Source organism: Agrobacterium tumefaciens, from assembly GCF_005221325.1.
Taxonomy (GTDB): Bacteria; Pseudomonadota; Alphaproteobacteria; order Rhizobiales; family Rhizobiaceae; genus Agrobacterium.
The window spans coordinates 2,252,139-2,301,325 of the sequence record NZ_CP039889.1 but is presented as its reverse complement, the minus strand read 5'-3'; the positions used below and the strand labels follow the sequence as shown (position 1 = coordinate 2,301,325).

Annotated in this window: 40 protein-coding genes and 4 pseudogenes (1 of these 44 only partly in view); 18 read left to right on the top strand and 26 right to left on the bottom strand. The window is 54.8% G+C overall.

Features of this window, described 5'->3' with window-relative positions; genetic code table 11:
* Positions 1-483: 483 nt before the first annotated feature.
* A pseudogene (locus tag CFBP5499_RS25480) lies at positions 484-849 on the top strand (transposase domain-containing protein); the annotation flags it as partial.
* Here CFBP5499_RS25480 and CFBP5499_RS25475 read toward each other — a convergent pair.
* Both CFBP5499_RS25475 and CFBP5499_RS25470 read right to left on the bottom strand, forming a co-directional pair.
* Positions 809-1,165 carry a hypothetical protein gene (locus CFBP5499_RS25475; protein WP_130932573.1) on the bottom strand — a complete coding sequence of 119 codons (357 nt, stop codon included), beginning with the start codon at positions 1,163-1,165 and terminating at the stop codon, positions 809-811. The pseudogene CFBP5499_RS25480 and the gene CFBP5499_RS25475 sit on opposite strands and share 41 nt — an antisense overlap.
* A 230-nt stretch (positions 1,166-1,395) precedes the next feature.
* Complete coding sequence (locus CFBP5499_RS25470) at positions 1,396-1,713, bottom strand: hypothetical protein (protein ID WP_233284247.1); 318 nt, start codon at positions 1,711-1,713, stop codon at positions 1,396-1,398.
* 645 nt (positions 1,714-2,358) lie between these two features.
* Between CFBP5499_RS25470 and CFBP5499_RS25460 the strand changes: the two genes are divergently transcribed.
* Positions 2,359-2,658 carry a HigA family addiction module antitoxin gene (locus CFBP5499_RS25460; RefSeq protein WP_080830072.1) on the top strand — a complete coding sequence of 100 codons (300 nt, stop codon included), beginning with the start codon at positions 2,359-2,361 and terminating at the stop codon, positions 2,656-2,658.
* 230 nt (positions 2,659-2,888) lie between these two features.
* Here CFBP5499_RS25460 and CFBP5499_RS25455 read toward each other — a convergent pair whose 3' ends face one another.
* The gene (locus CFBP5499_RS25455; RefSeq protein ID WP_080830071.1) at positions 2,889-3,266 is read right to left on the bottom strand and encodes a hypothetical protein; all 378 of its coding nucleotides are present in this window, start codon (positions 3,264-3,266) and stop codon (positions 2,889-2,891) included.
* Between the two features lie 265 nt (positions 3,267-3,531).
* Between CFBP5499_RS25455 and CFBP5499_RS25450 the strand changes: the two genes are divergently transcribed.
* Both CFBP5499_RS25450 and CFBP5499_RS25445 read left to right on the top strand, forming a co-directional pair.
* Positions 3,532-4,860, top strand: coding sequence for a type II toxin-antitoxin system HipA family toxin (locus CFBP5499_RS25450; RefSeq protein WP_080830070.1), 1,329 nt, complete (start codon positions 3,532-3,534; stop codon positions 4,858-4,860).
* 14 nt (positions 4,861-4,874) lie between these two features.
* Positions 4,875-5,150: a helix-turn-helix transcriptional regulator gene (locus CFBP5499_RS25445; protein WP_080830069.1), complete on the top strand. Its 276-nt coding sequence runs from the start codon at positions 4,875-4,877 to the stop codon at positions 5,148-5,150.
* Between the two features lie 102 nt (positions 5,151-5,252).
* Here CFBP5499_RS25445 and CFBP5499_RS25440 read toward each other — a convergent pair.
* Positions 5,253-5,542, bottom strand: a pseudogene (locus CFBP5499_RS25440) (ATP-binding protein); the annotation flags it as partial.
* Positions 5,543-5,625: 83 nt separating this feature from the next.
* Between CFBP5499_RS25440 and CFBP5499_RS25435 the strand changes: the two are divergent.
* Complete coding sequence (locus tag CFBP5499_RS25435; protein ID WP_158523300.1) at positions 5,626-5,859, top strand: transposase; 234 nt, start codon at positions 5,626-5,628, stop codon at positions 5,857-5,859.
* 298 nt (positions 5,860-6,157) lie between these two features.
* Here the strand turns inward: CFBP5499_RS25435 and CFBP5499_RS25430 are convergent, their stop codons facing one another.
* Both CFBP5499_RS25430 and CFBP5499_RS25425 read right to left on the bottom strand, forming a co-directional pair.
* A complete protein-coding gene (locus CFBP5499_RS25430; protein WP_233284246.1) occupies positions 6,158-6,721 on the bottom strand; it encodes a HipA N-terminal domain-containing protein in 564 nt (187 codons plus the stop codon).
* On the bottom strand, positions 6,718-6,990 hold the full coding sequence (locus CFBP5499_RS25425) for a helix-turn-helix transcriptional regulator (RefSeq protein WP_080830074.1): 273 nt from the start codon (positions 6,988-6,990) through the stop codon (positions 6,718-6,720). The genes CFBP5499_RS25430 and CFBP5499_RS25425 overlap by 4 nt, the downstream gene beginning before the upstream one ends.
* A gap of 428 nt (positions 6,991-7,418) precedes the next feature.
* Here CFBP5499_RS25425 and CFBP5499_RS25420 point away from each other — a divergent pair, with 428 nt between their 5' ends.
* The gene (locus tag CFBP5499_RS25420; RefSeq protein ID WP_080830075.1) at positions 7,419-7,739 is read left to right on the top strand and encodes a hypothetical protein; all 321 of its coding nucleotides are present in this window, start codon (positions 7,419-7,421) and stop codon (positions 7,737-7,739) included.
* A gap of 67 nt (positions 7,740-7,806) precedes the next feature.
* Here CFBP5499_RS25420 and CFBP5499_RS25415 read toward each other — a convergent pair whose 3' ends face one another.
* On the bottom strand, positions 7,807-8,292 hold the full coding sequence (locus tag CFBP5499_RS25415) for a MerR family transcriptional regulator (protein ID WP_080830076.1): 486 nt from the start codon (positions 8,290-8,292) through the stop codon (positions 7,807-7,809).
* 72 nt (positions 8,293-8,364) lie between these two features.
* Here CFBP5499_RS25415 and CFBP5499_RS25410 point away from each other — a divergent pair, with 72 nt between their 5' ends.
* Positions 8,365-9,408: an SDR family oxidoreductase gene (locus tag CFBP5499_RS25410; protein WP_137066329.1), complete on the top strand. Its 1,044-nt coding sequence runs from the start codon at positions 8,365-8,367 to the stop codon at positions 9,406-9,408.
* 281 nt (positions 9,409-9,689) lie between these two features.
* On the opposite strand, the gene CFBP5499_RS25405 is transcribed toward CFBP5499_RS25410, so the two are convergent.
* Positions 9,690-9,929, bottom strand: a complete 240-nt coding sequence (locus CFBP5499_RS25405; protein WP_080830068.1) for an AbrB/MazE/SpoVT family DNA-binding domain-containing protein — start codon at positions 9,927-9,929, stop codon at positions 9,690-9,692.
* A gap of 187 nt (positions 9,930-10,116) precedes the next feature.
* Between CFBP5499_RS25405 and CFBP5499_RS30810 the strand changes: the two genes are divergently transcribed.
* Complete coding sequence (locus CFBP5499_RS30810; protein ID WP_256387189.1) at positions 10,117-10,245, top strand: hypothetical protein; 129 nt, start codon at positions 10,117-10,119, stop codon at positions 10,243-10,245.
* Positions 10,246-10,350: 105 nt separating this feature from the next.
* Here CFBP5499_RS30810 and CFBP5499_RS25400 read toward each other — a convergent pair whose 3' ends face one another.
* Positions 10,351-11,118 carry a hypothetical protein gene (locus tag CFBP5499_RS25400; protein ID WP_137066473.1) on the bottom strand — a complete coding sequence of 256 codons (768 nt, stop codon included), beginning with the start codon at positions 11,116-11,118 and terminating at the stop codon, positions 10,351-10,353.
* A gap of 646 nt (positions 11,119-11,764) precedes the next feature.
* Between CFBP5499_RS25400 and CFBP5499_RS25390 the strand changes: the two genes are divergently transcribed.
* From CFBP5499_RS25390 to CFBP5499_RS25375, 3 genes are all read left to right on the top strand, one after another.
* The gene (locus tag CFBP5499_RS25390) at positions 11,765-12,331 is read left to right on the top strand and encodes an AAA family ATPase (protein ID WP_080827583.1); all 567 of its coding nucleotides are present in this window, start codon (positions 11,765-11,767) and stop codon (positions 12,329-12,331) included.
* A 276-nt stretch (positions 12,332-12,607) separates the two neighbouring features.
* The gene (locus CFBP5499_RS25380; RefSeq protein WP_080827584.1) at positions 12,608-13,678 is read left to right on the top strand and encodes a nucleotidyltransferase family protein; all 1,071 of its coding nucleotides are present in this window, start codon (positions 12,608-12,610) and stop codon (positions 13,676-13,678) included.
* Between the two features lie 226 nt (positions 13,679-13,904).
* Positions 13,905-14,291 (top strand): ester cyclase, encoded by a 387-nt coding sequence (locus tag CFBP5499_RS25375; RefSeq protein WP_080827585.1) that lies wholly within the window; start codon positions 13,905-13,907, stop codon positions 14,289-14,291.
* Between the two features lie 73 nt (positions 14,292-14,364).
* Here CFBP5499_RS25375 and CFBP5499_RS25370 read toward each other — a convergent pair whose 3' ends face one another.
* Positions 14,365-14,532, bottom strand: coding sequence for an NYN domain-containing protein (locus CFBP5499_RS25370; RefSeq protein ID WP_137066471.1), 168 nt, complete (start codon positions 14,530-14,532; stop codon positions 14,365-14,367).
* 353 nt (positions 14,533-14,885) lie between these two features.
* Between CFBP5499_RS25370 and traA the strand changes: the two genes are divergently transcribed.
* The 3 genes from traA to CFBP5499_RS25355 all read left to right on the top strand — a co-directional run bounded on the left by traA (position 14,886) and on the right by CFBP5499_RS25355 (position 20,120).
* Positions 14,886-18,140 (top strand): Ti-type conjugative transfer relaxase TraA, encoded by a 3,255-nt coding sequence (gene traA / locus CFBP5499_RS25365; RefSeq protein ID WP_080827587.1) that lies wholly within the window; start codon positions 14,886-14,888, stop codon positions 18,138-18,140.
* 605 nt (positions 18,141-18,745) lie between these two features.
* Positions 18,746-19,432 carry a hypothetical protein gene (locus CFBP5499_RS25360; protein ID WP_233284245.1) on the top strand — a complete coding sequence of 229 codons (687 nt, stop codon included), beginning with the start codon at positions 18,746-18,748 and terminating at the stop codon, positions 19,430-19,432.
* A 148-nt stretch (positions 19,433-19,580) separates the two neighbouring features.
* Positions 19,581-20,120 carry a hypothetical protein gene (locus tag CFBP5499_RS25355; protein ID WP_080827588.1) on the top strand — a complete coding sequence of 180 codons (540 nt, stop codon included), beginning with the start codon at positions 19,581-19,583 and terminating at the stop codon, positions 20,118-20,120.
* Between the two features lie 460 nt (positions 20,121-20,580).
* Here CFBP5499_RS25355 and CFBP5499_RS25350 read toward each other — a convergent pair whose 3' ends face one another.
* From CFBP5499_RS25350 to CFBP5499_RS25320, 6 genes are all read right to left on the bottom strand, one after another.
* Complete coding sequence (locus CFBP5499_RS25350) at positions 20,581-21,195, bottom strand: hypothetical protein (protein ID WP_080827589.1); 615 nt, start codon at positions 21,193-21,195, stop codon at positions 20,581-20,583.
* 182 nt (positions 21,196-21,377) lie between these two features.
* A protein-coding gene (locus CFBP5499_RS25345; protein ID WP_137066218.1) for an IS3 family transposase occupies positions 21,378-22,591 on the bottom strand; the annotation gives its coding sequence in 2 pieces (ribosomal slippage) (positions 21,378-22,255 and positions 22,255-22,591; 1,215 coding nt in all).
* A 320-nt stretch (positions 22,592-22,911) separates the two neighbouring features.
* Positions 22,912-23,355: a hypothetical protein gene (locus tag CFBP5499_RS30590; RefSeq protein ID WP_233284244.1), complete on the bottom strand. Its 444-nt coding sequence runs from the start codon at positions 23,353-23,355 to the stop codon at positions 22,912-22,914.
* Positions 23,356-23,611: 256 nt separating this feature from the next.
* A complete protein-coding gene (locus CFBP5499_RS25330) occupies positions 23,612-23,875 on the bottom strand; it encodes a hypothetical protein (RefSeq protein ID WP_080827591.1) in 264 nt (87 codons plus the stop codon).
* 189 nt (positions 23,876-24,064) lie between these two features.
* Positions 24,065-25,132: a D-alanine--D-alanine ligase family protein gene (locus tag CFBP5499_RS25325; protein ID WP_080827592.1), complete on the bottom strand. Its 1,068-nt coding sequence runs from the start codon at positions 25,130-25,132 to the stop codon at positions 24,065-24,067.
* A 36-nt stretch (positions 25,133-25,168) separates the two neighbouring features.
* Complete coding sequence (locus CFBP5499_RS25320) at positions 25,169-25,786, bottom strand: C39 family peptidase (RefSeq protein WP_080827593.1); 618 nt, start codon at positions 25,784-25,786, stop codon at positions 25,169-25,171.
* A gap of 84 nt (positions 25,787-25,870) precedes the next feature.
* Here CFBP5499_RS25320 and CFBP5499_RS25315 point away from each other — a divergent pair, with 84 nt between their 5' ends.
* Entirely contained in the window at positions 25,871-26,548 is a 678-nt protein-coding gene (locus CFBP5499_RS25315) for a GntR family transcriptional regulator (RefSeq protein WP_080827594.1), read from the top strand.
* 264 nt (positions 26,549-26,812) lie between these two features.
* Here the strand turns inward: CFBP5499_RS25315 and CFBP5499_RS25310 are convergent, their stop codons facing one another.
* The 7 genes from CFBP5499_RS25310 to istA all read right to left on the bottom strand — a co-directional run bounded on the left by CFBP5499_RS25310 (position 26,813) and on the right by istA (position 43,340).
* Complete coding sequence (locus CFBP5499_RS25310) at positions 26,813-28,129, bottom strand: HlyD family type I secretion periplasmic adaptor subunit (protein ID WP_080827595.1); 1,317 nt, start codon at positions 28,127-28,129, stop codon at positions 26,813-26,815.
* Positions 28,126-29,841, bottom strand: coding sequence for a type I secretion system permease/ATPase (locus tag CFBP5499_RS25305; RefSeq protein ID WP_080827596.1), 1,716 nt, complete (start codon positions 29,839-29,841; stop codon positions 28,126-28,128). The genes CFBP5499_RS25310 and CFBP5499_RS25305 overlap by 4 nt, the downstream gene beginning before the upstream one ends.
* 10 nt (positions 29,842-29,851) lie before the next feature.
* On the bottom strand, positions 29,852-39,760 hold the full coding sequence (locus CFBP5499_RS25300) for a calcium-binding protein (protein ID WP_137081367.1): 9,909 nt from the start codon (positions 39,758-39,760) through the stop codon (positions 29,852-29,854).
* A 9-nt stretch (positions 39,761-39,769) separates the two neighbouring features.
* A complete protein-coding gene (locus CFBP5499_RS25295) occupies positions 39,770-40,297 on the bottom strand; it encodes a hypothetical protein (RefSeq protein WP_080827598.1) in 528 nt (175 codons plus the stop codon).
* Positions 40,298-40,440: 143 nt separating this feature from the next.
* Entirely contained in the window at positions 40,441-40,902 is a 462-nt protein-coding gene (locus tag CFBP5499_RS25290) for a toxin-activating lysine-acyltransferase (protein ID WP_080827599.1), read from the bottom strand.
* 172 nt (positions 40,903-41,074) lie between these two features.
* Positions 41,075-41,869: an IS21-like element helper ATPase IstB gene (istB, locus tag CFBP5499_RS25285; protein ID WP_080827600.1), complete on the bottom strand. Its 795-nt coding sequence runs from the start codon at positions 41,867-41,869 to the stop codon at positions 41,075-41,077.
* Entirely contained in the window at positions 41,859-43,340 is a 1,482-nt protein-coding gene (gene istA, locus CFBP5499_RS25280; protein ID WP_130932520.1) for an IS21 family transposase, read from the bottom strand. Before istA ends, istB begins: the two co-directional genes overlap by 11 nt.
* 113 nt (positions 43,341-43,453) lie before the next feature.
* Here istA and CFBP5499_RS25275 point away from each other — a divergent pair.
* Positions 43,454-43,903: pseudogene (locus CFBP5499_RS25275) on the top strand (IS630 family transposase); the annotation flags it as partial.
* Positions 43,904-44,140 (top strand): annotated as a pseudogene (locus tag CFBP5499_RS25270) (phospholipase D-like domain-containing protein); the annotation flags it as partial.
* Positions 44,141-44,326: 186 nt separating this feature from the next.
* Here CFBP5499_RS25270 and CFBP5499_RS25265 read toward each other — a convergent pair.
* The 3 genes from CFBP5499_RS25265 to CFBP5499_RS25255 all read right to left on the bottom strand — a co-directional run bounded on the left by CFBP5499_RS25265 (position 44,327) and on the right by CFBP5499_RS25255 (position 48,288).
* Positions 44,327-45,964 carry a hypothetical protein gene (locus CFBP5499_RS25265; protein ID WP_080827602.1) on the bottom strand — a complete coding sequence of 546 codons (1,638 nt, stop codon included), beginning with the start codon at positions 45,962-45,964 and terminating at the stop codon, positions 44,327-44,329.
* A gap of 244 nt (positions 45,965-46,208) precedes the next feature.
* Positions 46,209-48,032 (bottom strand): RiPP maturation radical SAM C-methyltransferase, encoded by a 1,824-nt coding sequence (locus CFBP5499_RS25260; protein WP_080827603.1) that lies wholly within the window; start codon positions 48,030-48,032, stop codon positions 46,209-46,211.
* A gap of 46 nt (positions 48,033-48,078) precedes the next feature.
* A complete protein-coding gene (locus tag CFBP5499_RS25255; RefSeq protein ID WP_130932521.1) occupies positions 48,079-48,288 on the bottom strand; it encodes a hypothetical protein in 210 nt (69 codons plus the stop codon).
* A gap of 592 nt (positions 48,289-48,880) precedes the next feature.
* Between CFBP5499_RS25255 and CFBP5499_RS25250 the strand changes: the two genes are divergently transcribed.
* Positions 48,881-49,187: the start of an ABC transporter substrate-binding protein gene (locus CFBP5499_RS25250; RefSeq protein ID WP_080827604.1), read on the top strand. Its footprint extends 1,277 nt past the window's final position; 307 of the gene's 1,584 nt are visible here — the first part of the coding sequence; its start codon is at positions 48,881-48,883; its stop codon lies beyond the right edge, outside the window.

Genomic DNA, 49,187 nt, shown 5'->3' with positions numbered 1-49,187 from the left:
TCTGATTGGAAGGTGGTTGAAAAGGCGATGGAAATTGATGGCGATCAATCGTAATAACAATATCATGATATTGTTATTACGATTGATCGCCATCAATTTCCATCGCCTTTTCAACCACCTTCCAATCAGATTCCTCTCAGTTTCACCTATAAATAACTCGCTCGCCTTATAAAAAACATATATAAAATTGCCTGTTTATAATAGCCAAAATTGCCCGCCTGTTAATCAAGCAAACTCCGCCAATCAAGTTCCTTACCTTTCCCTCAATAATGGTGCACTTACAATAATTTATATTTTTTGCTAAATCCCAAGAAAATGATATGCTCATCACCAATCCTCCCCCACCATAACTCAATCGCGCCACACCACTCGATCATTTACTTCAGTCTACAACTAGTAATTAATTCCATGCTTAAAGTATAAATATAATAATATATGTATTAATTGAATTAAAATTAGCAAAAAATTCCAAAAACACACATCCTGAAGCGCGCTGACAATCAAATCCCAACGCTCCGTTGGCGATGGACATCGCGCTGCCGTTTCCTTGGTGACGGTAGTATCGAGATCGACAATAATGCTGCTGAACGAGCGATCCGGCCCATTGCGCTCGGACGCAAGAATTGGCTGTTCGCCGGATCGAACAAGGGGGGTGAACGGGCCGCTACCATTCTGTCGTTGATCGAAACTGCAAAGCTTAACGGTCTCGATCCGGAGGCTTACCTACGGTACGTCCTTACCCGAATTGCCGATCATCGGATCAATGAAATCGGCAAGCTATTGCCGTGGAACATTGCAGCCAACCCACCTAGCCAGGAAATCGCTGGTCGCAACGTCGGGCAAAATTAATCACAAGCGCGGCATCTTTCTCAGCAATAGCGGCCAAGGAATCTACATGCTTTTGCATGTAGGCTTCTGCATCGCTTTTAGATCGCTGAGATTGCTCGAAAATGCCTTCCGCCTGAGCACCTAGCTTGTCGAATTTTGTTTGGTAGCCTGCGGATTTCTTGGCGTCGCCAACTTCCTGATAAACCTTTGCCATGATCGCAAAGGCCGCTCCACACTGGAAAGGATGCTCGTCTGAATTGGGTCCAAGTTCCGCTGAACTTTGACCGTAGCTCGGCGTTGCAATAGCCCCGACCAGAAGCAAAACAATTGCACGCATCAAAAGCCCAACCCCTTCACGCCGAAGTTGTTACTCTAGCATCGCAGACTCAGAAAATGCCATCCCATGTCTGGAAAATCAGTTAACCGGACGCTTACTATTCAGGTAATCATGCCTGCTGCCATTTGATACCGTTTGCATCGCCGACCATCCGATCAACAGGATCGAAGAACTGCTCCCGTGGAGCATGCGGCATCAAGATCGATAGTATCTGTCGCGCCGGCAAAAGATCACTCGCTGCGCGACGGGCGGCCCTTCAATATCAGGACCAGGAAGGCGGCAACACCCAAGGCGGTAATGAAGGCAGCCCCTAAGCCAACAATGAGCGTCATGGTGTAGAATTCGAAAGGTTCTTCTTTCGCGGTTGCAATGACCGCCCCGCGATTGCGGACTTCGCCGGCAATGATCGCCTCGATAACCTTGTAGAGGACTCCGGGACCAGACACCGCTAGACCGATTGCAGCAATGATTTTACTGAGGCGGGGAAACGGCCCCACGGAGAGAAGAAACGCAAGAATACGGACATAGTCCCGCAGAAAGGCCACCATACCCCTTCCGAATCTTGACAGCATCCCCCGAGGTGGTGAGCGACCCTCATCTCGGAGCGCTTCGACCTCTCGGAGTTTATCTAGTAGCCGTTTCGTTGTTCTGGGCATTCGCTCATATTGGCTGCTTTGACGCGATCAAACGACAAGTTATCGCACGAGCCGTTTCGGTAAAGTAAAGACGAGCCGTCAGCGCGAACCTGCCTCACCGGACGCTTACACTGCCGCCCAGTAACTCAGCGAATTGCCGGCCATTCAAAAAACGATCAGCCAATCCGGCTGCGGAGATCCGATCCATCGGAACATGATTCTTTAAGCCAGCAGATTACCATTCAGGAACTTGTCGAGTTCAGCGGTCCGGGATTTGGATAACTGAACTTCCTCAGCAAACTGAGACCACCGGTCTACGGCCGCTCTAACCTGTTCTATAACTTCCTGGGCATCCTGATCTGAAATCGAGGCTCCTCTGGAGACTGCCAGAAGGTGAGACATACCGGGATTTCTGCCTTCCCCGGCTATTGCTGCGCTGTGCTCTCCACCTGGAAAGCAGCTACGAAGCCGGTGCCGAGAGCGTTGAAATTACCGAATACCACTAAGCGATAACCTCATAGACAATCACGACAGTTCAGCCAAGGAGGGCTGGAGATCATGACAATCAGCAAATCCCCCGCGATCCATCCGGGCGAAATCCTGCGGCAACTCTATCTTGAACCACTGGATATGTCGCCATATGCCCTCGCAAAGCACCTCAACATTCCCAGAACACGCATAGAGCGGATTGTAACGGAAAAGCTCGGCATTACCGCTGACACTGCGCTGCGACTGGCAAAATTGTTTAAGACCACCCCTGAATACTGGCTGAATTTGCAAAACGCCTTCGACATCAAAAGCGCCGTAGCCGTACTGGAGGCCGACCTTGCCAACATCAAAGAACTGGAAGCCGCATAATTTTCACGTCTCCACCACAGGAAGCACTCACTCGCTGAAGTATGTGCCCACTATAATGGGTCAATTAACTGGGAAACCATCGATACTGCCCCACTATAATGGGTCAATATATGGGAATTGCCGCCCGCGCTGCGAGACGGCGAACACCAGACCCGGCTTGCCACTGTATTCGATGGAAAGAGCGAAGATGGCGGCGCGGAAACGAGCTTAGCGCCGCCTGCCCGGTTCTATTAGGACTTCATCTTTATCAACTCAGGAAAATCGTAGTACCGCAGCCGCTTGTCCCGGCAGCGGTAGTCATTCTTTGAGGCGTCCACGCTCACGTTCTGTTTTAAGGCCACACCGATATAGGACCAATCTGGGTTGGCACGTTCCGCCGTCCGCGTGCAAAAAGCGTAAATCCGCTTTTTAGGATCGAGCAGCACTACGCTCGAAATCTCGGCTTTCGTGAAATCCTCGGGTTTGATGGCTCCGCGCAAGGCGTCCACATATTCGCGTTTAATCGATTTGGACGGAGGGCGCTGCGAATCCAAAACAGATTGTGGTGCCGGAGTCTGGCAGCCAGCCAGTGTCATCGCGGCGGCACATAGAAGTAAAGCTGTCTTCATTCAATTCGATCCCCCAAAAATCAAAGCACGACACGCACAATATATCCTGCAAATACTGAGATAATATCCGCAGCGTACAGGTATCCACAGCCGATAGAAGCAAGGTCACTCTTAGGCAATAATCATCAAACAGGTTGCGGCACGCTTTCCGGTGAAGCGCTCTAAAACATTCGATGACTATGACAGGCGTCAGAATAATAGACCCACTAAAATGGGTTGATTAAGACAATTATTGGATTTATTGTCCCATTGAAGGGATCAATAAATGCGTTTCACTATTCAAACCCATTTTGACGACGTGTGGCATCATGCCGCCACACTGGAACTACGGGACGACACCGCCGGTTATCAGGGCGCGTCGATCGTCGACTACGATCTCGACTACTTTATAACACACGCATCAACGGACTACGCAGCTGGAAACGCGGTCCGCGATTATCGCGCCCTTTCTGTGCACTATCCGGTCGATCTCGAAAACAGGTACAGCACGACTTGGCCACCATTCCTTCTTGATCTGATGCCGCAAGGGCATGCACGCAGGAAACTGACCGAACATCTCGGCCTGAACGAAGGCGCTCGCGGCTCGGACCTCCCACTGCTCCTGCGATCAGCCACGGGCGGCATCGGCAATATCCGGCTTCAGGAAGCCGCTGACGCGGAGGTGGCGCGGCTAAAAGGAGTGCAGCGCCAGGGCGTCACGGAAGCTGAAATACTTGAACGGTCGGACCGATTCATGGAAGTTGCCGACCGCTTCGCGATGCTCGCCTCGGGCTCAAGCGGATTGCAGGGCGAATGGCCAAAAGTCTCCATGACCCAGGCGGCCGACGGTCTCTATTATCCCGACAGCTTCGTGACCGACGAGGAAGCCGCGCGCCACATTATCGTCAAGCTCGTGCGCAGCAACGATCCTGCCGACCGGATGATTCTTGAAGGCGAGGCCCTTTATGCGCGGATCGCCCAAGAGATCGGGCTGAATGTCGCCGAACCATCGGTATACGCCGAGGGAGTACTGATTATCCCCCGCTTTGACAGGAAGCGGAGCAAAACCGGTAAAATCGTGAGACTGGGTCAGGAAAGCTTGGTGGCAACGATCGGCGTAGCGGAATTCGGTTATATCGGTACGCATGAGGCCTACATTAACAGCCTGCGCAAATATTCTGCCGATCCTGTTGCAGATACAGTTGAGTACCTGAAGCGCGACATAGCCAATCTGGCGCTTGGCAACCCCGATAACCACGGCCGAAATTCCGCCCTTAGCAAACATGAAGACGGCACTGTCCGGTTATCTCCTCTTTTTGACTTCGCGCCCATGAGACTGGCCAGAGAAGGAATTGTCCGCTCTACACGTTGGGCAATGATGCGGGATTCTGGCCGGGATCATCTGCCAGACTGGAAAGAAATCTGCATCCGTCTTTTTCCGGATACGAATGACCGGCAACTAGTTTTCAGTGAGCTTTGCGAATTCGCGGAACGTCTCCAACAAGTACCCCGTGTCGCGCAGGGCATGGGAGCGCCGCCCGAAATTGTGGAACGTGCCATGAGCCGATGCACAGAAATCGCGCAGAGCGTTCAGACTTCCCTGTCACAAAACTGAGCAAGGGCCATACCATGCCACGGTGGAAGAAGCCGACCAAAGAAGAAATACTCCAAAACCGTCGCGACCTTGCCGAGCGGGTACGTCTTGGCGAATTACGTCTGCCTGCCGCAGTGGCGGAAATCCGCAAGGGCCTCGGGCTGACGCAGGAGGAGTTTGCGACGATGTTGTCACTGACTAGGCGCCAAGTCGCCGAGATCGAAACTGGCGCAGCAAATCCGACACTTGACACGCTCGAAAAAGTCGGGCGGCTGTTTGGATTTAGCGTCGGCTTCGTGCCCCGGGCATGAACCGGATCCCTCAACAACTTTGGCTCAAAGCCTGTCCGTGCATAACCCGGCAAGTGCGATAAACCGCCCTTGCAATCCTTATCGACCTCATGTCTTACTTTTGAAAAAAGCCATCCGCTCCTGGAGCTGGCCCTCCCGTTGGGAACGGGCCAGCGAACCGATGAGGTCGGCAAGGTTCGTGAAGTAGACGCTCTTTCCGGCTTTGACGGCTTCGACGCCCAGCGCCGTGGCAAGATGACTCTTTCCTGTCCCAGGAGCGCCGAGGAAATGTACGGCCTCGTGTCGATCGACAAAGCCGAGCTGCGCCAGGGTGAAGATGCGATCGCGGTCGAGCTAAGACTGGAAGGTAAAGGCGAAGCCAGCGAGTGTTTGATCATCGCAAGCCTGCCCATTCACAGTAAGCCCACGGTGAAGGCCGCCTTGTGAGATGGCGCTGAACATCGGAAGTCCTAGTGGTAACACTAGGGATAGTCCTATGACTAAGCATTCGATTGAAGTCATCACGTCTGTGGAGCGGCGCCGTCGCTGGTCTCGCGAAGAGAAAGAGCGGATAGTTGCCGCCTGCCTTGAGCGTGATGCGGTGATCTCCGAGATTGCCCGCGCAGCCGGCATTCATGTCAGCCAGTTATTTCGTTGGCGAAAGGAGCTCTGCCAGATCGAGGTTTCGACGACTGAGATGGGAACCACGTTGGTGCCGGTGATCGTGTAATTGGCTGGACCCAGAAGCGTAAGCCCTGCCGGTTCAACGATATCCACGTAATTCACGTCCAGTTTGTCCAAATCACCGACGTCGAAAAATCGCGTTCCACGATATATTTCTTGTTTCACTTTCCATTGTCGCTCAGCCTTAAAACTGCCGGGTCTGGTAGAGCATATACGCCATACAATAGCAGTGATCAGATCTCTGTATGTTTCAGGACCGGGTACCCTTCCTGTAAACCGATCTCTGTTTTCTCGGCTGCGCATGACAAAATCTGGATAGAGGCCCTCCAAACTGAACCCAGATTTCAACTCATGGGGAAGCACATCGTCCAGTTCCCTGCAAGGCGTTTCGTATCCGGCTTCAGGATATGCGTGGATGGCGTCCCATCGAGCGGAACTGAAATACGGCCATCCCCGTCTACAAAAACCGGCAGTTTCTCCTGGACGCCCGCAAGCGACATGGAAACGCCGCGTTCCCCGACCAGAAAGGGTTTGGCGGGAAGTTCATTGAGAATACGCTCCAGCGTCTGCTCATCCGGAACCGGCTCCAGGTTGATGCCCGCTTTGCGCGGCGCCCCGATCGACAGTGCCCCCGCCGTGTCACGTCCGATATGACCAAGCAGACCGACTATGTCTTGCGGAGAAACCTTGAGCCGCTGGCCGATCTCGGCAAGATGTGTTTCGGGAAGCAGATTGGCAAGCCAGGGCAGCAGCTTCGCAGCACCCACGGGGCCGGAACGCAGCGGCATGGTGAGCGACACAGGAAAGGCAGAGCGGCGTGCTTCCCAGCCCGCATCGTAGTCCAGTCTCCATTCGCCTTCAAAAGTCAGACGGGCGACAGGCAAAGTCTCGTAGAAGACGGTTGTCATCGATCAGCACCGAACGTCGGCAGGAAGTTGAGGTCATCGTCCGGTGTAGAGGACACAGTCTGAACCCTCTTGAGATCGCCAATCTCCATTCCGACCGTACGCGCGACGATCAACGTCTTTTCGAGCTGACAGCTCGGCTTGCCAGCCTCAAGCTCGACGATGAAGCGTTCACCCGTTCCAGAACGGGCAGCAAGCTGGGTTTGCGTCCAGCCCAGAGCTTTGCGTCTTTCCCTGATAGCAGTGCCGAAATCGCGCGCTGACCGGAACATCGTTTACCTCCATCGGATTACTTACCGTACAGGAAGATTGTGGAGAGATCAATACAATGCTTCCCGATCGGTAAGATTATCGTTTTATCGTATTAAATCATCCTGATCGGGAAATCTCGCGTCCGAGGAAGCATCCTTTGAAATCCGGTATCGTGTATGGCCCGGTGACTCGTATACCGGACTGGATTCCAATCAGAAGACTCAACTCAATTGAGTAAGATGCGTGCCTCATGTTTTACTCTCAAAACTTTTTCCAATAGCATGATAAAAATACGAATAATGAAGATGATACTCTGTGAAACAGCTCGCCCCAGTCTCCAACACACCGTGATGCATCGGCGTCACAGCCTGGCGTCGACTTCGGGGCCTGAAGCTCACTTCGAAGGTCTTCCGTTGACGCCAGCCAGCCAACCCGGCAACCTCCCGGCATGACCCTGACGAACAGCTTCATTGCCGAACTTGTCCGTGACGCCAACAGGCTCGATCACCTTGATGGCTATCAGAAACGCCGCATGCTCGAACGAGCTGTTACCACAATCCGCGACATGCGCGAAACAATCGGTATTCCCTCCGGTCCCGGCCGCGACAGTCTCATCGACATCCAAACCGTTGCCCTGTCAATCGAACGGGGATGGCGCAGCGATGAAGAGGTGCGAAGCGCTCTGCTGCAGGCAGCAGCCATGATCCGGGATTTGCATATAGTGCTCGACAGCAGAACCGAAATCAACTTCGCCAAACCCACCGGTTGATAGCGCCCTCGTCTCGCCAAATATACGGAAAACGTCACCGGGAATGAAACAATATCCGGAAGGATGATCACCAGCTGCGAAATGCCTCAGGCAGCTTGATCTCCTCGGTCGCTGCAACGGTCGCACGGCTGACCGCTGGCGTCGCGATCTCCGTCAGGCAAAGGTCTTCTCCGGAGAACCGGGGTTCGTCGCCGGGCTTGCCGCGCGCCATCCAGTTGCGCTTGGCGTGCAGATAATCAAGCAGCCTCGCAAGCTCTGCGGCCTTCTGTTCCAGTCTTGCGACCTGCGTATCGATGATCGCGATCTCCCGCTCAGCGGACAGGCCGTCGCTGAGAAGTTCGCTGGCGATCGCGGCGATCTCCTTGAGCGGCATGCCCAGTGACTGTGCAAAGCGGATCATCAGCGCAGTGGAGACATCCCGCTCGCTGAAAATCTGGTAGGGGTTGCGACCACCCTTTGCGCCTGATTTTGGCGCCAACAGGCCCTTGCGGACATAAAAGCGCACAGTGTCCTGGCTGAGACCGGCCCGGGCAGCAAATTCTCCAATCAACATTGTTGACACCACTTGACCATGGACCATGGTCCAATCTTATAGAGCAGACTCCCTCAATTGTGGAGTTAAATGATGACAGACGATCAAACCACGCCGAAAGGCGCACCCCTCGCTTTTGTGACAGGGGCGACGGGACTTCTCGGCAACAATCTGGTGCGGGCACTCATCGCTGCGGGCTGGCGCGTACGCGCACTGGTGCGGTCCCCGGACAAGGCACGTCAGCAATTCGCCGACCTCGACCTGGAGATCGTGTCTGGCGACATACTCGACGCGCCGGGTTACGCGCCGGCGCTCGCGGGTGTCGATACCATCTACCATACAGCCGCTTATTTCCGCGATTCCTACAAGGGCGGTCGACACTGGGACGCACTCTACGCGGCCAATGTCGAAGGTACGCGCCATTTGCTTGAGCAGGCTTATCAAATGGGCGTGCGGCGTTTCGTCCACACCAGTTCGATCGCCGTGCTCCATGGCACCCGCGGCGAAACTATTGATGAGACCATGCTGCGCGACCCACGCGACGCCGACGATTATTATCGCAGCAAGATCCTGTCCGAGCGCGTCGTACTCGGTTTTCTCAATGCCCATCCGGACTTTTGGGCGGCGATGGTGCTGCCCGGCTGGATGCATGGGCCGGGCGACATCGGACCAACCTCGGCGGGACAGACCGTCATCGATGTCGCGCTGCAGCGGCTGCCCGGAATACCGCCCGGCTCATTCTCGGTCGTCGATGCCCGCGATGTTGCGCAGGCGATGATCCTTGCCAGCGACCGGGGGCGGCGCGGCGAACGCTATCTCGCGGCCGGACGTCACATGACGATGGCCAGTCTCCTGCCCCAGATCGCGCAGCTGGCCGGTGTACCGGCACCAGGTCGCCGCATCCCGCTTTGGGCGATGCACCTGCTCGCCGCCGGTTACGAGGTCTACGCCCGACTAACGCGACGCCCGGTGCTGTTGAGCTGGGCCATGGTGCGCACTGTTGCCGACGAAAACGAGCGGTCGCGCTACGACCCGGCCAAGAGCGAACGCGAACTCGGTCTGCTTTTCCGGCCGGTCGCAGAAACCCTGCGCGACGAGGTGGCGTGGTTCCGCGCCAATGGACTCATACCGGAATGATCGCTTGATCCGATCCTCTTTCCGCAAGGGCGTATCGCTCAACAACCCGGACGGGGAGAAGAACAAAGGGATGGCTGCCAGACAGCACTGGCAACCATCCCGAAATCGCGGGCAGCGGAGACCTCATCTCCGGACTGTCTCGCCACGGCCGCCAGGTGCCTTCTGCCTCGTCACGCCAGACGGTTGCGCCTGAACCCTGGAACACCCGGAACTGGCTGTCAATTGACCCGGCGATGTCCATGCCGAAACCGTCGCCAGATCATACAAGACCTGCGTATCGACTATTGTTCGTTTTCGCCGCGGCTCATCACCATGACAGTATCGGTATCAAGGCCTTCACCAGCATGGCCGCGCAGTCTGCCAAAACGTGTTGGTGGTTGTTTGTTGTCAGCTCTGACCAGCATGAACCGCCCGTCCGGTCCGGGGACAAAACCGGCCAACCGTCCTGACACAATCCTGCAAAGCTCTCGTACGGCTGCCGGAACGGTCGCCTGAACTTTTGCGGCGACCGTCATTGTCATTCTATAGACCTCCAACCCAGGCACAGCGGATCCTCCGGCCTTTCCCTGGCTTCAACTTGCCAGCGCCACGAAACCGGTGTGTCGGGCAACGCGCCAAATCACACTGGCTATATTCAGCCTGCAAAGATTAGGGTTTCATTAACCATACGGAGCCACCCTCCTTGCACAGCAACGATGGAGGTTGGCTATGGCTTACGACTGGAACCGCAATGAACGCGACAGCAGATTTGATGAACTGGCGGCAGCTCTCATATTCTTCACCGTCGTCAGCCTGCTTCTGGCGTCCGCCTATCTTGTGACGAGCTTTGCCGGATAGGCAGGTTGTGTCTCGATAACGGGCGTCGCAGCGTTCCAGAGGCAGGGCAACGGCGCTTTCCACCAAGGACCGCTGCCGGGCTCTTTGAGCCAGCTCCAGCGTCGCTCACACGGCAATCCTGTCCGTTTCCTCCTGCGGCCGCCTCTCGCGCGTCTTTGGCCTCAGCAGGCGGATACGCGACTGCGGCTCAATCACAGACCAGTAGGGCTGTATCAGTTCACGCAGCATCCGGCGCAGTTCCGGCCAAGGGGTCTCCTCGTTGCGAAGCTCCGGATCGTACATCACCAGCATGCAATGCAGCTTGGCGGCAATGTCGTGGATGTAATAGGGCTGCAGCGAAATCAGCACACGCCCGGCAATGCCCTCGAACCGGGCAAGGTCCTGCGTCTTGGCAAGGCTTGTGCTGTAGCCGATGCGACGGTCGGCCGCATTCCATACCCGCCTCAGTCTCAGCAATTCCAGACGCGCGCTCTCTGCCGCTTCAGCGCCAATCCGCGGCGCCAGTTCCCTGATCTCCTCGAAGGAGGACACAGTCCCGGGCGTTGCACCACCATCGTCGACGGCAATCACCACGGAAGGACGGCCGCCCGTCTCCTCGAGCAGTCGCGCTTCAAGTTCCCGGCATTCGCGCTCGGCAGCAAGGCGCTGCTGGTACATGTCGTACCAGTCCGGCCACAGCTCCCTGGCATGCACCGGTCCGGCAATGGTGCGCTTCGGAAGATCGTTGAGCAGCATCGGCAGGATCCGTGCAGCGAGCGGCAAAAGATTGCGCCGGTTGATCACGCTTGGCAGGTTGTCGACAAACGTCTCGTTGGGGAATGCATTTGCGCACGAAATTTTAGGTAAAGTTCTGCTATTCTCAGAATCAGCCATGATCCAAGCTCCAGCTAGCTAGATTGTGGTCAGGCTGGAGGGCGTGGGCAAACACGTTCTCCAGCTGCATTTCAGGCTACACAATAAACGTACCCATTTATTCTGTCAATAAACGGGGATGTTTATGTCGATGGTTTTGCTTTCGCGTAATAAATGGGGGCTAGTGCTACAACCGAATGGGACGTCCGCCACTTAAATTTCAAGAGACAAAAATTCGTATCTCATCAGAGATGAGAGCGAGGATACAGGCGTTGGTTGGCAACTACAGAATCTCCGCTTTCATCCGAGAAGCAATCGAACACGAGTTGGATCGTCGAGAAAAGGTTAAGTCAAAATCGGACAGATCTAACGAAGACAAGTGACCGCTCTCCTACGCGGCAATAAAAGACAATTGGCTTAGACGCCGCCAGTTAGCAAAAGCAATCGGCGTCAGATGTGGCGCGTCAGTTGTCGATCGACCGTCAAAAAAATGACGAAACGGCTATGGGGCTTTGCAAGAGAGCGTCAAGTACTAAAGCTTCAAGCCCGATCGCCGGAACAGCGATGACGTCCCGTGTTCCGCCACGAGTGCCACGACGCCCGTCAGGCGAATCCGTATCGACACCAACCGGTTGACGATTGATCTGGCAGCATCAAGGATTGAGGCATGACCATTAGTGATGATGTTTCCGGCCAAGTTCTTCTTCTCTCCGGCCATCCCGGTTCCGGCAAGTCCACCATAGCCGAAGCGCTGGCCCACTTGCCGGGCGTGCCAAAAGTTCATTTCCACAGCGATGATCTGTGGGGTTACATCAAGCACGGCCGTATCGATCCCTGGCTCCCGCAATCCCGTCAGCAGAACCGCATGATCATGCAGATCGCCGCCGACGTTGCAGGGCGCTACGCCGAGGCAGGTTATTTCGTCATCCTCGATGGCGTCGTGCGACCGGACTGGCTGCCGGCCTTCACGGCGCTTGCTCGCACGCTGCATTACATCGTACTGCGAACGACAGTGATGGAGGCGATCGAACGCTGTCAGGCGCGCGGCGGCGACAGCCTCAGCGACCCGCTTGTCGTGGCCGATCTTCACTCCCAGTTTGCCGATCTCGGCGCCTATGAGCACCACGCCCTCTCTGTGTCAGGCAAGGACGAACAGGCAGTTCTGCAATCGGTCATCAATGCGCTGCAATCGGCACGTTTCCGTATTGATGCCACGAGCGATGGCAATCGATAACAAACACCCATGTGAAGCACGCGTGTCTGTACCGACCGTTGATCTCTTCCGTCACGGCGAAACGGCCTGGAACTGCCTTGGCGGTTTCAGGGGCAACGGGGGACGCGTCCCAGCGGCCGGTTGCCATGCCAAACAGAAACAGTTATAAGGAATTTGATGTTTCCTTATAACGACTGCGCCAGCTGTCGCGATCCCGGCTATGCTGTCGCGATCCCGGTTATAAGGGAAAGATTGGAACCTTATAACAACATAAGTCCGCCGCAAGGATCGCTTGCCATGAAACAAATTGACCTCGCATACCGGACAATGTTCGCGGAATTGGCGCAGCGATCGTTCGACGCACAGTTCTCCACCGACTTCCCTCATAATGGACGGTTCGTGAACGTCCCCGTGAAAGGCAAGGGATACTGGTACTTCGAGTATCCGACGCCTGATGGCGACAAGCGGCGCTATGTAGGGCCGGAAGCAGATGAGGAAATAACCGCGAGAGTACACGCCCACAGGGAAGTCAAAGACGACCTCAGGGAGCGGCGTCGGCTCGTCAACGCACTGACACGAACGGGCGGCATGGCGTCGCCTGAACGTTTTGCGGGCGAAGTAACCAAAGCTCTCGCTGACGCCGGATTGTTTCGCCTTCGAGCCCTCATCATAGGCTCGGTTGCGTTCAGCTGCTATTCGGGGCTGCTAGGGGTTCGTCTTCCAAACGCCTCGCTCCAGACGGGCGACGCCGACTACGCCCAGGATTTCGCAATCAGCGCGGAAGTCGGGGACACCCTGCCACCGATCCTGGACGTCCTGCATACCGTCGATCCGTCCTTCAGGGCAGTGCCGCATCAGGCGGACAAGGCGCGTGTGGCCGCCTTCGTGAACTCGGGCAACTATCGCGTAGAGTTCCTGACGGGGAACCGCGGCTCGGACGACCATACGGGCAAGCCGTCACCCATGCCTGCTCTCGGCGGCGCGTCGGCAGAAAACCTTCGCTTCCTGGACTACCTGATCTACGAACCCGCGAGAACAGTGCTGCTGTACAGAGAAGGCGTGAGCGTCAATATCCCCGCTCCCGAGCGCTATGCCATTCACAAGTTGATTGTTGCGTCCCGGAGGCGCAACGATGCCCTGGGCAGGGCAAAGCGTGACAAGGATATTCAACAGGCATCGCTGCTGTCAGAGGCCCTGGTGGAAACACGGCAAGGATATTTGCTGGCCGACGCCTGGAACGAGGCGTGGGAGCGTGGTCCCGCATGGCAGGAAGCGATCACTTTAGGCCTTGCCATGATGCCGGATAAAGCCAGATCACCCCTGGCAGTCGCGCTCGGCGTTTCCGCCGCTGATCTGGGAAAAAGATGAGGGCTAACCTGGGTGCAGATGCTCGAACCTCCCGTTCCCCAGGACGGGTTCTGTCGGTTTCAGAAGACAGTTGCGATCTCATCGCCAACTGACCAGTCATAACCACAACTGTCCAGTCTCCCGGTCGTTATCCGTCGGCGAAACACACTCGCGGGCCACCCCCGAAACCTTGCCTCGACACTGACGCCAGAACAGGACTGACGTTCGTTCGACCACGGAGAAACACATGCCGACACTCGATGACATCTATCTCGCCTATCTCGACTGCCTCAACCGTCAGGCCTTCGATGAACTCGGCACCTTCGTCGACGACACTGTCGAGCACAATGGCCGGCCGTTCGGGTTGTCAGGCTATCGCGACATGCTGGTGAAAGACTTTGCCGACATTCCCGACCTCAGGTTTGAGGCACAGATCCTTATAAGCAACGCGACCCGGATTGGCGCCCGGCTTTTGTTCGATTGCATGCCCAAAGCCACCTTCATGGACCTCCCCGTCAATGGCCGGCGCGTAAAATTCTGCGAGCATGTTTTTTACGAATTCGAACGCAACAGAATCCGAAACGTCTGGTCGGTCATCGACAAGGCCGCAATCGAGCGCCAGCTTGGCCGATAGCCAGCAAAAGCTAAACCGTTCTAACCCGCGTTGAGCGGTTTCTTGAGCAGTGGACAATCGGTCTTGCGCAGCATCATTTGCGGCAGCTGACGCCGCAGCAAGCCGGCTTTTTCCAGCCCCTCATGTTTGCCTGTGTCCAGTCGTGATGGATGTGCCGGATAGTCGCATCACCATGCATCGCGGTCACGCCGAACAGCCCCTCCATGATTTTTGACGACAGACTGTCACCGTCGATCAGCACCGCCAGCCTCTGCCTGTACCGACCCTCATGCTGACGGAGTTTGTGCGCCCCGGCCTGGCTCCCGCTCTTGCCTTCACCCTTCCAAACCGGCTCGCATGCATCACGATCTCCAACGTTCTCTTGCCTTTGAGGCAGGGTAGCGAGGATCAATTAGCAGCACATGCTGGTGCAGTTCTGCAGATAGCCATCCGCCCCCGTCCCGCTAGACTGAATTCAATAAGGGCGCACTTACGAGTTGCACCCTCGTTGCAAGCAAAACCGACGCCCCTGCCGGAGGGATCTGCGCCCAAGTGACGACGCAGCCCAGGCTCCAGCCCTCGGTCCTTTGCCGGCGCGTTTTATCGGGAGACGGCATGGCGATTTATCATTGCAGTGTAAAACCGATCGGACGCAGCGCCGGCAGAAGTGCGGTCGCCGCCATCGCCTATCGCACCGCCAGCAGGATCCTCAATGAACGTGAGTGCATTACTCACGACTTCACCGCAAAGCAGGGCGTGGTTCATGCGGAAATCATTCTGCCCGACGGTGTCGATGCCCCGTGGGCGCTGGATCGTTCCTCCCTCTGGAATGCCGCAGAGTTCGCCGAACGTCGCTGCGACGCCCGTGTCGCCCGCGAGTTCGAGATCGCCCTTCCGCATGAACTGACCGATACTGAGCGACTGTCGCTCACGCGTGCCTTCGCCGCCGATCTTGCCAATCGCTTTGGCGCTGCCGTCGACTTCGCCATTCATGTACCGCAAGGCAAAAGCGACGACCGCAATGTTCATGCCCATGTGGTGATGACCACCCGGGTGATTACGCCTTCCGGCCTTGCACAAAAGACATTGATCGAGCGGGAGAACAGATGGCTGATCGACAATGGCCTGCCGACCTCGCAGATGCAGATGAAGGCGGTGCGAGAGGCCTTTGCCGATCTCGTCAACCGGCACCTGCTGCGCGCCGGTCTCGATCGCCGCGTCGATCACCGCTCGCATCTGTCCCGTGGACTTGCCATCGAGCCAACCGCGCACATGGGCGTGCATGCCTCGCAGATGAAAAAGCGTGGTGTCGATGTCTCCCGGTGCCGGATCGAGGATGATGCCGCACGACGAAACGCCGAACTCATCCGCCGCCGTCCCGAACAGGTGCTTGCCCTCATCACATCAGACCAGAGCGTCTTTACCCGTCACGATATCGCAAGAACCCTCAGCCGCTACATCACCGATGCGGCCGCCTTCCACAATGCCCTTGCCGCCGTCATGGCCTCACCGCAGCTCGTCCTTCTGCAGCAGGAGCAGAGACACGAACCGGCCCGCTATTCTACCCGCGAGATGATCGAACTCGAACAACTGATGGCGCACAGTGCAGCAAGGATGGCGGCGCGATCAGGTCACGCTGTGAGAGCGACAACGGCTACAAATGCAATCGTCCGGCAGAACGAAGACCTCACAGGAAGGGGTCTCAGCGACGAGCAGAAAAGAGCCGTGTTGCATGTCACCGGACCCGAACAGATATCGGCGGTGATCGGCTTTGCCGGCGCCGGCAAGTCGACCATGCTGACGGCGGCACGGCGGGCATGGGAAGCCGACGGTTATCGTGTCCATGGTGCTGCCCTTGCCGGCAAGGCAGCGGAGGGACTGTCCGCATCATCAGGCATAGCGTCGCGCACGCTGGCGTCGTGGGAGCTTGGCTGGGAGAACGAAAGATCCATGCTCGGCCCAAAAGACATTTTTGTCATCGACGAGGCCGGCATGATCGGCAGCCGGCAGCTTTGCCGCTTCGTCAGGGAGATCGAGGCGCGCGGCGCCAAACTGGTGCTGGTCGGCGATCACGAGCAGTTGCAGGCGATCGGTGCCGGCTCCCCCTTCCGGGCCATCACCGAACGGATCGGCGCCATCGAACTGACCGAAATCCGGCGCCAGACAGAAGACTGGCAAAGACAGGCCTCGATCGCCTTTGCCACCCATCGCACACATGACGCTCTGGCCGATTACGCCAGGCAGAATGCCATCCGCTTTGCTAACGACCGCGCACAGGCATGCGCAGACCTCGTGCGTGACTATCTCGCCGACAGACTACAAAATCCGGATCAGTCCCGCATCGCCCTTGCCCATCGCCGTGTCGATGTCCGCGCCATCAATGACGCCATCCGGGAAGGCCTTCAGGCGGAAGGTGTTCTGGCAAAAGGTAGCAGCCGGTCCGTCACCGCGAATGCTGAATATGGCGTCAGGGACAGGGCCGAGCAAACGGATGGCGAGATCGTCTATCGGACGGTTAATGGCAGCCGTGCCTTTGCCTCAGGCGACCGCATCGTTCTGCTGCGGAACGATCGCTGGCTGGGCGTCAAAAACGGCATGCTGGGGACGGTGGACGCCGTCGAACCGGACGCATTACATTTGCGGCTCGACGGATTGTCGGGCGGACCGCAAACCGGCCGCAGGCTGACTATCCACCCCAAAGACTATCAATCCTTTGATCATGGCTACGCCACCACGATCCACAAGGCGCAAGGCGCCACCGTCGACCGGTCCTTCGTCATGGCATCCGCCAGCATGGACCGGCATCTGACCTACGTCGCCATGACCCGCCATCGTCATCAGGCAATGCTTTATGCTGGACGTGACGAGTTCAAAAACATCAAGGATCTCACCGCCAGCCTCGGCCGCTCGGGGCTGAAAGAAACCACGCTCGATTATACCGACACCTTTGCCGAGCGCCGCGGGCTGAAGGAGCAAAAGGAAGACGGGATCCGGCAGCAGCAACGGGTCAGGCAAACCGCCTTGCGGCAGACGGCAGAACGACGGGGACCACGACAGGGCGTAGACATCGACCGCGTTGCAGACCGCGACCTGCATCTTCAGCATCAAACGCCTCAAGTCGCCGCACCGCTTGTGCCCGCCATCACCCGCTACGACAAATCCGTCGATGAGATCGCCCTCGAAAAAGCGCGGCCGGAACTGGAGCGCGGCATGGAGGTGGTGCGCAATGTCGCCATCCGTGTCTATCATGATGCCTTCAGCGCATCCGAAGCCATCAAACAATACCTGCTCGATCCCGCCACCGATCCTGCCATTCTGGCAAGAGCGATCCGGGAACGCCCCGACCGGTTCGGAGCGCTCCGCGGCAAGTCCGGCATCCTCGGTGACAACAGGGAGAGGAAAGAGGCGCTGCACTACGCCCGGTCGGTCGCATCGCTTGTCGAGAATACCGCCAGAACATGGGAACGGCAGCTGGAGCGCGAACGCAACTCCGAAACATGGAAGCGCGAGAAATGCGATGTCGTCGAGGTCCCCGCCCTCACACCGCGCAGCCAGGAAATCCTCACACACCTCGACGCCCTGCCATATAGCGAAAAGCCGGGTTACGTGAAGCAGATGATGAACTCGGCAGAAGGCCGCAAGGCGCTGGAGGAAGCGCAGGATATCGACAACGCCCTGCAAACACGGTTCGGTACGGCAAACCTGCGCAACGAGCATCTGGACAGGCTCCGAATTACGGCAGACGCGCATGTCTCCGTCGAACGGATCAAACAGGTGACCGGACTGGTGGAGCGGACGCATCGCGCTGCACTGGTCGAAAAACAGACCCTCACCCTTGGCCAGACGCAAAGGCTCGGCCTGCGGATATGACAACAGTGATTGCTCGGGCTTTAAATGTCAGGCGGCTGGGACGACCAACAAGGCTTGGAACGCTCCGCAACGAAAAGGAATTTGGAAGTTGGCTGGGATCTCTACTCCAAAAGGACGAAAAGGTTCGTGAGGTTGAATTGGTCGACGTAATTGGGAACCGGAGTTCGTTCTGGGCACGCGGCTACGAAGCTTTAGAGGTTGAGGCTTCTCGGAATGCGCGTCCTCTGGTAGAAAAAAGGCGGCGGTCCGAAAATGTGAAGCCTAACTGGCAGATCCTGCGGCAAGGCAGTTGAACCGCCGTGGGGCAGAAGCGCGAAGCGGGGCCCCAATAAGACACCCAGAATTTTAAGATGAACGGAAAAAGCCTCCTTCACATGTACTACGAGCAGAAATTAGAGGATGATTTAGCACCTGATCGCCATAAGGAGTCCCCCCTTTGCGGCGGTCACGCTTTTCGTCGTTGTATTCGTGGTGGGCGCTGCGCTTGATACCGCCTGGGTCTATCCACAGCAAGGTTATCATGTCATCGGCAGCCACTGGCGTTCTGACTAGCGAATAAAGCCGGTTAGGTCGTCTTTTTCATTTGGAACGCGCGGAGCTCTCAATTGCAGACGGATGACCCTCCGACGTACAGCTTTACCACGCAAGTCGCGATCCCCTATCAAATCTCCCCAAGGTTCACGATGGTCACGACGTCTTACGCCATTGACGCCAAAGGCCTTTTGATGAGGCAAGGACAGTCTTTGAGACTGATCCCGTGGACATCTATTCGGTTCCTGCACATTCACGTAACGAGTGGAGTCGGCTCCACTGGATTTCCGGTCTACACCGCGCGTTTGCGGATGCTCTTCGTATCTAAGGAGATTTCCTCACTGCATTGGCAAGGAGAGACACGTATCGATCAATCCGCCGACTACGTTCGCTTCATGGAAGAACTAATTCCTTTTGCAGTCGCCTGTAACCCGCGTCTTCGCCTCCGATACGGCGGCGACCCTATGCTGGAGGCTGCGATCCCGGCGGTGCTCTTTCTCGTCTCTATGCCGTTCTTGTTGATACCGTTTTTGATCATTAAACCGCTCGGTGCTCTTCTTTCTGGCTTCAAATTTCCTGGGTTGAACAAATTCGGAGCTAGGCCCGTAGTAGCGACGATCATCGCGGGGGTTGGTGTGGTGCTTAACATGCTCCCATGGTCCACCGGTAAGCATTTCAAGGCCGACGATCTGCCAACCGCAGAGCTGCCTCCCAAATATCGGCGACGCCAGCAGATCGCGATATCTGAGCTACGCCGATGATACAGCTACATCGAGTGCCGGTCTCCTTGCGGAGATTGTCCCACAAATTGCCTCGACAGACTTCAAGTTTAGCACAGCAATGACTTACATTTTCAAGCAGGCGTATTAGTTCGTCCATTCATGCTAATCGGCCAATAGGGATCCCAAAGTGACCGAAGATTCAGTCATCTTGTTAGAGAGAAAGTTCATCAAGGCATCTGTTGTCTCGTATTTTACAGCATATATTGCTGGTAGCGTGATATCGCCGCTTCTTTGGTCTGGAGTTGACCACCTCAATGCAGCCGCGTTCTGGATGTTTTGGCCAGTAAATTTGCGTTACATTATTCAAATAACAGGACATTTTGGCAGCATTGACGGTTGGAATAGCTTTTTATTCTCTAATTACATCATCAGTTTGTTAATGATTATAAGGATGATCTATCTTTTTTCAGTGGAGCTTTCCAAGCCGCACGATAGCTTCACCTGGGGCATTACTAAAGTCCACCTGATGGTTATACCGTTCGCACTGATAGCTCTATTCCTCCCCTTCCGAGAGGGGCCACGATCCTACGGAATGACGTTTTACGATGGTCCAGTCGGCAGCTCCCTAAAAAGCAATTTTCTCGTTGCGATTTTTTATTTCAGCATCACAGACCCGGTCGTGAAGTTCGTAAGCTGGCTGAAATTCTCCTTTTATCCGCGAGGTTAGTTAAATTTCAAGCAGAAGCAGCAGCTGCGACCGATCGGCGCTCTGGCAAGAACCTGTTTGCTTATGAAGCCCCTGACTTCGCGACCTTGTTTGCAGGGCTCAGACGCCACGCGATTACGATCGAAAATGGCCGATAAGTGCGTGGCTTACGCGCACTTACAGAAGGCGGGTACGCGCGTGTTCGCCACGGTGGTAATGTTCATTGATTGTAGTCCGCAATAGGCCGGTAGCGGAAGATCGACCGCTTCCGGAAAATGCGCCAGCACGGGTCGTCGCAAGGTCGACTGACGCCCACGTGTGCGGCCATCACGGTCGTCGAGCACGTTGGTCCCACACGTCGAAGCAGGCCTCGCCGTTGTGCAGAAAGCAGTCTTTGGTGATAATTCCTAAATCGACAAGATTGGGTAGGCGAATGTCTCAGATATCCGGCGAAGCAGTCCCGTCCTACCGCCACCAGGTTTCAGTTGCTCCAACCAATCTGAAACCTGTCAAATCGGACTTCACTAATGGGATGTCCCGACGGGTCGAGTCTGATCGAGCGAAGCAAGAGGTTAAGGTTGGGAGAGTAATATTGTTCAAAGATTATCGGAGACAGTCCTTGCAGCTCCACGCGGCTTTTCACCACCCAAACCGGATACGAGCAGAATCCAATTGTTTCCTCGGCCCATTTTTCGAAGGTGATGGTGGTCGTGCCCGCAACCGTTTTCTGACCATTTACAAACAGCGTTGTACCGGATCGCCAGTTTCCCTTTAATGGCAAATCGTCGAGCGTCGTCGCATCCGAGTAGATCAGCTCTTGCGCGCCCTTCGCGCTGATCCGTTTGGTGACGAGCAAGGGGTGCAGATATTCCGCAGATATTGGCTCCAGCGAACCGCGCCGTACCATCAGCCGCTGCTCGGTTAACCCTGATTGAGTCGGTTTATAGAAGACGGAGAAAAATGGTTGCTCTCTGGTGAGGAGCACGCCCTGCTTGGTTTCATTTGGGGTCAAGCAATGCCCAAACGCTGGAACAGCTGAAACTATACCGGCCAAAAGAAACAAACTTCTCAGCACAGCCGCCCCCCTACCCTGCATCGCATACCGCTACCATAACGCGTGCGAATAGTCATTCGAGCGAATTTTGGTGATCCCCTCATTTGGGACCGGCCGAATAAGGCTACGTTGCTGCACTCTCAACACCATTGCAGACATCAAGATGCGTGTGCTGACAGTCAATGCCGAGACCTGGAGTGCCCCCGTTTCGCCGGACATGTCGGCTAGATTGATTTAGCCCTGATGAACTGCCGAGGGGAAGCCATCTTGAGAGCGGAATGGGGATGGATTTCATTGTAGTCCTCGATCCATCCGTCGATGAGACGGAGCGCCGTTTCGGCGTCCGGTAGTGCCGAGATGCGGACGTAATCTCGCTTCAGGGTTTTGACGAAAGCTTCTGACATTCCGTTCGACTGCGGACTGGCCACCGGCGTGAAGCAGGGCGTCAGGTTGAGCGCCTGGGCGAACAGCTTCGTATCCCTCGCGGTGTAAGCCGACCCATTGTCCGACAGATGTTCGATTGGATGTGGGGCTCTGGTTCCGTTGAAGCGTTTCTCGACCGCCTCCAGCATCATATCGCGCACGTCCGAGCCGGAGATGCCCGCATTGGCAACTGCCGTCCAGGCAATGATCTCGCGGTCGAAGGCGTCGATAATGAAGGCGAGACGAATGACCTCACCATTCCAGCAAGTGAACTCCAGACCGTCGGAGCACCAGCGCAGGTTTGAGCGCATGACCATGACCTTGCCGTCATGGATGCGGCCCTTGCGAACGGCCGTATGCTTCTCCAGCAACATGGCGTGGTTGCCCATGATGCGGTGAACCCGTTTGGCGTTGACGACAGGCTTATCGGCGGCTCGCCTTTCGCGATTGAGGAGCGCGGCGATCCGCCGATAGCCGTAGGTCGGCCTTTGATCCACCAGCCTGCGAATGGCGGGCAGAAGCTCCGCATCCTCGGCCTTGTGGTAGGCTCCGCGCGGCTTTGATTTGCCTTTCAGCCGCTCGATGAGGTTGGAACGGGAGACGCCTAGCGTGTCTGCGACGGCCTTCATCGCGAACCGTCCTTCGGCAACAAGATCGGCCGCGATATCCGTTTTTTTGAGTCCGCTTTGGAAAGGGCTTCGCGGAGGATTTCGACCTCCATCGTCTTGCGACCGAGCATGCGCTCCAACTCCCGGACGCGATCCTCCAGTTTCTTCACTTCCGAATTCCCGACAACCGGCTCGTCAGAATCCACGGCTGCAGCACCTCCCTCGCTCAAGAGCCTGCGCCACCGATAAAGCAAATTGGGCGCGACGCCATGACGGCGAGCGGTCGAAGATACCGTCTCGCCGGGTTCGAAACTCTGCTCAATGATTGTCAGCTTTTGCTCGGTTGTCCACCGCCTGCGGCGAACATCACCCGTCAGCAATTCAACGTGTCGATACTCGTTAGACATAAGCCTGTCCTCAAGCCTGTGCTTGAGCCTTTCTGCTTATGCCGACTGTCCGGTCGAAATGGGGGGCAGTTCAAGACCCCTACTCGGCAGCCATGGCCCTAGTAAACCGCGGCTCCTCTAAAATCACGGACCCTGCATCGCCTTGATAGGAATCGAACCGTCGACCACGCGCCGTGGATTGGCTAAGCACTTGCAACACAATTCATTCACACTCGCTGGCGCCGCCCTAACTTGGTTTTGCTGGCTAATCGAAATGATGCGCACCGAAAGAATAATCGACCGAACGGCGGGATAGCTAAGGTCGCCAAGTCGCTGAGAAATCAGCGCGGAGACGGAGAGGAAGGTGCTGCGGATAACGCTGGCTTGTGATCGCACACCGCTTTCAAAAGCGAGATTGTCGTCGCTTGAACAGTTTTCGGAATATCCGCATATCCTTCCCTGTACTGAAGCTCCCATGACTGTGCTAGCGAGGCCTGCATCCATTCTCTCGGCGACTGCCAATGCAGCGGCGGCCCTGTCTTGAATGGCAAGAGAGCTTCGAGAACGTATCCATCGCCGAGTGCCTTGGCGGTGCACGCGATATCGAACATGTCACGTGGCTGAAGAGAGGATCCTCGATAGTGAACTTTCTTCGCGATGATTTCGCCCGGGGTCTCAAGGTCAACTTCGATTCCACGTACTGCGACACGGGATGTGGGATCGTTGGTCAGACTTAGAGCGCAAATAAAGTCGATTTCACCGATGCCCGCAAACACGATTTTCAACGCACGCGTCCCGTCCGAAACCTGGGTTCACCTGCAGGGTATAGCCCTGTGTTGTCGGGTTCAGATATGGGAGGACCTGCGGATCATCGATGAAAATGTCGATATCGAAGCTTTCACGATGGTTTATCTGGAGCATAAGGGGCGGTGCCACCGCCGAAAGTCCAGCTATCCAGGAGTTTGAAAGAAGAGTTCGCCTGATTGATAATTGACACAGCCTGGTCGAAAAGGCTTTCCCATTGGCTCATCAGGACAGCCCTCAAGCGGCTAGGGCGAGGGGATATCCAGCCAGCTGCGAGAATTTCTGGGCAATCTCGGATGCGGTGCCGTGGTCGATTTCCATCTCGTCCAGGAACTGGTGCTGGAGGTCGGCTTTCACTTCGGAATAGAATGAGAATGCGGAAGCATCGAAATTGTCAACGCTCGCAAAATCCGAAATCTTCGAAGCGAGTTGCTCTGCCGAAAGGTTCGTCCCGTAAGGGGCGTTCACCGTCGACAGTACCTTAATCGCCACGCTAGACATCGTTATCACCACCAGTTTTCAATAAGTTATGTAATACATACCCGCAAAAAACGCACGAAACACAGCAGACGCAGGCATGCAACGGCAATTAATCCGGCTTATTCCAGTTCTTGTGACAAGAAGAGACGAAGCTGCGGTGTTTTTCTTCCCGGTGCATGTCTACCACACCGGGAAGAGACATTTTGCGGCTCAGAGGCCGGCGCGTGCGAGACCATGCTCGACCAGCCGATCGATGACATCAGGATAGCTGACGCCGCTTGCAGCCATCGCCTTCGCATACATGCTGATATCGGTGAATCCGGGAATGGTGTTCACCTCGTTGACCAAAAAAGCCATGTCCTCGGTCAGGAAGAAATCGACACGCGCCATACCGTCACAACCGAGCGCCCGGAAGGCAAGGGCTGCAGTCTCGCGGATCTTCGTCTCGACCTCTGGGGGAAGCTCTGCCGGAACCTTCAGCGCCGCGCCATCCTCGTCGATATATTTCGCATCGTAGCTATAGAAGCCGTGGCTGTCGGCCGGGATTATCTCACCCGGGCGGGAAACGAATAGGCCACCCTTGGTGTCCTCAAGCACGCTGCACTCAATCTCGCGGCCGCGGATGAATTCTTCGGCAAGCAGTTTGCGGTCATGCTTGAAGGCTTCCGCGAGCGCCGGCGCAAATTCCTGACTGCCGGAAACCTTGCGCACCCCGACCGAAGAGCCCTGACGCGCCGGCTTGACGAACAGCGGCAACCCCAACTCGCTTTCAAGCTCGTCGAAGGACGGCGCCCGATCCGCATGCACGGTCACAGCTCGCGCCACCGGCAGCCCCGCCGCCCGCAGCAGCTGCTTGGCGATATCCTTGTCGAGCGCCGTCGCCGAGCCCAGGATGCCGCAGCCGACCAGCGGCACGCGGGCCACTTCCGCCAGCCCTTGCACCGAGCCGTCCTCGCCGAAAATGCCGTGCAGCACCGGGAAAAGGATATCGATCTTCCCGGCATCGCTCATCCTGCCTCCGTCGATAGCGATCATCCGTCCGAGCCCACCGGGCACCAGCGCGATTTCGGTACCGCTTGCCGGCTTGGCGAGCACGCCATTTTCGAAACGGCTGAGCAGCCACTCGCCTTCCCGCGTAACGAAGATCGGCACGGCCTCATATTTCGAGGGCTCCAGTGCCCCTACGACATTCGCCGCCGACATGACGGAGACGTCGTGTTCGGCCGAGCGGCCGCCGAACAGAACGGCGACACGCAGCCTGCCGCGGGAAGACGTCATGAAAATCTCCAAACTGATCTGGTGTCGAAATAGATGTTAGAAGCCGATCGCGATGCCGCGATTGGCGAAGAAGCGGTCGAATACGGCAAGCGGCAGCGCGACATCCGCCCGGCTCGCGGCATCATGGCCGGATGGATTGTGGAAACGGACCGTCTCAGCCGAGGCTGCCGTCACCAGAACGAGATGCCCGCCTTTTGAAGGTGGCATGCGTTCCGGGCACCGTATGTTGCTATTGACGGAGGCGATGAAGAATGGCCGTTCGGCGAGCATGCCCGGGATGTTCTCTGTCGCGACTCCCGTTATTACTTCTGCCGTGAGTCCGAAGCGTTCGCGCACATAGATCACGAAAGGCGCGTAGATCAGCCCCTTGATCGAGGCATCGAGCTCGTTGACGACATAGCCACCATAGGCGGTGCAGGCGCGGGCGAGAGCAAGCGTCGGATGCAGGTCGCCCCGCGCTGCCAGGATCATCTTCAGGCAGGCCATGCCGCAGACATTGACCGCCCAGCGCGCGTATTCCTCGATCGTCTCGGCGCCAGATTGCCGCCAGAGCGGATCGCGCAGCAGCGCCGCAGATCCTTCGGCAAGCACGGGCAACGTCATTTCCGGCGTTTCCCACTGGCTGAAATAAGGAACGACATCTGACAAGGGCATGGCAAAAATCTCCTGCAGGTGTATACTCGTATACGAGATTCGCTGACGTAATCAAGATGATTGCTGGTTCGGAAAAGGTTGGGCATGGACGATTTCGCCGCAGTAAATGTTGAAGCCATCCGGCCAGAGACTGTGGCGGATCGCATCGCGAGGATCCTGAGGGAAGCGATTTCCGGTGGTGAGCTTCGCGGTGGCGTCGCGCTGCGGCAAGACGAACTGGCCTCACGATTTGGTTTCAGCCGCATGCCTGTGCGTGATGCGTTGAGGCTTCTGGAAAGCGAGGGCCTCGTAACCATTCACCCGACGAAGGGCGCTTTCGTGGCAAGAATGGATGCCAAGGAGATTGCGGAGATCTATTCCATTCGCTCACTATTGGAGACGGAAGCCCTGCACCTGTCATATGCTGGGTTAACGACGGCCGATCTGGACAGGGCTGCAACGCTTCTCGCACAGATCGACACTGAGACGGATGTGGGGCGTTGGGGGACGCTGAATAAGCAGTTCCACATGACACTTTACGGCGCCTGCCAAAATGAGCGGCTTATCGGCCTTATCGCTACCCACCATGATGCAGCCGACCGCTACGTACGTGTATTGCTATCCAGCTTGGACTATGAGCAGCAATCGCAGGAGGAGCACCGTGCTCTACTAAAGGCTTGCAGAGATCGGAATATCGACGCTGCAAGTGCAATTTTGCAGCGTCATTTGCTTGAAGGATGTCGCAAGCTCAGCGCGGCCGCTCAGCGTTTGATTATGCCTTGAACGGCAGCGGAGGGGCCAACGTCAGCTTTTTGACCGAGATGAGCGAAAGGTCTTTTGTCCTGGGATCAACTGTCGCGAGACGGCGAGAGGGATATTTGGCCGACCCTTTTTCTGTGGAACCGTGAGCATATGACCGGTCACACTATTTTCTTGCCGCGCCCGCCGCCAAGTCCCAACGAGACATCAACCCCACTGCCCTCCAAAGAAATCCCGGGATCAGTCCAAACAATCAACCACTGTCTTGTTCCTTTGTCGCCGTGATCATCAATCCTCGCGCATAGCTCTGTTGATCTGGTCGGCGAGCGGTTTGACGAGATAGGATAGTGCGGTTCTTTCGCTCGTCTTGATATACGCTTCGACCGGCATGCCTGCGAGCAGACTGAGGTTACCCAGCTTCGACAGTTCCTCCGGCTCGATCTGGATACGGGCCGTATACCAGCTCTCACCCGTTTGTGGATTGTGAGCCAGGTCAGCGGCGACCGTTCCCACCTGCCCAGCAATTTCCGGAGTTGTACGCTGGTTAAAAGCCGAAAATCGTAGGACTGCCTGCTGGCCGACATGCATCTGGTCAATGTCGGCGGGCTGTATGTGAGCTTCCACGACGAGACGGTCATGAACCGGGACGACCTGCATAATGGTCTCACCTGCCCCTATGACACCGCCAATGGTATGGACCGCCAGTTCATGAACTATGCCATCCTGCGGGGATCGGACGTCGATGCGTTTCAACTGGTCTTCGGCCGTGACCTTTTGTTCTGTTAGCTCAGCGAGTTTGTTATCGACGTCGCGTAATTCCGTCAGGACTTCGGCCAGGCGATCCTGATCAAGCTGAAGGATCTGGAGTTCTGTCTCTGTGACGCGCGTAGCTGCCCTTGCAATCTCGGCCATCAACTGGCCACGTTCGCCATCCAATTGAGCCCGCAGTCGCTCCAGTTCTGCAAGACGGTTGAACTGGATCAGTTGCTGATCGGCGAGGCTTCTGACACGGACGAGTTCCTGTCCAATCCACGACAACTCCTCTTCCTTGGCATTCTTACGAACAACGAGCCCCTCGTTTTCTTGAAGTATCTGGTCTATGCGCTGCCTGAGCTGAGCCTTCTGACCATCGAGCGTTTGTTTACGAGCGGCAAAAAGAGCCACCTCAGCTTTAATATATTCGACGCTGTCTGCTTCAGCCTTCTGGCCAAGAGATATTGCCGGAGCCGTGATTACCGGCGCATTCTCGCGCTCGGCTGAAAGTCGCATTCGTCGGGCGTTCAACTGATCAATCTGTTTCGTTACCATGGCCAGCCCGGCTCGCGTCACTGTATCGTCAAGGCGGATCAATAGATCACCGGCCTTGACGACAGCCCCATTGCGCACCCGGATATCACCGACAATGCCGCCTTCTCGATGCTGGATACGTTTGACGTTGCCATCGACAACAACGGTACCCGCACCCACCACTGCACCGGAAAGATTTGCAGTCGCGGCCCAGCCACCAACACCCAAGACCATCAAGGCAATGGTTCCCGCTCCCGCAATCGTATAAAGCCGGATAGAGTGGCTGGCAGCGCTTGGTTTCGAGGTGTTGGGATTCATGCTTTTTCCGATACAGCGCGCATTGTCGTTTTACGCAGCACCTCGTCACGCGGCCCGAAGGCAACCATCGCGCCTTGAGCAAGAACGAGAACATTGTCCACGGCAGAAAGCGCATTGGGCCGATGGGCGACAATCACCACGATGGCACCTCGTTGCCGTGCGGTGGCGATGGCATTCGTCAACGCCAGTTCGCCTTCGGCGTCTAAGCTGGCGTTTGGCTCGTCCAGAACGATCAGAAACGGATTACCAAACAGCGCGCGGGCGAGCCCAATCCTCTGGCGCTGTCCGGCAGAAAGAGACGCGCCACCGTTACCAATCCTTGTGTCGTATCCGTCCGGCATGGACAGAATGAGCTCGTGCACATCGGCCTGTTTCGCCGCCTCGATCACATCAGACGGGCTAGCCGATCCCGAAAACCGACTGATATTTTCCGCTATTGTTCCATCAAACAATTCCACACCCTGCGGCAGGTAACCGATCGACGGGCCAAGCGCTTCCGGATGCCACTGGTCAATCTCCGCCCCGTCCAGCCTGACGGTTCCGCGTGCCGGAGGCCATATGCCGACCAAAGCCCGCACAAGCGTGGATTTCCCGGAACCACTAGGACCAATAATACCCAGTCCCTGCCCCGCTGTAAGCGAGAAGGTGACGTCCCGGACAGTGGGGGATTGGTTGCCTGGAGCTACAACGGCAACACCGGATACAGACAGTGTTTTTGACGGTGCAGGAAGAGCCATTCTTTCCTGATCCGGGCCAATCCTGTCGAGGAGTTGACCAAGGCGCGCCTTTGCCTGCCGAAAGTTGATGAATCCACGCCATTGACCAATCGCCTGCTCAATTGGGGCAAGCGCTCTCGATGTCAGAATAGAAGACGCAATCATCGCTCCCGGCGAAGCAAGCTGCTTAATGGCAAGCCACGCTCCCAGCGCGAGAACGGCAGATTGCAGTGCCAAGCGAAAAATCTTCGAGAAGGTTGAGAAGCTGCTCGTCGCATCGCTCGCGTGCCGCTGTTCCTCAACATAGGCTGAGTTTGTCTCGTGCCATTTACGAGCGTAGGCACTTTTCATGCCCATAGCGTGCAACGCTTCTGCATTCCGCCGCCCAGCCTCAATGTAATCGGCGCGCGCGGATGAGAGCGCGGCTACCCGCCGCGTGGGGTCACGCAGAACCGCATCGCTGCAAAGCGTCAGCACGATCAGCAAAGCCGCACCGGCAATCGCGAGCCACCCCAGATAAGCGTGAAACAGAAACAATATGCCGATGTAAAGCGGCAGCCATGGCATGTCGCAGATGGCCACCGGACCCGGTCCGCTCATGAACTGGCGCATATGTTCGAGATCGCGAACAGGCTGTGCCGCCACCTCCTTTTTTGACATTCTGAGGGGAAGCAACATCACCGCATCGAAAGTCGGACCGCCAAGTTGTTCTTCGATCCTCTCACCGATGCGCGAGAGAATTCTGGACCTTATCAGCTCAAGAATTCCCAGAAACAGGTAGAGGACGATGGCGAGCATCGACAAGGCGACAAGTGTTGGAACACTGCGGCTTGAGAGAACCCGATCATAGACCTGCATCATAAAAAGCGGGCCAGTCAGCATCAGAATATTGGTGAACGCGCTGAGAAGAGCAACGGACCCAAACGCATTGCGTGTTGCGCGCAAGGCAGCGACGACCGGAGGTCGCCGCACTTCAGTATTCGAATATTTGGACAAGCGTCATATCCTATGCAACGAAACGCACGTCGTCCCGATGCAGGTCGGCAAGGTTGACGTTGGCGAGCGTAATGCCATTTGTGCCGTCAATGTTGATAATGGTGTCATTACCAACCTGTGACGCCGCGGCCAGAACTGCCTCAAAGTCTGCCAGGACGCCACCGCGGAACTCGAGAACGTCATCAGTTCCCGCGCCTGCGACAAAGTCACCAATCGTATCCCAGCCGAAGTTTGGCTTGAACACGAAAGCGTCGTTGCCCGCACCGCCTTCGAGATAATCGCCGGTATTGCGGAAACCTTCGATCACGTCATCGTTTGCCGTCATTGCTTGCGACAACAAGACACTTTGAACATCCGCCTTCGTGTAGGTCCCTTCCATCAATGTAAACAGTTCGATGCCACTGTTTGAGTTCTCGCCGAGAGTATTCTTTATCGTGATTGATCCACCATCGTTGGCGCCAGCAGAACTGTCCCACACTGAGATAATGAGATCGTCGCCCATGCGGCTTAACCCAATGTCAGCAGTCGACAAACCGTTAAAAACCAGTCGATCGGCGTTTCCGCCCAATTGGTCTTCCGCAACCGTATCGTGACCACCCCCACGTCCATAGTTGTAAACATCGTCGCCCTTACCGCCAATCAGTTCATCGTCGCCCGCTCCGCCGTCTAGGTAATCATCGCCTGCCCCTGCGATGAGCACTTCGTTAACGATTCCGCCTGTCAAATTGTCATTACCGGAGCCGGTCACAATCTTTTCGATGGAGACTAGGGTCTCAATTCCCTCGGGATTCGCGAGAGTGTGGGCCTGCCCCCCCAGAAGATTGATGATCCAGTCGGCCCCAGAATAGCTGAAGTCAACCGTATCCAAGCCATTTCCACCATCATAACGATCAAGCCCAAGCCCCCCTTCGAGGGTGTCACTACCGTCACCTCCGAACAGGGTATCATTGCCGGCGTCACCGAAAATGAAGTCATCTCCTCCCGCTCCGTTCAATTGGTCGTCGCCTGCGCCACCCCGAATGATCTCGAATGCCACACCACCGTTGATGATCTCGTTGGTGGAGTCGCCAATGATCGTCCCAGCATTCCCGGATGCAAGGCTGTTATAGTACGCTTGTTTAAGGCTAGTTTGCGTCCACGCTACATTGTCGGCAAACCTGAACTCTTCGATCCCACCAAACTCGCCCACCAAGGTAATCGACCAAGCGTTGTTGTCGCCTTCGATTCTGTAGAGACCGCTCGCTTCACGCAAGATGCGAACCGATGTCGAAAAAATCCCCGCGCCGAAGACAAGAACGTCGTTAGCGGGATTCTGACCGCTGTCCTGAATGACATCGTGCCCATCGTTGACCCCGAAATGATAGGTGTCGGAGCCTTCTTTGCCGTCTGCGACATCATCGCCGGCCCCGCCGCTTATCACATCGCCTCCCCCCGTGCCGGCGACCACGTCATTTCCGGAGGTCATCGAAGATGCGAGGACAAGGATCTCGACGTCGCTGCGGCTCAAATGTTCTCCCGAGGAGAATGTCACCAGATCGATACCATGACCGGAGCCGTCCAACTGGTTTTCGATAACGATCGATGAGCCGCCGACCATGATCAACAGAGAAGTCCCGTCGCTGCCGCGTTTGAACGCAATACCCGACCCCGAATAAGCAAATTCGAAAACGAGTTCGTCGATTTCATCCACCGGCGAAACGTCGGAGATCCTGTCGTTTCCATCGCCAAGCGAGTACAGGTAGCGGTCTGACCCCAGCCCACCATTTAGAACATCATTTCCGGTTCCACCGCGCAAGACGTCGGCGCGATAGGTTCCCGTAAGGATATCATCGCCGTTTGAGGGTTGGTTACCGCCAGCGGTCACCGTGATACTCTCTCTCGTCCAAACTGTTCCATTGGCAAACAGCAGGCGCTCTATTCCGGCCCCATTGGCCGCCAACTGATTTTTTAGAACGATGGTCTCTTCGCGCGATCTGATGCGCAAAACAAGATCGTCAGCATTCTGTGCGGAAACTTCGAAGAAGACATCAGCAGTCGTTATTCCACTGCCCAGTTCAAGCGCATCGGTTGAGATGGTATCGGCGTCTTCTTCAATTATATCGTGGCCGTCGCCTAACCCGAATACGTAAGTGTCGCCCCCCCTTCCTCCCGACAGCCGGTCGTCGCCACCGAGACCGTGCAACCTGTCGTTTTCTCCTGTTCCAACCAGGATATCATTTGCCGAAGTGCCGACAACCGCTCCAGCACTTGTTGAGGACTGCTGCAGACTCTTAGGCAGATCTGACACAGAAATACGCGTTCCATCCGCAAAATCTACGAATTCTACGCTCGAAATCTCAACAATATCGCCCGTCTCAGGCAAGAATATCGTGGTCCATTCAGAAGGACCGCTAAACACGCGCAAATCACCTAGACCGATTGTCGGCCCGAAACGTAATGTGTCCGAACCACTGCTCCCATAGAAGACATCTTTCCCGTCACCACGGTTGAAGATGTAGACGTCGTTTCCGGCATTACCGTCGACATAATCATCGCCGATACCTCCTGCGATAACGTCGTTTCCTTGGTACATGATGACACGGTCGTCACCTGCACCAGTATTGACAATCGCAGTCCCCGACGAAAAGTAGAGGTAATCGTCACCAGTCGTCGAGTTCTGGTCAGCGTAAATCTGATGAACTTGAGCCTCCGTCCAAATCACGCCGTTGGCAAACGAGATTTTCTCAACGGATCGGATGCTTATCTCGTCACTGGAGCCGGAAATCCGTAGCGTGAAGAACGTCTGATCTGCTTCATTCAGTCTGACAACTATATCGCTCGGAAGTATCCCTTCACCGAAGCGAACGGTGTCGTTATAAATCCCGCCTTGGAAGACGTCGCGACCATCGCCTTTATTGAAGATATAAATGTTGTCTCCAGAGCCGCCGTCGGCATAGTCGTCACCAGTGCCACCCGAGATGATGTCATCGCCGGCTTCGCCATAGATGCGGTCATCGCCGGCCCCGGAATTTATGACGTCATTCAGATACGACGTATGAATGTAGTCGTCCCCAGATGTCGAATTCTGATCTGCATAGGTCTGGTATAATTGAGACTGGGTCCAGATCGTTCCGTCAGCGAACTCGATCTTCTCGACGTCGCGTACGCTGACTTCATCCGTGGTCCCGGCAATCTGCAGTGTCAGGAAGGTGTGATCGGCTTCCATAAGCCGAACAATGATATCCGAAGGCGATATATTGGCACCAAACCGCAAGATGTCGGTCTCGAAAGCGCCGTCAAATACGTCGCGACCGTCACCCCGGTTAAAGATGTAGGTGTCATTGCCCCAGTTGCCATCGGCATAGTCGTCCCCCATACCGCCCGTGATGATGTCGTCGCCATCTTCAGAGTAAATCCGGTCATCACCCGCGCCGGTATTGATGACATCATCGCCGTCATATGTGTGAATGTAGTCGTCGCCCGACGACGAATTTTGGTCGGCATAAACCTGATAAAGCTGTGCCTCGGTCCATACCGTACCGTCCGCGAACTCGATCTTCTCGACATCGCGTACACTGATTTCATCCGTTGTTCCGGCAATTTTTAGCGTAAGAAAGCTATGATTGGCTTCCATAAGGCGAACAATGATATCCGAAGGCGATATATTGGTACCAAATCGCAAGGTGTCGGTCTCGAAGGAACCGTCAAATACGTCACGACCGTCACCCCTGTTAAAGATGTAGGTGTCGTTGCCCCAGTTGCCGTCGGCATAGTCGTCACCTGTACCGCCGGAGATGATGTCATCACCATCTTCAGAGTAAATTTGGTCATCGCCCGCGCCGGTATTGATGACATCATCGCCGTCATAGGTATGAATGTAGTCGTCGCCAGAGGTCGAATTCTGATCGGCGTAAACCTGATAAAGTTGCGCTTCGGTCCATACTGTACCGTCCGCGAACTCGATCTTCTCGACATCCACTACACTGATTTCGTCCGTCGTCCCACTAATCTTCAGTGTGAGATACTGATGGTTGATCTCGTAAAGCTTGACCAGAATATCCGATTTATCAATATTACTGCCAAGCTTTAATGTATCTGTTCCGGAGTTTCCGAAAAAGACGTCACGCCCGTCACCCCGGCTAAACAGATATGTGTCGTTGCCCAGTCCCCCATCTGCAAAATCATCTCCCGCTCCGCCTGATATTGTATCCGCCCCTTCCAATCCATCTAGGCTATCATTTGCGGATGTCCCGACAAGAGTATTTGCACCGCTGTTGCCCTTGATAGTGTTAAGAGTAACTGCTTGTTGGCCAACGGCAGCAGCAAGTGCACTACGATCCCAAAATGTACCGTCAGTGAACTCAAGACGTTCGATGCCTCCACCATTTGTTCCGAAGGCGTCCTTGATGACGAGTGCCGAACCATCCGACAAGTATATTCTTAGCGTATCTGTATCATAAGCATCAAAACTGAAGGTTAAGTCTGAAGCATAAATACCTGGTCCGAACACCAGACGGTCACTACTACCTTGGAATGCCTCCTCTACGATGACATCGTTGCCGTCACCGAGATTGTAATAATAGGTGTCGTCGCCCCAGCCGCCGATCAGGACGTCGTCGCCTGTTCCGCCAATAAGCTGATCGTTGTCGTCATAACCATAGAGGCGATCATTCCCGGTCCCACCGTTCAGAATATCGGTCGTATCGAAACCACGAATGACATCCTTGCCCGCACTCATCCACGAAGAGCGGAAAAGATCGAGGATCTGCTGGCGGTCAAGCGTAGTGCCATCAGCCGTCTGAAGAACCTCCACGCCACCCAGGTAGTAGCGACCCATGTTCAGGAGAGTCAGCCGGTCGCCGTTGGCGAAGGTAATCCAGCCGTTAGCGGATGAATACGGATCCTGTGAATACGAAAGATTTGAAAGCGAGATGCCATTTCCGAATATCAGCTTATCGGCCGTACCTTGATGAGTTTCATCAACGATAACATCGTTGCCGTCACCGAGATTGTAATAATATGTGTCGTCGCCCCAGCCGCCGATCAGGACGTCGTCGCCAGTCCCGCCGCTGAGCTGGTCATTATCGTCATAACCGTATAGGCGATCATCCCCGGCCCCACCGTTCAGAATATCGGTCGTATCGAAACCACGAATGACGTCCTTGCCCGCACTCATCCACGAGGAGCGGAAAAGATCGAGGATCTGCTGGCGGTCAAGCGTAGTGCCATCAGCCGTCTGAAGAACCTCCACGCCACCCAGATTCTCCCTTCCCATGTTCAGCAGAGTCAGCCGGTCGCCGTTGCCAAACGTAATCCAGGCAGCCGCCGCTGAATTTGGATCCTGTGAATAGGACAGATTTGAAAGTGAGATGCCGCTTCCAAAAATCAGCTTATCGATGTCACCGTAACCATATCCTTCGATAATCACATCGCTCCCGTCACCGAGATCGTAATAATAAGTGTCATCGTGCCAGCCACCGATCAGAACGTCATCCCCGGCACCACCGCGAATCTGGTCCTTATCGTTATAGCCGGAAATCCGATCATCCCCCGCGCTGCCATTGAGCACATCTGCTTGCGACGAGCCCACGATATAATCATTATTTCTGTCCGCAGCTCTCGCGACGAGTGCATTTTTGATGTCTTGTGCAGACCAGATTGTTCCATCCGCAAATTCGAACTGTTCGAGCGGGAAACTCGACAGTTGGCCCAACACCTCAATGCGTCCGGGCATTCCGCGGAATGTAATGAGCAGCGAACGGTCGTCCCGCCCGCCCGCCGACAAATGGATGTCCTCGAAAGAAATGCCTGCGCCGAAAACCAGTTTATCCGCACCCGAATTATCTGAAATGACGACGTATCCATCGCCTCGATGGTAGATGTACGTGTCGTCGCCTTCTCCACCAAGAAGTTGATCATATCCGCCGCCGCCACGCAGTGTGTCGTTACCTTCGTCACCTGATAGGATCTCGTCGGAGAACCCGCCAACCAGCATGTCGTTACCAGTCGTCTGGTTCTGATTGATGTAAAGCTTGTTAAGCTCCCTGTAAGATAGACGGGTGCCGTCAGCGAATTCGAATAATTCGATGCCGTCCGAAAAATCGGGATTCCGATAGTGGACCGAAAGCTTGTCGTTCGTGCCTTCAACGCCAATCACAAGCACAGAACTATTGGCAGAATCCCTGCTCAGAACCAGATTAGCGGGGACAATACCGGCTCCAAACACCACCCGGTCGATGTCGCGAGAAAGACCGAGGTCGATGATGGTATCCGCCCCATCACCGAGATTGAAGCGGTAGGTGTCAGATCCGACACCTCCCTGGAGGATATCGTCTCCACCCGCACCGGCCAGATCATCATCACCGAACGAGCCTGCAATTGCGGTGGATGCTCCATCGCCCATATTTGTAAGCGAAGGAAGACCGCCCTGCGCAATCGCAGAAATTATCTGGCCCTTTGACCACACAGTTCCATCGGTAAATTCAAAGCGTTCGATACCGCTGAAGTCGGTCAGAAAGCCACCAGTGATGACAAGAAGCGCTGAATCGTTGCCGTTGATGCGGATCATGAGATCATCGCCAACTGCCGAACGATGGATGATCAGGTCAGAGGGAAGAATGCCGTTTCCAAATACGATGACATCGTTTCCGGTCACTCCAGAGTCGGTTACCACATCTACACCGCTATCAACGCGGTAGACATATCTGTCCGAGCCATCGCCGCCGATCAATATATCACGACCGGCTCCGCCTTCTAGGATATCGTCACCAGCAAATCCGCGCAGGATATCGTCGCCGGTACCGCCTAAGAGCCAGTCTTCGGAATCGTCGCCCAATAAGCGATCGTTTCCAGAACCTCCGTCCAGAACGTCACCAAGCCCTCCGCCGGCAAGAACAACATCGTCTCCATCCCCACCGAACAGCCAGTCGTCGAGTTTTCCACCGATAAGAAGATCAGCACCCGCGCCACCAAACAGATCATTGCCGCGGTCGCCCCCGTAGATCTGATCGTCGCCTGCACCGCCGCTTATGCGGGCAGCAAAGCCAATCTCGGTTTTACCGGCCCTGTCAAAGCCATTAAAACCGATGAACTCTCCAGTTTTACCGGCCTGGGAAACATCGCCATCAAATCTGTCGCCGTCGACAAATATATAATCAGAACGATCTCCGCCGTTAATCGTGTCTTTCTGTCCTGGCGCTATCGTATCCGCAATAACTGCTGGTGAATTCGTTCCGAGGACGAACCAGCGCTCTCCATCAAGATAGGTGAACACGACTTTGTCGCTGGTGACAGCATTATGCTGCAACCACCAGTCCCAGCCACCCGTCCAGTCGATTTCCGATCGCTGATGAATACCCAGGGCAAACGCCTGCGCCAGCGTCATCTGCCAGCCGATGGCGAATTCACTATTCGGATCGGCAGCGATAATGGCATTGATCGCAGAAATGTTCCGCAGATAGTTCTGATATTCCTTGGCGATCATCAATGCGGACATCAACTGGTTAAGAGCATCCGAACTGGACGTCTCTTGCACATTTGCGCTTCCGCCTGTCGGATCGATCACCGTTCTGGGAATAGCAGTCGCGCCATCGGTCTTGATCGACCATTCCTGATATGTTTCAAGGGTCGCATGGATTGCTCGCCGTGCATACACATCACCGCCAGCTATCTGCATCGATCGCAACGCCTCGAACACACCTATATTAATAGTGCTTTTAGCATCCGACCCGAGATTATATTCCTTACCGTCAATTTTGACGGAAAAATCCTCTTCGACGAAACCAAAGGTCAGGCGCGCGACGTTACCAGCGAGCACGTCCCCATCCACCAAATCGAGAATGGACTTTACAATGCTGATGTGACTTTCGGCCAAATCCCGTGCGACGTCTTTGTGTGCGCGATCTTCGCCGTAAACCCTCGAAATTCGATATAAATCTTCAAGGGTGTTGAATTCGACATCCGCGAACCCCTCTGGATCGTCGCCGAATATCCCTCCGATAAGTCCGCCTAACAGACCTCCCAAAAGAGATCCTATAAACGTTCCAACAGGTCCAAGCGAACTAAAGATGAATGCGCCGATATTGGAGCCAATATTTGACCCCATCTGCTCAGTGTAAGTATCGAAGTTTCCGATATTATTGGCCAGGATCGTTCCCGCCACGCTCCCAAGCGAAGTCAGCATGGAGGTGGAGACGCCCACATTCCAAGGGTTGCCGGCAATAATATTGTCGCCGATTTTAACGATTGCAGCCTGTGTCGGACCTGCGACAAGTGCTGCAAGCTCTGGATCCATATCGAGCAAATCGGCTAGTTGTGACCCGGCATAGGATCCAAGCGCTGCGAAGCCTGCAGATGCAATAATCTCGCCGAAATTGAACCCGTTGGCAGAATTGTCGAGCGCTTGTTGCGCTTCAAACGCAACGATTCCACCAGCGTTCGCTGCGAGAAACTCCAATGCGGCAAGCTGCGCCAGATTGGAACCCGCCTGCTGGGCAAAAATCGATAATGCGCTGGCAAGCGCGGGATCGATATCGGCATCATCAATAAGCGCAGAAACCAACGCGCGGCCAGCATAACCTCCGACGCTGTCAATAACGTTCAGGGCGTATCGCCCCAGCAAAAGCTCACCGTTGAAATCGTCATCGCCCAACAGGGCGTCTGCGGCTACAGAACCAAACGACCGCAGTGCTGACCCGATCAGGATATTCTGCCAAGGGCTATCAGCAAAAATTATATTTGAAATTTGGTGTAGAATATTGTCCGCAAGATTCGCCTCGTCTGTTTGCGGAAAGAAAAGAGAATCATTGTGAACGCGTATTCCATTCGCGATATAAGTATGATATATTTCAACCTCAAAATTGAATGTTTCACGCATATTTTCAGACGAAGAAAAAACACTTGAAATATCTGTCCGTCTGTTTTCAATTACATCATTTTCATCTAAAAAAATTCGACGAGCCGTGGCTAAAACTGGCGAACCATTCTTCGATAGAAGTCGGCCAGATCCGGTATTCCAGTCGATCAAGTTTTCGATAGCGTCAAAATTGCCGTTGCCAGTCGCAAACCTGTGTCCAGGAGTGACTAATAGCACATGTTCCTCTGAGTCAGATAAAAAGCGAAGTTCGATCCATTTATCGGTCATATTATGAAACAGGCGAACGACCCTACTTGGTATCAATTCGCCAAAGCTATTATAAGCAATTACTTCGTCATCAACGCAAATAGTCTCTATCGCGCGCTGCGTACCGTCCGCCATTTCAATCAGAGTTCCTGCGGAAAAACAGTAATCTTGAGGCTTGAAAATGCCGAGATGATGTACTGAACCATCAGGATCAATTCTAAATTTGTCGAAAGGTGTGAAATTATGAACGTTACCGTGCGCGTCCGTCACAATCACAACTGCGGGGTCGCTAGTGTCAATTCGCGCGCCATTTGAACCAACTATATTAGTTCCCGGCGTAGCAATTGGGGGTATACCACTATACAAAAAAATATTTCCGGCAGTGATAAAGTATTGCGCGGCACTTATCCCGCCATCAAGAAAGCTCTTCAGAAGAAATTCCTGAGGATTGTAATATCTTTGATTTGCTCCAAGCTCTACCGAAGCAAAATAATTGTCGTTCGAAACAAAAAATATCGGTGAATCGCCAAATTGCTCCGACGCCGCGACCATACTTCTTTCACCGTTGCTGGATCCGGGAAGAAATTGCGGCGTGGGAACTACTTGTATTTTTCCCAACGCTTGACCCTTAGCAATCCAAGCAGCAACAAGCGCCCCATCGGGGTAGCCTCCGCGCGTCACCTCGGCAAGAATCGTTGAAGTAATAACAACCGTATTATTTGGAGTAAAAAGGGAATCTAGGGCAGGATTTCCCGTCTGCAGCTGCTCTTTTCCAAGATAAATTAAGGCATTTGTATCTACGAAAGCTAGTTCGGACATTAATATACCTCAACCTAAAACACGGAAGTAAATCGGGGAAAATTGCTTAACAGCTTCTTCAAATCGCGTTAGGCAGACCAAATTAGATTTTATATTATTTAGACAATTAGTAATAATCATTGCCGCTTCATTTAAATCATCACCGCCGTAAGCGGCGTATAGTTCCATCATGTAATCCATTTCAGCATTGTAATGCTCGCCTTCACCAATTTTTTGCTTTGTATTTAAAATGAACCAGTCTTCTGTAATTCTTTTTGTTAGATCGGCATCGCCAATTATAGAAGCAATAATCTGTTTATACTTTAAGCGATGGAGTTCCGCCGTCCTATTTCGCTTGCCAGCGGCCTCCTGCCAAGAAGCGGTAACCAGAACGTCATCTGTGATTTTATCAAGATCGAATATTAATAAATTTGAGTTATATACCCCGACATCTTTTCGGGGATCCGCCGAAATAGCTTCAGTCACAGGGTCTACGACTAGAAAACTTCCATTCCAACTGGTTGGAATTCCCTCTAAACCCGAAACTTTCCACATCATGTTTCCACCACTGGATATATATTCTCTTCAAAAAAATATATTTTAAGAAGAAGACGATATTGGCAATCTAGCTTGGCATCTTATACACACTCTCTCGGGAGTATCTTCAGCTCATCGTATGCAAATCGTAGACGTTGATTTTGCTACCATTCCACAACCGCCCTTCGTCCACCCGGCCCCGCCTGCAACATCTTAAATCGTTGAGTTGACAGAACCCGTGCCTTTAGTTCTTCGATCAATCCTTCCTGACCGCCAAAGGGACATATGAAATCAATCAGCCACAATTGATCGCCAGACTTCCAGTCTGTCGGCATCAGGCGGCGGATGCCGTTCGTCACAATTCGCTCTTCTGGCTCGTCTCCAAGAAATGCCCACGATGCAAATCCGTGAGGGTTGCCGGCACGTTCCCACAAATGGAACTGACCCAACATAATTGGAGGCGTTACAAGCCATTCAATATCAGTGATCATCAAATGTTTGTGGAGCGGCGAACGCGACATAAGCCATACGGCATGGCCGATGGCATGGATACGCGTCTGACCGGCATCCTTGCCTGCCCGGATGTTTTTGGGAAGATCCGAATTTTCTTGATCTGCGCTTTGCATTAAATGCCCCCATTTGCCAAAAAGAACGTTAACAATTCATCCAAAATTATCAATCAAAAATTGAGTTTTACAGATCAAAACGCGTAAAATACAGCGTGAGTGTTGGTTTGCACGCGGAACTGAGCCGGTTTTTCCACCGAGAAGTGAGCCACCTCTAAGTATGGTTTTCTGATCAGGCTTTGGTCAAGGGATTGGCCTTTTCTCCTCTCTTCTGTGCTGCTGCGGCCGAGCTGGCCTTGAAGCGGAAGCTATCGTTACCGGTTTCCAGGATATGGCAACGGTGGGTCAAGCGGTCGAGGAGAGCTGTCGTCATCTTGGCGTCGCCGAAGACCGTGGCCCATTCGCTAAAGCTGAGGTTGGTGGTGATGACGACGCTGGTGCGCTCGTAAAGCTTACTCAGCAGGTGGAAGAGCAGCGCTCCGCCTGAGGCGCTGAACGGAAGGTATCCGAGTTCATCGAGGATCAGCAGATCGAGACGGACCAGCGTCTCGGCAATCTGGCCTGTCTTGCCCTTTGTCTTCTCCTGCTCGAGCGCATTGACCAATTCGATAGTCGAGAAGAAGCGGACCTTTCGGCGGTGATGCTCGATAGCCTGAACACCGATGGCAGTCGCGATATGGGTCTTTCCTGTGCCCGGCCCACCGACGAGGACAATGTTATGCGCATCGTCCATGAACTCGCATCGATGCAGTTGGCGCACCGTCGCCTCGTTGATTTCGCTGGCGGCGAAGTCGTATCCGGAGATGTCCTTGTAGGCCGGGAAGCGAGCCGCCTTCATATGATAGGCAATCGAGCGGACCTCGCGCTCGGCCATCTCGGCTTTTAGCAACTGGGACAGGATCGGCACGGCCGCACCGAAGGCTGGAGCTCCTTGCTCGATCAGGTCCGTGACGGCTTGGGCCATGCCGTACATCTTCAGGCTACGCAGCATGATGACGACGGCGGCGCTGGCGGGATCATGACGCATGGCGACCTCCCACGATCCCGACACGTAGGCCATCGTAGCGTTCGACGTTAGCCTTGGGTTCTCGCACCAAGGTCAGCGCCTGGGGCGTGTCGATGTCGGGGCCGTCGGTCGTTTTGCCGTCAATCAGCATGTGCAGCAGATTCAGCACATGCGTTTTGGTTGGCACGCCTTGATCCAGAGCCAGGATATCGGCCATCTCACGATCGCCGCCCAGGCGACGCAGCATCTGGTCCTGCAACAGTCGAAAGGCCAGCGGCAATTCCAGGAAAGGCGCACCATTGCGCAGGGCTCCGGGTTTGCGCTGGATGACCGCAAGGTAATGCCGCCAGTCATAAATCGTCCTCGGTGGTTTGTCGTGGCTGCGTTCTATGATCCGCGGATGTTCGCAGAGGATATTGCCCTCGGCTGCAACAACCAGTCTCTCGGGATAAATCCGCAGGCTGACGGGCCGGTTCGCAAATGATGCAGGCACACTGTAACGATTACGCTCGAAGTTGATCAGACATGTTGGCGAGACGCGTTTGCTCTGCTCGACGAAGCCGTCAAACATGGCGGGCAATGCCATTAAAGCAGGCTGCTCATCAGCCCAAACATCCGCGATCGTGCCGGGCAGGCTCCCGTGCGTCGTGTCCCGCCATAGGTCATGGCAATGCTGTTCCAGCCAGACGTTCAAAGACTGCAAATCCGGGAAGTCCGGCATCTGCTGCCATAGACGAGGACGAGCATCCTGGACGTTCTTCTCGACCTGCCCTTTCTCCCAGCCTGCAGCAGGATTGCAGAACTCAGGTGCAAAGACGTAATGGTTCGTCATCGCAAGGAACCGGATGTTGACCTGTCGCTCCTTGCCGCGGCCAACGCGATCCACCGCTGTCTTCATGTTATCGTAGATGCCGCGAGCAGGCACACCGCCGAACACACGGAAGCCATGCCAGTGGGCGTCGAAGAGCATCTCGTGCGTTTGCAGCAGGTATGCCCTGACCAGAAAAGCCCGACTGTGCGATAGCTTGATATGTGCGACCTGCAACTTCGTGCGCTCACCGCCAATCACGGCATAGTCCTCACTCCAATCGAACTGGAATGCTTCGCCTGGGCGGAAAGACAGCGGAACGAATATGCCGCGGCCCGTCGTCTGCTGCTCACGTTGCCGGTCAGCCCGCCAATCACGGGCGAAGGCGGCAACCCGACCATAGGAGCCGGTAAAGCCGAGAACCACCAGATCGGCATGAAGCTGCTTCAGCGTTCGGCGCTGTTTGCGCGACTTCCCGGCCTCTGTCTTCAGCCAGGCCGTCAGCTTATCGGCAAAAGGATCAAGCTTGCTCGGCCGGTCCGGTACCGTGAACGTCGGCTCGATCGTACCAGCGCTCAAATACTTCGCGATCGTGTTGCGTGACAGCCCGGTGCGCCGGCTGATCTCCCGGATCGACTGCTTCTCACGCAGTGTCATCCGGCGGATGATGTTTAAAAGTCCCATGTGGATCACTCCGTTGCCCCCGTCGCTCTCCGCGTTGGGGGAAGGTTCACATGGCTCAATTCTCAATGGAAATTATGCGCCTAACCGGCTCAGTTCTGCGTGCAAACCAACACCCTTGCGGAGATCGATGCCGCTCACCGGTCCCGCACGGCCATTGGAAGACAACGACGTTTACCGGAGCGCTCAGGCTATCCGGAATGACCGCACCCATGGTCTTGGACGGTGCGATGAACGGGGTAGCATTCCAGGCCTATGTCCAGCAGGTTCTCATTCCAACCTTGGCACCGGGCGACATCGTCATCATGGACAATCTGCCTGCACACAAAGCGGAAGGCGTGCGTCACGCAATCGAAGATGCCGGATGCCGGTTGCTTTACCTTCCTCCCTACAGTCCCGACTTCAACCCCATCGAGAAGGCATTCGCCAAGCTCAAGGCCGTCTTGCGCGCCAAAGCCGAGCGAACGATCGACGGCTTATGGAATACCGTCGGCCACATCGTCACGCTGTTCGAACCACAACAATGCGCCAACTACTTCAAATCGTGCGGATATGACCCCGAGTAAAGCGGACGCGCTCTAGTCCTCATCCGCGATCGCACCGTAGCGACCAGCTACATGATACAAGCGCTCCGGATGTACGATCATTATAGGTTCCGGGTCGCGGCCGAAGACGGGGAGGAGATCGGCCAACCTCTCGAGCTGAAATTGCCGCCGCAGGCGGGCGAAGCGGCTTGGTTCGAGCGGGACTGGACAGATCCCGTCCGCGCACGTGACCGCAACCTCTTTGCGCGCGCCGACTGAAGCTCTTCTCCTTCGGTCGACCCATTTCCAGCTGTTCGCGCAGATGGAAGGCGTCATGTTTCACACTCAGGAATTCGCCCGCATCTGTTCCGGCGAATTCGGTGCGGAGATCATGGAGCAGGGCAATCAGCTCTGGTCGAAAGGTGAGTGCGTCGGATCAGGCGACGACTTCCTTTCAGGCTCTATCTACATGAGCTGTGGCTTCAGGGTGCATTTGGATATCCTTCCCCTTAAATGGTCAACCCTGGTGAAGGCTATTCGGGGGTTGAATACATCCACTCCCGACACTTTGAATTTCGTCGCGCACTCCTGCGCTCTTATGCGGCCTCCTTCAGCAGATCGAACGCTAACTCGGTATGTGAGGATATGATCGCCTTCAGTCAGCTCTATGGTGATAGGGTCGAGCCCTTCATGAAGGTACATCTGCCCCTCGTAAGTACCATCGATGTAGAACTCGATGTTGTTAGTGTAGCTTTTGCCCATCGGGAACATCGTGTCGTCGATCCATAGGCCGTTCGAGGCAATGGTAACCTCATGATATTTTGGCGGGGGTTTCTCGTTTTTTTTCTCAGCCTGCTTTTCGTCCAGCTGGACGACTGGCTTTGGATCGGGATTGGGCTTTTTCCTGAAATCGGTCATCTGTTTGCGAAAATAGGAACCCTGCCCCACGTAGGTCAGGACAACACCAGGCGCTTTGCTGGTGCGATCAACCAGGGCTTGTTTGTCCCAGCTTATGGCCCATTGGCCGTCAACAGAAACGACGACGGTCGGAGACGCGTTGGCGATTTTCTTATATTGCTCGATTCTCTCCTTGGTTTTATCGACATACTGCATGACGTCAGCACAGGTCTCGTTGACCTGATCCATGCAAAACGCGTCCGCTTTCGCTTTAGCGGGGTTGACGAAGTTCTTCGTCACGTAGGCTTGGCCAGATTGAACGATAACTGAGCCACCACCTTGGGCGATCGCGTTCATAATTTCGTCTTGGTTTCCCCCTGCCGCGCCGACCGCCAGTCCTCGCACTGACGCAACCGTGGCAGCCTTTTTCACCACATCTCCAATTGTCGCCGTCGGCATTTTTCCCGCCGTAGCGTTCCCGGTAGAGACAAGGTATGCGTATGTGCCAGCAAGAAGCGCTCTCTCGATGTCTCCCTTGGATTGGTTGTAGGTCAGCCAAGCGGTGAATGCCGCGGCCGCCGCTGGCCCTCCATATGCGGCCACCGCTTTTTCCGCGACTTGTCGAGCTGCCTCACTCTCTTCCATCAGCTTGGCGGCATTGTCGTTTTCTAACCGCATTCTGTCAGTCCCGAGATGCCATACTGCGTCGACGACTTTGCCTTCGCGGAGACGAGCTTGTGCGTCATCCAAATTCTCGATTGTTCCGCTTATCGTGCGTTCCGCATAGCGTCCCGTTGCTTGGGCAGCATCCACTGTGTCGTTCGCGGCTTTCAGAGCCGTGTGGGCAGCATCCCGGACAGCTTTGGACGGGTTCGTCAGCGCGTTGGTGATTGCAGTCTGGGTTTCCTTATCGAGCTTGGCCCCTATTGCTGCGATGTTTTGGGCTGCCGAATTCAAATATGGAATACCTGATTTGCTCACGGCCTCAATCATTATCGGAGCCGCCGGAAATGCTACCTTGATGAGCTCCATCGGTTTGATTTGGCTTCCAACTTTTCGAGCCTCGTCAACGGTCTGTTGCCATTTTTCACCTACGTCGCCACCTACATTAGGCTGGCACCAACCAAAATCGTTATTAGTGCAGTCAGCGAGTGCCGTCGCCGATGAGATCGATAGCAAAACCAGAGCAAACAAAGTCGGACGCATACACCCCTCCCCTAACGGTATAGTTGCAACGAAGATTAGTTACTTGATGCGGTAATGCAAGTATGCGCCGGCGATAGAAAGCGGCCGCTTTGGTGATGCGTGACATACCCTGCTCTAGCCATAGGCGCGCATGGGAACTATCACCTAACGCCCGCAAATTGCCGCCCTGTATCGGCTTCCTGGTGGCCCGCGTGGAGAAGGGCACGGAACCCGTCGGGAAGGATGCCATGATCCAGGTGAGTGATTAGGCTTGCATCAAGAACGGCAGCTCGTGCGCCATTCCGCTAGAATGAACTCGCTCTATAAGGTTGACGAGTCGCCCCTCAACTCTCATGGCAAGCCCACGACTGATGAGCCACTCCTCGGTGCTTTCGTTGCAGTCGCTCCTAGCCAGGCGCGGGACAGCTCCGAATTCGTCAACTACCAGATCAGCTGCGTTGATTGTATTGCGTGTATCCACAACGATCGCCCCTCCATTATCCAATATGAAGGCCTCAATGGTCGGTGGTCGCCTTTTCCAAGCGGCTCTCCATGCGGCTATCTCCAAGTCCAATAAGCCGCATATATCCTCGTTGAACTCAGTCTCAAAATCCGCCGTGAAGTGATATGCCAGTCGATTCAAGTCGACGTCAGCGAAAATCTGCTCATATAAGGGCGCGGGTTTGATATTCCGGATTCCGAAGTCGGATGATCTATCGAAATGTGGACTAAACCTGTCAATCGACACCTTCGACACCGATTGTTGAGGGGGCTGAAAGTGCCTGATGTAGGGCAACAGTTGTAGGGTGTCTTGATACCAGTTTTCTTTGTCATTTGGAAAGCGAGCGAGCAAGTTCCAGACGCACTTTATTCCGGACTGCTTTGCCCAAAACAATGTCCGTAAATTGACAAAAGCCGACGTTCCCTTCTTCATGTGTTTCAGCAGAGGCGTTGACAGAGCTTCGATGCCGGGCTGGAACGCGCTAGCCCCCGCGTCTCGCATCAATCTTATCTCTTCAACAGAAAGGTTGGCTTTGACCTCGTAAAATATATCTGCTTTGGAAACACCTTCCAAAGCAGCGATAGGCTTGAGAAACTCCTCAAAGAAGTTCTTAGGAATGATGTTATCCACCATGAAGAAGCCTTTAGGGGCATATTTCTCTCTGTAGTGCCTATACTCATCTACTGCTGAGACCCCCTCCTTGGCGCGATACTTCATTCCGCTTCCGTTGAGACCACAGAAGGTGCAGTGGGACTTCTCACCAAACCAACAGCCCCGCGAGGTCTCGAGGGGTAGCCAAATGGTATCCATATGCGGGTGGTTGTATTCGCGGCACTGTTCAAAAAATGCATCGTAGTCGATGTAGGCTTCATAGGGCGGGTAGATACCCTTGGACCTCGTTATTCCTCGGGACCAAGCCGACTTGTCTCGACAATATTGTGAAAGCTGATCGTCAAGCTCTCCAGAAAAAATATGGTCCACGGAGATCATAAATGAGCGCAACCCGAGAGCCATCTCGCCATCGGCATTTGCGCCTCCTACGATTATATGTGGCGGGGACGGCGTACGCGATTTCACCGCATTCGCCAATAGCTCAACGGCAGTAATCGTTTGAAATGTGGACGTGAAAGCAATTATGTCCGGACGCCAAACTTCCACTTCTTTAAGGAACTTGGCTTCAAGCAAATCAAGAGCAGTCAATATATCTTCAACCGAGAAAGCGTCTTGATCAACTCCAGCGTCCCTGAACACATCTTTAATATTTTCAATGAGTAATGCAACCGACGCGTTCGTTGCACTGGGGACCTTAGGATGACTGCGTTTATGCAGCGCTAAAGAAATTAGCCTCTCACATACCAACCATTGATGGCTTGCCGCTAAAGTATGATAAACCTTGAAACCAATTAAGTCAGCCGCAATTAGATTGGCGTAAAGTATCTTTGTGTTTATCTCAGAGCGGGTAAGTACGTCGTGCACCAAGTGTGCAGCTAGTGACGGCATGAAAACGTCGCAGAAAGGCGGAACAACGAGAAGGCAGCGGGTGGCCTGATGTTTTAAAGGTGAGCTATCACTCAGGTCGTTGCCCATTGTCACCTCGCCAAACCGAGCAGGAAAAACAATTTGAGAGAAAAACCTAAATCTTTACCGCGACATACACGGCTTGTGGATTTATCCCGGAATTAACCTGAGCGGTCAACAAGTCTTTGATTTGCGATGACGCGGCGCTGTCGATATTTACGCCATAGTTGTTCAATACAGCTTGGGGATCGTGGATTAGACGATCTGCCAAATCTGGATTTTGCGCCAGATCGGACTCAAGGGCTGGTAAACGACCTTCACCCATGCCAAACACTCCCTTGCTAACTTTGCATGATAGGTTCTAAACTTGGATTGAGCGTTCTTATATTAAGCACGTTCTAGTGGCATTGCAAACGGAAACTGCATTACTGGCGTGCGGACACGACAACTGGAAGTCTCTACCAAACTGTGCGTCACGCAACTTGAAGCGAGATTACAAAACATACGCGGGGGACATGAATGATTAGTCAGGATATCTTCGCCAAAGCCGAAAAGGAAAAATGCGACAAGGTGGGAAAATTGTGCAGTATGATGCAGCTACAGAAGACTGGAACGCTACAGCTCGTCCACGAATATGGTCGCCGTCGCAAAGGAATAACACGCAACTTCTGGGAACCAATACACTACGCCTGCTGGCGGCGTCGATAGCGAAGGGCAAACCCAGCTGCAGGCGCCGCTGATCGCACTTGCCGATTAATTCTTTCTCAATCGACCAATAAATGGTCAAATCCCACACAGATTATTGATCGGAAATGCGCTTTCCCTGTGAAGACTGACTTGGCACGCCCTTTGCTTGTGACTGATTTGACCGTTTTGACTGATTTGACGGTTTGCTCAAAATAGAAAAGGGGAACTCGATGGGTTCAGAATTCAGTCGCCGCCGCTTCCTTCAAGGCTCTGTGGGCGCCGCCGCTGTCGCCGGCTATATGCAGATCAATCCTGACTTTTTCATTTCGTCGGCTTTTGCACAGGCCGGCAAGGCAATGACCTTCCTGTCGGCCGAAAACATCACCGGCAACTGGGATCCGACCGCTCACACCACGTTGTCGCAGAAGAACATCGAAGGTTTCGTGATGGGTTTCCTGACCCGCACGCCGATGAAGCTCGACGATCCAGGTGCGGTCGTCTACGAGCTGGCAACCGACATCAAGCTGCTTGATCCCC

Coding starts and splice junctions, on each gene's coding strand:
- CFBP5499_RS25475 (WP_130932573.1), bottom strand. CDS start 1,165: ATGCGTGCAATTGTTTTGCTTCTGGTCGGGGCTATTGCAACGCCGAGC.
- CFBP5499_RS25470 (WP_233284247.1), bottom strand. CDS start 1,713: ATGGTGGCCTTTCTGCGGGACTATGTCCGTATTCTTGCGTTTCTTCTC.
- CFBP5499_RS25460 (WP_080830072.1), top strand. CDS start 2,359: ATGACAATCAGCAAATCCCCCGCGATCCATCCGGGCGAAATCCTGCGG.
- CFBP5499_RS25455 (WP_080830071.1), bottom strand. CDS start 3,266: ATGAAGACAGCTTTACTTCTATGTGCCGCCGCGATGACACTGGCTGGC.
- CFBP5499_RS25450 (WP_080830070.1), top strand. CDS start 3,532: ATGCGTTTCACTATTCAAACCCATTTTGACGACGTGTGGCATCATGCC.
- CFBP5499_RS25445 (WP_080830069.1), top strand. CDS start 4,875: ATGCCACGGTGGAAGAAGCCGACCAAAGAAGAAATACTCCAAAACCGT.
- CFBP5499_RS25435 (WP_158523300.1), top strand. CDS start 5,626: ATGACTAAGCATTCGATTGAAGTCATCACGTCTGTGGAGCGGCGCCGT.
- CFBP5499_RS25430 (WP_233284246.1), bottom strand. CDS start 6,721: ATGACAACCGTCTTCTACGAGACTTTGCCTGTCGCCCGTCTGACTTTT.
- CFBP5499_RS25425 (WP_080830074.1), bottom strand. CDS start 6,990: ATGTTCCGGTCAGCGCGCGATTTCGGCACTGCTATCAGGGAAAGACGC.
- CFBP5499_RS25420 (WP_080830075.1), top strand. CDS start 7,419: ATGACCCTGACGAACAGCTTCATTGCCGAACTTGTCCGTGACGCCAAC.
- CFBP5499_RS25415 (WP_080830076.1), bottom strand. CDS start 8,292: ATGTTGATTGGAGAATTTGCTGCCCGGGCCGGTCTCAGCCAGGACACT.
- CFBP5499_RS25410 (WP_137066329.1), top strand. CDS start 8,365: ATGACAGACGATCAAACCACGCCGAAAGGCGCACCCCTCGCTTTTGTG.
- CFBP5499_RS25405 (WP_080830068.1), bottom strand. CDS start 9,929: ATGACAATGACGGTCGCCGCAAAAGTTCAGGCGACCGTTCCGGCAGCC.
- CFBP5499_RS30810 (WP_256387189.1), top strand. CDS start 10,117: ATGGCTTACGACTGGAACCGCAATGAACGCGACAGCAGATTTGATGAA.
- CFBP5499_RS25400 (WP_137066473.1), bottom strand. CDS start 11,118: ATGGCTGATTCTGAGAATAGCAGAACTTTACCTAAAATTTCGTGCGCA.
- CFBP5499_RS25390 (WP_080827583.1), top strand. CDS start 11,765: ATGACCATTAGTGATGATGTTTCCGGCCAAGTTCTTCTTCTCTCCGGC.
- CFBP5499_RS25380 (WP_080827584.1), top strand. CDS start 12,608: ATGAAACAAATTGACCTCGCATACCGGACAATGTTCGCGGAATTGGCG.
- CFBP5499_RS25375 (WP_080827585.1), top strand. CDS start 13,905: ATGCCGACACTCGATGACATCTATCTCGCCTATCTCGACTGCCTCAAC.
- traA (WP_080827587.1), top strand. CDS start 14,886: ATGGCGATTTATCATTGCAGTGTAAAACCGATCGGACGCAGCGCCGGC.
- CFBP5499_RS25350 (WP_080827589.1), bottom strand. CDS start 21,195: ATGCAGGGTAGGGGGGCGGCTGTGCTGAGAAGTTTGTTTCTTTTGGCC.
- CFBP5499_RS25330 (WP_080827591.1), bottom strand. CDS start 23,875: ATGTCTAGCGTGGCGATTAAGGTACTGTCGACGGTGAACGCCCCTTAC.
- CFBP5499_RS25325 (WP_080827592.1), bottom strand. CDS start 25,132: ATGACGTCTTCCCGCGGCAGGCTGCGTGTCGCCGTTCTGTTCGGCGGC.
- CFBP5499_RS25320 (WP_080827593.1), bottom strand. CDS start 25,786: ATGCCCTTGTCAGATGTCGTTCCTTATTTCAGCCAGTGGGAAACGCCG.
- CFBP5499_RS25315 (WP_080827594.1), top strand. CDS start 25,871: ATGGACGATTTCGCCGCAGTAAATGTTGAAGCCATCCGGCCAGAGACT.
- CFBP5499_RS25310 (WP_080827595.1), bottom strand. CDS start 28,129: ATGAATCCCAACACCTCGAAACCAAGCGCTGCCAGCCACTCTATCCGG.
- CFBP5499_RS25300 (WP_137081367.1), bottom strand. CDS start 39,760: ATGTCCGAACTAGCTTTCGTAGATACAAATGCCTTAATTTATCTTGGA.
- CFBP5499_RS25295 (WP_080827598.1), bottom strand. CDS start 40,297: ATGATGTGGAAAGTTTCGGGTTTAGAGGGAATTCCAACCAGTTGGAAT.
- CFBP5499_RS25290 (WP_080827599.1), bottom strand. CDS start 40,902: ATGCAAAGCGCAGATCAAGAAAATTCGGATCTTCCCAAAAACATCCGG.
- istB (WP_080827600.1), bottom strand. CDS start 41,869: ATGCGTCATGATCCCGCCAGCGCCGCCGTCGTCATCATGCTGCGTAGC.
- istA (WP_130932520.1), bottom strand. CDS start 43,340: ATGGGACTTTTAAACATCATCCGCCGGATGACACTGCGTGAGAAGCAG.
- CFBP5499_RS25265 (WP_080827602.1), bottom strand. CDS start 45,964: ATGCGTCCGACTTTGTTTGCTCTGGTTTTGCTATCGATCTCATCGGCG.
- CFBP5499_RS25260 (WP_080827603.1), bottom strand. CDS start 48,032: ATGGGCAACGACCTGAGTGATAGCTCACCTTTAAAACATCAGGCCACC.
- CFBP5499_RS25255 (WP_130932521.1), bottom strand. CDS start 48,288: ATGGGTGAAGGTCGTTTACCAGCCCTTGAGTCCGATCTGGCGCAAAAT.